A 57,671-nucleotide genomic window follows, 5' to 3' on the forward strand; every position below is an offset into this window, starting at 1 on the left:
TGCCAGGGCGCTGGCGGGCCGCCGCGACGAGGTCGTGCTGGCCACCAAGTTCGGCCTGATCTCGCACGCCGCACCGGAGCGGGGCACCCATGTCCTCGACAGCAGCCCCGCCACCATCCGTGCCGCTGTCGAAGGCTCCCTCAAGCGGCTGCGTACCGACCACATCGACCTGTACTACCAGCACCGCATCGACCCGGACACGCCGATCGAAGATGTGGTCGGTACGGTCGCGGAGCTGGTGCAGGAGGGCAAGGTCGGGTATCTCGGCTTGTGCGAGGCCGGCCCGGAAACGATCCGTCGGGCCCACGCCGTACATCCGGTGACCGCGGTCCAATCGTCGTACTCGCTGTGGAACCGTGAAGTCGAGGAGCGCGTGCTGCCCACGCTGTGGGAACTGGGGATCGGTTTCGTGCCGTACTCTCCACTCGGCCACGGCTTCCTCACCGGCACGATCCGCTCCCCCGAGCAGTTCGCCGAAGACGACTGGCGCCGGACCAGCCCCCGCTTCCAGGGGGAGAACTTCCATCGCAACCTGGCGCTCGCCGAGGAAGTCCGGGCGGTCGCCGACGAGGTCGGGGCCACGCCCGCCCAGGTCGCTCTGGCGTGGCTGCTGGCCAAGGGCGAGCACATCGTCCCGATCCCGGGAACCAAGCGGGTAGCGCGCGTCGAGGAGAACATCGCCGCCGACGGTGTCGAACTCACCCCGGAACACATGGCCACGCTCGACGGCCTGCCTCCAGCTGCCGGCAGTGCCGAGAACGACGCGGCCAGGCAGCGGATCGAGCGCTGACACACTCGCAGCCTTTCGGCCGGCACAACCGGCACCCTCGACGGTCGGTTGGCATCTGCCGCTCCTTCACCGCGGTCAGACCGTCCCGGCCCGCAGGGGACCACCGCCTCACAGCAGCCATGTGCACCTCGACCGCCAGTTCGAGTTCGTGAAGTCACCATGGTCCAACGACGGCAACTTCACCGGCCCCGCCGTGGAGAAGGACCGGCTGGCCGACCTTGGGGCACGAACCACCCGTCGTCAGGTGAACCGGGCGTCGCTGACGTCGATGGACACCATGGTCTGACTCAGGATCGGGCGGTTGTGCGTATCGCTTCGGTAGGCCCGGCGTTTGGTGGGCAGGCGGATCCCGTCTGCTTCCACGATGTCGTAGACGTACTGTGCTGCGGCGAACCCGCCTGCGATGTCGACGTGATAGTCATGCCGACGCAGGAGGTGGTCGGGGCCGAAGTAGAAGTCCTGTCGCGTGCTGTGGCTGGCGATGTGGGGCGGGAAGGCGGCGCGCAGCCCGCGCCAGAGCTCGTCGCCTTCCCGCCACGGTTCGATTTCGGTGACGCTGAAGCCGGGCATCGCCAGCAGGAAGGGCGTGGTGAGATACGTCCACAGCGCGTATCCGTTGAAGTAGGCGCGGTCCAGCGGGTCCCATGGGGTGTCGAGCTTGTGGCCGGTGAAGGACTTCCGCGGTTCGTTGCGTTCGGCCACGACGCGGCCGTCGAGTTTTTCGATGCTGATTCGGTCGGCTGTGAAGTCGGTCTTCTGGTCAGCGGCGCCGAACGGCGTCACGGAGGCGTGCTGCTCGTGCAGCCGGACAGTCATCTCCCGGGGGGTGAGATCCTGCGGCATCCCCTTGATGACGAACATGTCACCACCGCTGACGATGGTGGCGCGGACTGCGGTGAGTGCGTTCCAGCGGGCGAGGCCACCATGGGCATCGAGGACCTCGGCAAGCAACGTGTTCATGTCGGTCTCCTGCTCGGTCGTGCCGGTGCCGGGGCCCTAGCTGGGAGGGTCCGCGACGGCGGTCCGAGCCGACGACACGGCCGCGGCCCCGGCCAGGCGATCGGTGGCCCTGATCAGTTCGGCGCTCTTCTCATCGTTCACTGGTTCGTCGGCATCGCGCACCTGGGCGCTGATCCTGGGGACCCTGTAAGCCCCGGTCGGAACCGACAGGGACGGCGAGCAGCCGCCGGTCGCTCTGGCGTCCTCGGGCTGGGCGCGCGGGGTTCGTTGGGGTCCGCCCGTGGAGGTCACAGGGGTTTTCTCGTAGCGCCCTTCGTGCGGAGCCGTGGCTGGGTGCGATCTGCGGCGGCGCAGCCCTTGGCAGCCGGGCAAGGCCGCGGTACGCCGGCGTGACCGTCGCCGGCTGCGATGCGGCAGTGCGCTCATCCAGCCCCGGGCGTGGCGGGCTGTGGGGTCGCTCGGCTGGCGGGGTGACGTGTACGCCACACAAGGAAGATCGAGGTGGCGACCAGGCACCACACGGTGAGCACCACATACGGCTCGACGTGCTGGTTGTGCGGGAAGTAGATGGCGTTGCGCTGGGCGTTGACCGACGCGCCCGGCGGCAGGAACCGCCCCAGAAAGCCCAGGACCGGAGGGAGCAGCGGCCAGGCCACCGCACCGCCGGACGAGGGGTTGCCGAGGATGACCAGCAACAGCCACGTCGGCAGCGCCGCCCAGCGGCCCAGGAAGGTGTGGAACGCGGTGAAGATCATGCCCGCCGTGATCATGGTGAAAGTGCAGATGCCCCAGGACTGGACGAACGGCAGCCGCACCACACCGAGCACCCAGTCGGCCATGACGCAGATCCACAGGCCGCCCAGCACGGAATAGCCGACCGTAGCGACGATGCGCTCGGCGGGGCGCAGCGCCTGAGCATGCACGCCGAGCTGGATGGCACCGACGAAACCGAGGATGGTCGACCCCAGGGCGATATAGAAGAGAGCCAGCCCCTGCGGGTCCGTGGCCGGAAGCGGTTTGACGTCCCTGACCTGCACCGGGATGCCCAGGGTCCGGCCCACCGCCGGGGCACTCTGGCCGAGAACCCGGGCGACCGACGCCCCCGCCGCGCTCGCCACATCGACCTCCACCCCCGCCGGTCGACGCTGCACGATCGCGAACTCTCGCTGGGCGTCGACCGCGGCGAGGGCACTGCCGTAGTCCGGGTACGGATGAAGGACCAGCGACGTGCCGAGCGTGGTCTCCAGCGCGTTGGTGAACCGGTCGCCCGCGACCGTCTTTCCCGTCACCGCGACGGGGATGCGATGCGGTAGGGGATGGGCCATGGCCCAGCAGTAGGCGCCGACGAAGAGCCCGGCCAGGGCCGCGATGATCAGCGAGATCACCACCGCCGGTAGGAAACGCGACGACGTCAATCGCGGCCATCTGCCCTGTCGGGGCGGCCGGGGCGGCGCCGCCGCAGACCACCGCTCTTCCATGGGCACGATCGTACGGTGGGCGCCGAACGAGACTCGGCCGCCGCACCGCACGCATCACCGGCATGCCGGAACACCGCAACGCAAACGAGCCGGTGATACGCGTGCGCGACCGTTCCCGTCGCCGCTTGTCGGTGGCCGCCCTGGCCTGCTACCAGGCCGGCGAACCCTCGCGGCTGCTCTACCGGCCCTGCCCGAGCGCCCGGCCCGAGCAGGGCCTCGTCGACCGCGCCCGCCGTGGTGGCGGCGATCCGGAGTGCGGTGCTGCGGCGCAGGGCGGATCTGGCTCCCCGGGTGCGGGCGGCGGGGTTCATACGGCGGCTGCTCTCAGGCCCGCTTCGAGGTCGGCGATCAGGTCGCCGACGCCTTCGATGCCGACCGACAGCCGTACGAGGCCAGGCGTGACGCCTGCGGCGAGCTGCTGGTCCGGGGCGAGCTGGGCGTGGGTGGTGGAGGCGGGATGGATGACCAGGCTGCGTACGTCACCGATGTTCGCGAGATGGCTGAACAGCCGGAGTCCCTCGACGAAGCGCCGGCCCGCTTCCCGGCCGCCGGCGAGTTCGAACGCCAGGACCGCTCCCGTGCCGCGTGGCAGATAGCGCTTGGCCTGCGTCCGCCATGGGCTGGAGGCGAGGCCGGCGTAATGCACCCGCGTCACCTGGGGCTGTTCCTCCAGCCATTGCGCGAGGGTCCGGGCGTTGGCCACGTGCCGTTCGATGCGCAGGCTGAGGGTTTCCAGGCCCTGCAGGAGCAGGAAGCTGTTGAACGGTGAGACGGCCGGTCCCAGATCCCGGACCAGCCGGGTACGCAGACGCAGCGCGTAGGCGAGGCCGAGATCGGAGAAGGAGTCCCAGTAGGACAGCCCGTTGTAGGTCGGGTCCGGACGGGTCAGCCCCGGCCAACGGCCGGGATCGGCGCCGAAGTCGAAGCGCCCGCTGTCCACGACGATCCCGCCGATGCCGGTGCCGTGCCCGGAGAGGAACTTGGTGGTCGAGTGCACGACTATGTCGGCACCGTGCTCCATGGGCCGCAGCAGGTACGGGGTGAGCACGGTGTTGTCGACGACGAGCGGGACGCCGGCCTCGTGGGCGATGCGGGCCACCGCCTCGGTGTCGAGGACGTTGCCGCGCGGGTTGCCGATGGTCTCGCCGAAGAACGCCTTCGTGGTCGGGCGTACGGCGGTGTACCAGGCACCCAGGTCGTCCGGGTCGTCGACGAAGGTGACATCGATGCCGAAGTCCGCGAACGTGTGCTCCAGAAGGGTGCGGGTGCCGCCGTACAGGGACGACGAGGCGACGATGTGGTCGCCCGCACGGGCCAGGTTGAACAGGGCGAGGCTCGTGGCGGCCTGGCCGCTGGCCACGGCGACGGCCGCCGAACCGCCCTCCAGCGCGGCGATACGCTCCTCGGCCACGGCGGTGGTCGGGTTGGACAGCCGGGTGTAGGCGTGAGTGGTCAGGTCAGCCAGCTCGAAAGCCGCGGCGGCGTGCGCGGTGTCCCGGAAGACGTAGCTGGTGGCGAGGTGGATCGGCACCGCGCGTGCGCCGGTCGAGGGGTCGGGGACGGCACCGGAGTGCACTTGGCGGGTCTCGAACGCCCAGTCGGTCATCGGCCGGTCTCCTGCCTGGCCAGGACATCGGACCACCAGCGCTCGGCGACCCGGGGATGCGAGCGCAGCCAGCCGACGACCGCGTTCTCCCCGAAGGCCGCGAGAAGGGGGTTGTCCGGATCGTCGGTGACGCCCCGGCTCAGCGCCGCCAGCTCCGGGGGCAGTCGGAGCGGCTTGACGACCGCGTCCAGGCGCGGGCCCAGGAAGAAGGGGATCGAGTAGCGGTGAACGCCCGACCGGGGGCTGACGACCCGGTGCTGAGTGGCCTTCAGATAGCCCTGGGTGGCGATCTCCAGCATCTCGCCGATGTTGAAGACGAAGGCGTCGGGCACGGGCACCGCGTCGATCCACTCGCCGTCCTCGCGGCGCACCTGGAGCCCGCCCACCTCGTCCTGTTGCAGCAGGGCGAGGTAGCCGTAGTCCTTGTGGGCGCCGACGCCCTGGTCGGCGTCCTCGGCAGCGCGCGGCGGATAGTGCACGATCTTCACGTGCACGGCCGCCTCGTCGTCGAACCACTGGTCGAAGTAGCCCTCCTCCTGTCCGAGGGCCGCAGCGAGCGCCCGCAGCACCTCACGGCTCACCCGCAGCGCCTCCGCCTGCCAGCGCAGCACGATGCCCCTCAACTCCGGCAGCGCGGAGGGCCATTGGTTGGGGCCGATCAGGCGCAGGTAGTCGGGATCCGCCGGGCCGGTCTCCAGCGCCGCCCGTTCGGGACCGATGTCGATCTGCTCACGCCAGTCGGCGCCGCCCGCCGTGTATTCGGTGCCGGTGCGGGTATAGCCGCGGAACTGGGGCGAGTTGAGGTTCTCGATCTCCAGCCGCTCCTCCTCCGCCAGCGCGAAGAAGCTGCGGGCCGCGCTGAGCACCTCCTCCCGCAGCGCTGCCGGGACGCCGTGCCCGGTGACGTAGAAGAAGCCGACCTCGTGCGCGGCGGAGCGGAGTTCGGCGAGAAAGGCGCCGCGGTCCGCGTCCGGGGCACGGAAACGGGAGATGTCGATGACGGGCAGGGCTGTGGACTGGGCCATGGGAGGTTCCTTCACGGCAGGGCGGACGCGCGAGCCTTCCCGCCGCGCCCGAAGGGCGGCCGGCCGAGGGCGCTCGAAGGCCGCGGGCAGCGGGAGGAAGGCGAGATCGGGAGCCGTCGGACGGCTATCGGCAACAGACCTGGTCGAACTGGTCGGCGCGGCGGCTCACCCAGAACGGGTCGAGCGGCACCGTGTGTGCCGGGCCAGTGGTCTCCATGGTCGGATCAAAGCACAGCCGGAAAGAAGCGTCCACCATGCGTCCCGGGGGTGAGATGCCTTCCGCCATGGTCGACCTCGATCCGGCGCGTGGCGAGCACCGCTCGGGGTGCTTCCCGAGCTGGCCGGTTCCTGAGCCGGATCCGCTCCCGGTCCGACTGCCCCCTGCAGGGCGTCCCTTTCCCGCCATTGACGTACGACGAGACCACTCCGTATGGTCACGAACGGCATTGAGTGTCAGCGTCAAGCCCTGGCTCGCTGATCGGCAACCCTCCCACGCGGCGGGGTGCTCCAGGTGAAAGCCCGGCGGGATCATCGACGATCTCTGCAAGCGCGTGGCCCCGTGACCGGGGCCGGGATTATGTGGAGGACCGACATGCGGCACGGTGGTGACCTCAGCGCCCGCTACGCCGGCGCCACCGTGTTCTCACGGCTCTCGCGCCGGCGCCACATCGACCTCAAGCGCTCGACCAGCTGCCTCTGTCAGGACTGACGGGCCCTCCCGCCGCCGCTCGCGGTACGCGCCCGCGCTCACCGCACCGGCCTGCGCCTGATCTCCGTCTGTCTTTGATCCCCGTTTCCGACTGAACCCCCCCTGCACAGCGCTCCCCCGGCACCGCTGTCGCGCCGACCGGGACCGCACGCCCGCGCCCGGCCATGCCCCGCACCACACCGTGCCCGGTGACACGACGAGGAGAAGCCCTCCGTGACTGCACTTTCCGATGTCAGAACCTCCCGGTGGGCGGCTCTTACCGCCCTGGCGACCACCGGTGTCCTGCTGACCGCCTGTGGCTCCGGCGGCGGTGATTCCGGCGGCGCCTCCGGACAGCCCAGGTCCGGCGGCACCCTGACCTTCGCGGTGGGCTCGGACTCCGGTTGCGTGGACCCGCAGCAGGTCGGCAGCAACGAGACCATCTACTCGGTGCGCCAGATCGTGGACTCCCTGACCGACCAGGACCCCAGGACCGGCAAGATCGTGCCATGGCTGGCGAAGAGCTGGGACGTCAGCTCCGACGCCACGTCGTTCACCTTCCACCTGCGCTCCGGTGTCACCTTCAGCGACGGCTCGAAGCTGACCGCGCAGGTGGTCAAGGACAACTTCGACGCGGTGCCCGGTCTCGGCGCCCTGGGCACCCTCGCCGAGGGCTATCTGAGCGGCGTCAAGGGCACCACGGTGATCGACCCGCTCACCGTGAAAGTCACTTTCGGTCAGCCCAACGCCCAGTTCCTGCAGGCCACTTCGACCCACTCGCTGGGCATCGAGTCGTCGGCGAGTGTCAAGAAGACCCCGCAGCAGAAGTGCAGCGACGGGGTGATCGGATCCGGGCCCTTCGTGCTGAAGCAGTACGTGCAGAACCAGTCGATCACTCTGGCCAAGCGCACCGGCTACGCCTGGGGTTCCTCGCTGTGGAGCAAGAAGGGCGAGGCGTACCTGGACAGGCTGGTGTTCAAGGTAGTGCCCGAGGCGGGTGTGCGGGCGGGCAGTCTCCAGTCCGGCCAGGTGGACGCGATCAGCAGCGTCGGCAAGGCCAACGAGGCGGCGCTCAAGGGCGGCCAGGTCACCCTCCCCCGGCGGGCCAACCCCGGCGTGGTGTTCGGCCTCGGCCTCAACAACGCCCGCCCGGCGCTCAGGGACGCCAGGGTGCGGCAGGCGATCCTGGTCGCCCTCGACCGGCAGCAGATCGCCGACACCGTCTTCCCCACCGGCACCCGGGCGGCGACCAGCGTCCTGGCGCACACCACGCCCGACTACACCGACCTCGCGTCCGGTCTGGCCTTCGACGTGGCCAAGGCCAGATCCGAGCTGGACGCGGCCGGCTGGAAGACCGGCAGCGACGGGATCCGCGCCAAGGACGGCAGGAAACTGACCCTGACCGTCAAGTGGTTCCCCAACGCGGCCACCAACCAGCCCGCTTTGGAGCTGGTCCAGCAGCAGCTCAAGGCCGTGGGTGTGGACGTGGTCCTCAAGCAGCTCCAGGTCACCCAGTTCGCCACCACGCTCCAGTCCGGCGACTTCGACGCGGTGTGGGGGAACGTGACCCGCGCCGACCCCGACATCCTGCGCAGCTCCTTCTCCACCAAGCTGGCCAACTTCTACCACCTGCCCCCCAGCCCCCTCGACACGGCGCTGTCCGAACAGGCCGCGACCGTCGACGCCGCCAAGCGCAAGCAACTGGTCACCCAGGCACAGCAGTTGCTGGTCCAGAACGCCTACTACGTGCCCGTGGTGGAGCTCCAGACCCAGTTGGGCGCGTCACAGAAGGTGCACGACCTGGACTTCGACGCCTCCAGCCGGCTCCAGCTGCACGACACCTGGATCGGCTAGCGGATGCGACGCTATGTGATCAAGCGGCTCGCGCAGGCGGTCGGAGTGCTGTGGGCGGCGTACACGGTGTCGTTCCTGGTGCTGGACTATCTGCCAGGTGACCCGGTCACGGCGATGGCCGGCGCCGGGATGGACTCGGGGCAGGTCGACCCGGAGCAGCTCGCCGCCCTGCGGCACGAGTACGGCTTCGACAAGCCGGTGCTCGTGCAGTACGCGGAGTACCTCGGCCGGGCTGTGCGCGGGGACTTCGGCGACGCGGTCTCCACCGGCCGCCCGGTGACCTCCACCCTGGCCGACGCGCTGCCGCAGACGCTCCAGCTGACGGGCGCGGCCCTGCTGCTGGCCGTGGTGCTCGGCAGCGGCCTCGCGGTGGTGGCCACGCACACCTCCCGGCGCTGGCTGCGGCAGTTCCTGCTGTCGTTGCCGCCGCTGGGAGTGTCGGTCCCCACGTTCTGGGTGGGACTGCTGCTCGTCGAGACGTTCTCCTTCAGGCTGCACTGGTTCCCCGCGTTCGGCAACGACGGCCCGAAGGGGCTGGTGCTGCCCGCCCTGACGCTGGCGGTGCCGACCGGCGCACAGGTCGCCCAGGTGCTGGCGAAGAGCCTGCTCACCGCGCTGGACCAGGCCTATGTGGAGACCGCGCGGGCCAAGGGCGCCGGCCGGTGGCGGGTCCATCTGCGGCACGCGCTGCGCAACGCCTCGCTGCCGGCGCTGACGGTCGTCGGGCTGCTGGTCGGGCAGCTGATCGCCGGTTCGGTAGTGGTCGAGACCGTGTTCTCCCGCGACGGCCTCGGCCGGGTGACCGCGGCGGCGGTCACCGCGCAGGACATCCCCCTGGTCCAGGGGGTGGTGGTGTTCGGCGCGCTGATCTTCGTGACGACGAACCTGCTCATCGATCTCGTCTACCCGCTCCTGGACCCGCGGATCGTGGTGGCCTGGGGCGCAAGGGGGCGTTTCGCATGAGCCAGAACCATGGCGACGACCGCGCCGAGGCCGTGCTGGTACTGGCCCGCCCGGTCGAGGCGGGGCCGGGGCCGGAGCCCGGGCGGCGCGGCGTGGACGTACGGCGGCTGCTGCGATTCGTGGTACGCCGTCCGGGGCTGCTGCTGTCCGCGGTCGTCCTCGTACTGGTGGTCCTGGCCTCGTTCCGGCCCGGTCTGTTCACCTCGCAGGACCCGCTGAAAGGCGTGCCGTCGCAGAACTTCCGCGGGCCGAGCGGCAGTCACTGGTTCGGCACGGACGAACTGGGCCGCGACGTCTTCTCCCGCGTGGTCCACGGCGCCCAGCTCTCCCTGAAGGCCACGCTGATCGCCGTGCTGGTGGCGTTCGTGGTCGGTGGACTGCTGGGCGTGGTCGCCGGGTTCGTGGGCCGCTGGGTGGACGACATACTGATGCGCTTCGTGGACGTCCTGCTGTCCATCCCCGCGCTGTTCATGTCCCTGGCGCTCGTCACCGCGCTCGGCTACGGCACGGTGAAGGTCGCGGTCGCCGTCGGCATCGCCAGCGTCGCCTCCTTCGCCCGGGTGGCGCGAGCCGAGGTGCTGCGGGTGCGCCAGGCGGTGTTCGTGGAGGCGTCCCGGTCCTGCGGGGCCCGCTGGTACTCGGTCCTCGGACGGCACGTGCTGCCCAACGCGGCCGGCCCGGTGATCGTGCTGGCCACCCTGGACTTCGGCTCCTCCATCCTGGCCGTGTCGGCGCTCAGCTTCCTCGGCTACGGGGCGCCACCGCCGGCCCCGGAGTGGGGGACGTTGATCTCCGACGGCCGCAATTACCTGGCCAACGCCTGGTGGCTGACCGCGCTGCCCGGTCTGGCGATCGCCGCGACCGTGCTGGCCGCCAACCGCATCGCCCGGGCGCTGGACGACGAGGGGGCGCGGCAGCGGTGACCGACGGCACACACGAGAACGGTGGGGACGTGACCACACCACTGCTGGAGATCCGCGGCCTGTCCGTGTCGTACCGCACCCGGGGCGGCACGGTCCCGGCCGTACGGGGCGTGGACCTCGACGTATGGCCCGGACAGGTGACGGCCGTGGTCGGCGAGTCCGGCTCCGGCAAGAGTACGACCGCGCACGCGATCACCCGGCTGCTGCCGGGCAACAGTGCCATCGAGGCGGGCACGGTCCGCTTCGGACGGCACGACCTGACCACGCTGTCGGAGGCGGAACTGCGCACCGTGCGCGGGGCGCGGATCGGGCTGGTCCCGCAGGACCCGACGGTGTCGCTCAACCCGGTGAAGCGGATCGGCGAACAGGTCGCCGAGGTGCTGCGGATCCACGGCCTGGCGACCCGCCGTTCGGCTCCCGCCGAGGCGGTCGGTGTCCTGGACCGCGCCGGGCTGCCCGACGCGGCCGTCCGGGCCCGGCAGTATCCGCACGAACTCTCCGGCGGGATGCGGCAGCGTGCGCTGATCGCCGTCGCCATCGCCGCGCAGCCCGAACTGATCATCGCTGACGAGCCGACCAGCGCGCTCGACGTCACCGTGCAACGGGTCATCCTCGACCACCTCCAGCACCTCACCGAGGAGTCGGGCACCGCCATCCTGCTCGTGACCCATGACCTCGGAGTCGCCGCCGACCGGGCGCAGCGCCTGGTGGTCATGTCGCAGGGCAGGGTGGTCGAGGCGGGCGAGACGCGCGCCGTCATCGCCGACCCACGGCACGACTACACGCGTCGTCTGCTGGCCGCCGCCCCGAGCCTGACCACCGCCCGGACCCGCATCCCAGCCTCCGCCCCGGACCCGGACACCGCACCTCTGGTCGAAGTCCGCGGCCTGGTGAAGGAGTTCAAGCTCCCTCGCACCAGCGGCGGGCCCCGCACCCTGCGCGCCGTCGACGACGTCAGCTTCACTCTCCACCGAGGCCGGACCCTGGCACTGGTCGGCGAGTCGGGCTCGGGCAAGTCCACCACCGCCCGCCTGGTGCTCCGGCTCGCCGACGCGACCGCCGGACAGGTCCTGTTCGACGGCGCCGACGTCACCACGGCCAAGGGGGCGAGGGTCAGACAGCTGCGCCGACGCGCTCAACTCGTCTACCAGAACCCCTACGCCTCACTCGACCCGCGCTTCTCCGTCGGCGAGGTGATCACAGAGCCGCTGCGGGCCTTCCGGGTCGGCGACCGCGCCGCCCGGCTCGCCCGGGCCCGCACGCTCCTGGACCGCGTCGCCCTGCCCGCCGCCACACTGGAGCGCCGGCCCGCGGAACTGTCGGGCGGCCAGCGGCAGCGGGTGGCCATCGCGCGCGCCCTCGCGCTCTCCCCCGACCTCGTGGTCTGCGACGAACCCGTCTCCGCGCTCGACGTGTCCGTGCAGGCCCAGGTCCTGGACCTGCTCGCCGAGTTGCAGGCCGACACGGGGGTGGCCTACCTGTTCATCTCCCACGACCTGGCCGTGGTTCGGCAGATCGCGCACCAGGTCGCCGTCATGCGGGCCGGGCGTGTGGTCGAGACAGGGCCGCCCGAGGACCTCTTCACGCACCCCCGCCACCCGTACACCCGCGAGCTGCTCGCGGCCATTCCCGGCGGCCGCGTTCCCACCGCCCCCGCCAAGACCGCCACGAGCTGAGGACCACGGTCGCATGAGCACTCCCACCATCACCTCACTGGCCTTTCTCACCCCGGGCAACTTCGCCGACGACGATCCGGGCACCGGTCTGGAGGAGACCCTCCGGCTCTTCGAGTACGGCGAGCGGCTGGGCTTGGACGGTGCCTGGATCAGGCAGCGTCACCTCGAACACGGTGTCGGCTCGGCCGCCGTGTTCCTCGCCGCCGCCGGCCAGCGCACCGAGCGCGTCGAACTGGGCACCGCGGTGATCCCGATCGGCTACGAGAGCCCGTTCCGGCTCGCCGAGGACCTGTCGCTGGCCGACGTGCTGTCCGGGGGGCGGCTCCAGGTCGGCTTCAGCACCGGCATGCCGCACGCCGACCTGCTCGGCGACCTGGTGTACGACGGGGACTGGCGGGGCTTCGACCTGTCGTACGGCAGGATCGCCCGGCTCCTGGACAACCTGCGCGGCGAGTACCTCGGCGGCCCGGACACGGTGATCCAGTCGCCGGGCAACACCCAGCGGCCCCGGCTGCAGCCGTACAGCCCCGGCCTGGTGAACCGGATCTGGTACGGCGCAGGGAGCCTGCGCTCGGTGCGCTGGGCCGCCGAGCACGGTCTCAACCTGCTCTCCGGCAACATCGTCTCGGGCGAGGACACCGACGACTTCACCACGGCCCAGCTCAACCTGCTCTCCGCGTACCGGCGCCGCCTGGGCGACGACCGGCCGGCGGCGCGGGTGGCGCTCGGGCGGGTGATCGTGCCGCTCGACAGCGCCGACCCGGCCACCCGGGCCCGCTACCGGGCCTACGCGGCCGGTCGGCACGAACGCACCCTGAAACCGCAGACGCCGGCGGCGCTGGGCGGGCGACGGTTCCTGTTCGCGCCGGACGTGGTCGGCACGGCGGAGCAGATCCTGGAGCAGCTGGCAGCGGACCCCGTCCTCGCGCAGGTGTCGGAGCTGCGCCTTGAGCTGCCGTACGAGTTCCACCGCGAGGAGTACGAACAGATCCTGCACGACGTACGGCACCTGGTCGCACCCGGGCTGGGCTGGCGTCCCGCTCCCCCGGCGGTTCAGGACACGGGCCGCTGAGCACCGCTCCGCGGCGCGGATCCGCAGGCAGCCGCCAACCGCGGTGACAAGCGCGCCGTCCGGTACCTCCGGGTCGGTCGGACACGGCCCAGGGGCCACTGTGGATCGCGGCCTGACGGAGCGGTCCTCTCCTTGGTGAGCGCGGGACACGGCATGGCGATCATGCCCGCGCTCTCCCTGACCGGTACCTCCGCCAGCGGGAGCCCCCACAGGCAGCAGCCCATCGCGAGCAGACCCGGCGGCCGGCGGGCGAACACCTCGCTCCGTCGGCAGAGGGGTTTCACCGCAGCGGGGCCGTCGGCCACAGTGGCTCGGTCGCTCGCTCCTCCGCCTCGCGCAGGACGCGCAGGACGTTGCGGCCGGTCAGGGCCTCCAGGTCGGCGCGGGACCAGCCGCGGTCGGCGAGTTCGCGCAGCAGGACGGGGTAGCCGGAGACATCGGCGAGGCGGGTGGGCTGGTGGTCGACACCGTCGTAGTCGCCGCCGAGGCCGATGTGGTCGCGGCCCGCGACCTCACGGGCGTGCTCGACGTGATCGGCGACCTGGGCCACCGTGACCTCGGGCCGCGGATGGGCCTCGGTCCAGCGTCGCAGTCGGTCGTCGACGGGCGCCGTGAGGAGCGCGGTGTGTTCCGAGGCGACCTGGGCCGGATCCTCTCCCGGCCTCGGTGCCCGCGGCCAGGTCCAGGTCCTCGCCGGCAGTCCGAGGCGCTCCCGTTCCGCTTCCAGTTCTTCGGCCCACTCGGCGACTTCGGCGGAGACGAAGTACGGCACGAAGGTGAGCTGGACGACGCCGCCGTTGTCCGGCAGCAGTTCCAGGACTCCGTCGCTCACGTTGCGCGGGTGGTCGTTGAGGGCGCGCGCGGAGGAGTGGCTGAACAGCACCGGGGAGGCGGTGGCCGCCAAGGCGGCGCGCTGGGTGGACTCGGCGACGTGGGAGAGGTCCACGAGGACGCCGGTGCGGTTGAGTTCGGCGACGATCGCCCGGCCGGTGTCGTTCAGGCCGCCGACGCCCGGCTCGTCGGTGGCCGAGTCCGCCCAGGAGGTGTTGTCGTTGTGGGTGAGGGTCACGTAGCGGACGCCCAGACGGGCGAACGACCGCAGTACGCCGGGCGATTCGGCGAGACTGTGGCCGCCCTCGACGCCCAGCAGGGAGGCGATCCGTCCGTCGGCGAAGGAGCGCTCGACGTCGGCGGCGGTGTAGGCGATGCGCAAGGCGTCCGGATAGCGGGCGACGAGCCGGTAGACGGCGTCGATCTGTTCCAGCGTGGACACGGCGGCCTCGGGCTCGGGCAGTTTCGAGGAGACGTACACCGACCAGAACTGGGCGCCGACCCCGCCGGTCCGCAGCCGCGGCAGGTCGGTGTGCAGGTCGGGGCGGCCGTCGGCGAGCCCTTCCACGCTGGAGCCCGAGCGGAATCGCAGCGCCACGGGCAGGTCGTTGTGACCGTCGAAGACCGGCGTGGCGGCGAGGACCTGGGCGACCAGGTCGGCGGCGGTGTCGCTCATGGGCTTGCCACTCCTTCGTCGAGGGCGTCGAGAGGGTCGGTGCCGGCGGGGCCGCCGTGCGCGGCGGAACCGTCGAGGGTCGCGGAGCCCTCCGCGGCATCGGGGATCACGAGGGCCCGGTCCCGGCGGCGGGACTGGCGGACCGGGTCGGGGACGGGGAGGGCGGCGACCAGGCGCCGGGTGTAGTCGTCCCGGGGGTTGCTCAGGACCTCGGCCGTGGCGCCCAGGGCGGCGATCCGGCCGTCGTGCAGGACGACGACCCGGTCGGCGACCTGCTCGACCACCGCGAGATCGTGACTGATGAACAGAGCCGCGAAACCCAACTCCCGCTGCAGTTCGGTGAACAGGTCGAGGACCTTCGCCTGGACCGACACATCGAGGGCCGAGGTCGGTTCGTCCGCGATCAGCAGCGGAGGGCGCAGGGCAAGCGCGCGGGCAAGGGCGGCGCGCTGGCGCTGGCCGCCACTGAGTTCATGGGGATAGCGGTCGGCATAGGCGCGCGGCAGATGGACGGACTCCAGCAGCGCCTCGGCCTCGGCGCGGACGGCCCTCGCGCCCAGTTCGCGGCGGTGCGCGATCAGAGGCTCCGCGATGCTGTCGGCAATGGACAGCAGGGGGTTGAAGCTGCCGGCGGGGTCCTGGAAGACATAGCCGATGTGGCCGTACCGCCCAGGCGTGCGACGGCGGATCGCCAGTCTCTGCCCGAACACCTCCAGTCGGCCGCCGGTCGGGGGCGTGAGGCCGGCGACGGCCCGGCCGATGGTGGTCTTGCCGCTGCCGCTCTCCCCGACGAGTCCGAGTACCTCCCCCGGCGCGATATCGAAGCTGACGCCGTCAACGGCCCGGAAGCCCTTCTTGCCCAGCCGGCCGGGGTAGTCCACGACCAGGGAGGAGGCGCGTACGACCGGCGGCTCCTCTCGCGGCGCGGACGCCTGCGGGCGGCCGGGATCACCGAACACCGGTACGGCGGCCAGGAGGCGCCGGGTGTACGGATGACCGGGTGCCGCGAACAGCTCGCGCACCGGGGCCTGTTCCACGATCTCGCCGTCGCTCATCACCGCCACCCGGTCGGCGAGGTCCGCGACCACGCCCATGTTGTGGGAGATGAGGAGGACGGCCGTGCCGAAGTCGGTGCGGCAGCGGTGCAGGAGTTCGAGGATCTCCGCCTGGACGGTGACGTCGAGGGCGGTGGTGGGTTCGTCGGCCACGAGAAGCCTGGTGCCCAGGGCCAGCGCCATGGCGATGACGGCACGCTGTTTCTGGCCGCCGGAGAGCTGGTGCGGGTAGTGGTCGACGCGGGTGGCGGGGTCGGGGATGCCGACCTTGTCGAGCCATTCGACGGCCAGGGCCCTGCGTTCGGCCTTCCCGCCGCCGTGGCCGTGGGCGCGCAGTCCCTCGGTGAGCTGCCAGCCGATGGTGAAGACCGGGTTGAGGGCGGTGGACGGCTCCTGGAAGACCATCGCGGCGTGGGTGCCGCGCAGCGCGCGGAGCCGGGCGGGAGACGCCGTGAGGACGTCCTCGGCCGGAGTGGCGGTGCCGTCGCCGAGCAGGACACGGCCGCGGGCGCTCGCGGTGTCCGGCAACAGGCCGAGCACCGACCTCGCGGTCACGGTCTTGCCGCTGCCGCTCTCGCCGACGAGCGCCAGCACCTCACCGGGGGCCACGGACAGGCTCACCCCCTTCACGGCGGGAGCCGTCCCGGCGTCGGTGGCGAAGGAGATGTGCAGGTCCTCGATGCGCAGCAGGTCAGTCAACGTCCTCACCTCCGTCCGCCCCGGGGGCGCCCGGCGCACCGCGCCGCCGCAGCCGCGGGTCGGCCAGGTCGGCCAGGCTCTCGCCGAGCAGGGTGGTGCCCAGCACGGTGAGCACGATGGCCAGGCCGGGCGGCACGGCCGTCCACCACAGACCCGACGTGACGTCCGCTACCGATCTGTTGAGGTCGTAGCCCCACTCGGCTGCCGAGTTGGGCTCGATGCCGAAGCCCAGGAAGCCGAGCCCGGCCAGAGTGAGGATGGCCTCGGAGGCGTTGATGGTGAAGATCAGCGGGAGGGTGCGGACGGAGTTGCGCAGCACGTGCCGGAACATGATCCGCCAGGTACCGGTGCCGATCACCCGGGCCGCGTCCACGAAGGGCTCGGCCTTCACCCGGATCACCTCCGCGCGGACGACACGGAAGTACTGCGGCACGAAGGCGACGGCGACGGAACAGGCCGCCGCGCCGAGACCACCGACGAGGCTCGACTGTCCGCCGCTGATCACGATCGACATGACGATCGCGAGCAGCAGCGGGGGGAAGGCGTAGAGGGCGTCGGCGAGCCCCACCAGCAACCGGTCGAGCCTGCCCCCGAGATAGCCGGAAACCAGGCCCAGCACGGTGCCGGGGACCACGGAGAGCAGCAGGGCGGCGAGGATGATCTCCAGGGCGGTGCGGGCGCCCCACACCGTGCGGGACAGCACGTCGTACCCGGCGATGGTGGTGCCGAGAGGATGGGCGCCGCTCGGGTGCTGCTGTGATCCGAAAAGGCCTGCCGCGTCACGGAGCTGGGCATAGCCGTCGGGTGCGAGCAGCGGGCCGGGCAGGGCAGCGAGGAGGAACAGCGCGGTCAGGGCCAGCCCGGTCAGCAGCATGACCCGTTGCACGCCGGCACCGGTTCGCACCCGCAGGGGCAGTCGTCGTGGCAGAACCTGGGCCATGGCTCAGTACCTCACTCGGGGGTCGATGAACGCTGCGGCGACGTCGACGAGGAAGTTCGTCACCGCGACGACCACGGCGAAGAGTGCGACGATGCCCTGCACAGCCGGGAAGTCGCGGACCGTGAGGTAGTGGGCGAGCTGGTAGCCGAGGCCCTTCCACTCGAAGGTGGTCTCCGTCAGCACCGCGCCTCCCAGCAGCCCCGCGACCTGGAGGCCGAAGACGGTGACGACGGGGATCAGGGCGGGCCGGGCGGCGTGCCGGGTGACCAGACGGAAGGGTGCGACGCCGCGGGAGCGGGCGGCCTCGACGTAGTCGGCGCCCAGCGTGCCGATGAGGTTCGTGCGGACCAGGCGGAGCAGGATGCCCGCGACCAGCGATCCCAGCGCCAGACCCGGAAGTACGGCGTGCCGGAGTACGTCACCGACGGCGTCGGAATCGCCGCTCCGCAGCGCGTCGACGAGGTAGAAGCCGGTCGAACTGGTCTGATTCTGCAGAAAGAGCTGGACGCCGGTGCTCGCCCGGCCGGACGCGGGGAGCCAGCCGAGCTGGATCGCGAAGACCAGCTTGAGCAGCAGACCCACGAAGAACACCGGCGTGGCATAGGTGAGGACGGCGAACAGGCGCAGTGCCGCATCCGGCGCACGGTCCCGGCAGGAGGCTGCGACCATGCCCAGCGGGACGCCGACGAGCAACGCCACCAGCAGGGCGTAGCAGGCGAGTTCGACGGTGGCGGCGCCGTAGGTGGTCAGCACGTGGGTCACCGGCTGGTTGTCGGTGACGGTGCGGCCGAAGTCGCCTGTGGCGAGGGACTTGAGGTAGTCCAGGTACTGGGTGAGCAAGGGCCGGTCGTAACCGGCCTGATGGAGTTTGGCCTGCAGCTGGTCCGGGGTGAGGCGGTCACCGAAGGCGGCGCTGATCGGGTCGCCGGTGGCGCGCATCAGGAAGAAGACCAGGCTGACCAGGACCAGCACGGTGGGGACGATGAGGAGGAAGCGGACCACCAGGTAGCGGGTGAGTCCGTACCCGGCGGCGCCGTCGCCCGCTGTGGCGACGGCGCCGGGGGTCGTGTCCTGGGTCAGGGCGCTCACTTCTTCGAGAGCCCGGCCCAGCGGAAGGTGTACGCGCTGTTCAGCTCGTCCGGCACACCTCTGACGTCGGTCCGGGTGACGATCGCCGTGGAGCCCTGCAGCAGCGGCACCAGGGGCACCTGTGCGGCGGCCCTGTCCTGGACCTGCTTGAGCAGTCCGGTGCGCTTGGCCGCGTCGGTCTCCGTCTCCTCCTTCTTGATCAGGTCGCGGACGGCGGAGTCGTCGTAGCCGTTGGCGACCCAGCTGTTGGCCGAGAAGAAGGGCGACAGGTAGTTGTCCGCGTCGAGGTAGTCGGCGTACCAGCCGAGCTGGTACAGCGGGTACAGGTGCTTGATGCGGTCCTTGCCGTACTGGGTCCATTCGGTGGACTGCAGGTTCACCTTGAACAGGCCGGTGGCTTCCAGCTGGGTCTTGATCAGCGCGTACTCGTCGGCCGAGGACGAACCGTAGTGGTCCGCGTTGTACTGGAGGTTGAGGGTGACCGGTGCGCTGACCTTCGCCGCCCTGAGCTTCGCCGCGGCCGCCGCCTTGTCCGGGCCGCCCCGCTTGTCGCCGTAGAGCGACTTGAAGGACGGGCTCGCGCCGGTGAGGCCGTCCGGCACGGAGCTGTAGAGCGGCTGGTAGCTGTTCTTGTAGACCTGCTGGGCGAGTTGGGCCCGGTCGACCGAGTCGGCGACCGCCTGTCGCACGGCCAGCGCCTTCGCCTTGTCGGCGTTCTTCGTCCTGGTGCCGTAGGGCTGGCTCTGGAAGTCGAAGACGATGTAGCGGATGCCGTTGCCGGAGCCGGTGTGGACCTTGATGTCCTTCTTCTTGGCGAGGTCGTCGAGGTCGGCGGTGGTCAGCGTGCGGTACACGGCGTCGATGCTGCCCTGCTGGACGTCGAGTTTGAGGTTGCTGGCTTCCGTGTAGTACTTGAGCTGGACGTTCTTCGTCTTCGGGGTGCCCAGCTCACCCTGGTAGGCGCTGTTGGCGGTGAAGGAGACCAGGGAGTTCTTGTCGTAGCTCCGCACGCCGTAGGGGCCGCTCCAGGGTTTGCCCGCGACGATCGACTTGTCGTCGAGGATCTTGTCGGCAGGGAAGACCTGCTCGTCGACTATGTAGCCGGCCGCGGTGGACAGCACCTGCGGGAACAGCGTGTCCTTGGCCGACTTGAGGGTGAAGACGACGGTGACCGGGTCCGGGGCGCTGACCGAGGCGAGGTTGTAGAGCAGCGAGGACGGGCCGTTCTCGTCGGCGATCTTCAAGGTGCGGTCGAAGCTGAACTTGACGTCGGAGGACGTCAGTTGGTGACCGTTGGCGAACTCAAGTCCCTTCTTCAGCGTGACCGTGTACTCCTTGGGCCCGGTCAGCTTGATCCCGGTGGCGAGGTCCGGGGAGGCCTCCGTGGAGCCGTTCTTCACGCTGAGCAGGGTCGCGTAGACCTCGCTCTCGACGGTGCCGGAGCCCGCGTCCCAGGCTCCCGCCGGGTCGAGGCTGGTCACCTGGTCCGTCGTCCCGATGGTGAGCGCCTGCGCGGAAGCCGCGTCACCGCCGTCCTTGCTGCTGGTGCAACCGGTCAGGGACACCAGGAGCGCCGTCCCCAGGGACAGGGCGGCGCCCAGTCCGGGACGAAACGGTCTCGCACTGCTGTACTGAGTCATGGATGTGGTCTCTGCTTCCCCATGGACGGGCACGCGAAGGGGCGCGGGGTGGCCGAAGCGGCACAGGGAGCGCGATCGCGTGAAAGGCGGACGGCTGAAGGACTGAACGGGACGTGGGGTCGGTCAGCTGTGACAGAGACAGCTGGAGACTCGCAGCAGGTCCACATGACGTCGGGAGCACAGCACGAGGGCAGTCGCCACGCCGTCCTCCTGGGGGTGCCGCCGGCTCGTAGGCCGGGATGAACGCATTGGCTGCATGGGATCATTCGCGTCTCTCGGCGTCAAGAGGTCGCGGACCGGAATGACCTGCGGCTATGTGACAGTTGCATGAAGTGCGGCTCGCGCGGCCGCGGGAAACGGGGAATCGGCCTGCCCCTCAAGGACACCGACGCCGTCGGCCGCGGCGGACGGCGAGGTCAGCGGAGCCGACACCGCCCGCGCCCGAGCATCGCCGACGCCCTGCGGCTCGGCGTCCCGGACGAACGACAGACTGCCGCAACACTCCCGTCGTAATCCCGCCGCATGATTGATCGTTGGGCCGTGCAACGACAACCGTCAAGGGGCACGCACCATGACCATCAGCCGCAGGGCACTGCTCGCCGCGGGCGCGGGCGCCGGACTGCTCACCGCATGCGGGTCCAACACCGGACGCGGCGATGACGCCGGCGCCGGGCCGAAACTGTCGCAGTGGTACCACCAGTACGGCGAGACGGGCACCGAGCAGGCCGTACAACGGTACGCCGCCGCTTACCGGAGAGCGGACGTCAGCGTCCAGTGGCGGCCCGGCAACTACGACCAGCAGACCGCCGCCGCGCTGCTCACCGGCTCCGGTCCCGACGTCTTCGAGGGCGGTCCCACCCTCGACCAGATCCAGGGCGGCCAGGTCGTCGACCTCACCGGCCTGGTCGAGGGCGTCAAGGACGACTTCAACCCGGCCGTGCTCACCACCAAGACGTACGACGGGAGGATCTGGGGCATCCCGCAGGTCATCGACATGCAGTTGCTCTACTACCGCAAGAGCCTGCTGAGCGACGCCGGTGTGGAGCCGCCGGCCACCCTCGACGCACTCGTCGACGCGGCCGGGAGACTGACCACGAAAAAGACCAAGGGACTCTTCCTCGGCAACGACGGCGGCGCCGGTGTCCTCGGCGGAACACCGCTGTACGCGGCGGGACTTCAGCTCGTCACCGACGACGGCAAGGTCGGCTTCGACGACCCGGCCGCCGCCCGCGCGCTCGCCAAGCTCCACCAGTTGTACGCCGCCGAGTCCCTGCTCCTCGGGGCCCCCGCCGACTGGTCGGACCCGTCGGCCTTCCTGCAGGGCCTGACCGCCATGCAGTGGTCGGGCCTGTGGGCGCTGCCCCAGGTACAGAAGGAACTCGGCGACGATTTCGGGGTGCTGCCGTTCCCCAGGGACGGATCGGGCGGCGCTCCCTCCGTACCGGTCGGCGCGTACGGAGCCGCCGTCAGCGCCCGCAGCAGGCACCAGGGCACGGCCAAGGACTTCGTGAAATGGCTGTGGGTCGAACGCACCGACTACCAGCAGGACTTCGCGCTCTCCTACGGCTTCCACATCCCCGCCCGCATCTCCCTCGCCAGGAAGGCCGACAAGCTGAGGACGGGCGCGGCAGCCGAGGCGGTCCGCTTCGCCACCGAACACGGCTACGCCCAGCCGCTGTTGTGGACCCCGGCCGCCCAGACCGCGTACCAGGACGCGCTGAGCCGGATCATCAAGAACGGGGCGGACCCGGAGAGCGAGCTGCGGACGGTCGTCCGGAAGGCGTCGGCCGAACTGGACCGGGTGAAGAGGAAGCCGTGACGGCAGAAGTCGCGACGGCAGAACGCAGGGTGCGCAACCGCGCTCTCTGGTTCTGGATCTTCGTCGGTCCGTTCGCTCTCGGGCTCGGTCTGTTCACGTACCTCCCGCTGCTGTGGAGCGTCGCTCTCAGCTTCTTCGACGCCCACAACACCGTGACACCCACCCACTTCGTCGGCCTCGACAATTACGCGGACATGCTGTCGGACGACGCCTTCGTCGACAGCCTGCGCACCTTCCTGGTCTTCACGGCGTTCATCGTGCCCGCGACGTACGTCTTCTCGCTGGCCCTCGCCCTGATGGTCAACCGGGTGCGTCTGGCGCGGGCGTTCTTCAGGTCGGTGTTCTTCCTTCCTGCCGCGTGCAGTTACGTCGTCGCCGCTCTCGTCTGGAAGATGTCCGTCTTCAACGGGGTGCGGTTCGGGCTGGCCAACACCGTGCTCGGCTGGTTCGGCGGCGATCCGGTCGCCTGGCTGTCCACCACCGAACCGCCCTGGTACTGGCTGGTGATCGTGACGGTACGGCTCTGGCTGCAGGCGGGCTTCTACATGATCCTTTTCCTGGCCGGACTGCAGCGCATCGATCCCGGGCTGTACGAGGCCGCCGCGGTCGACGGCGCCCGGCCCGGCTGGCCCGTACTGCGGCACATCACGCTGCCCCAGCTGCGCGCCACGTCGGTCGCGGTCGTCCTGCTCCTCGTCGTCAACGCCTTCCAGGCCTTCGACGAGTTCTACAACCTCCTGTCGGACGCCCGCGGTTACCCGCCCTACGCGCGTCCGCCGCTCGTCTACCTCTACTACATCGCCCTCGGCCAGGGGCAGAACCTCGGGCTCGGCAGTGCGGGCGCGGTGATCCTCGCACTGATCATCCTGGTGGTGACGGTGGGCCAGGCGCGCTGGTTCGGTCTGGGCAGGAAGGAGGAGTGACCATGGAGGACGCGGTGGTACGGGTCGGACGCGCCCTGCGTCTCGTCCTGCTGATCGTGCTGGCTCTGTTCTTCCTCATCCCCTTCTATCTCCTCGTGCGCAACGGACTGTCGAGCGAGCAGGACATCACGGCACCGCAATGGACCTTCTTCCCCTCGGAGTTGCGATGGGGGAATGTACGGGAGCTCTTCGACGACACCTCCGTCCCCTTCGCCCGCTCCCTGCTCAACTCCGCGCTGATCGCGGTCGCGGCGACGTTCGGCACGCTGCTCCTCGCCTCACTCGCCGGGTACGGCCTCGCCCGCATCCCCTACCGGCACGCGAACAAGGTCTTCTACGCCGTCCTCGGCACGCTGATGGTCCCGGCCGCCGTCACCTTCGTCCCGAGCTTCGTGCTCGTGTCGTCGCTGGGCTGGATCTCGACGTACCGGGGACTGATCGTCCCGACGCTGTTCTCGGCCTTCGCCTGCTTCGTGTTCCGGCAGTACTTCCTGGGTTTTCCGAAGGAGTTGGAGGACGCGGCGCAGGTCGACGGGCTGGGCTACTGGCGAACGTACTGGCTGATCGTCGTGCCGAACACACGGTCCGTCTTCGCCGCCGTCGGGACGATCGTGTTCATCGGCGCGTGGAACTCCTTCCTGTGGCCGCTGGTGATCGGGCAGGACCGCGGGGCCTGGACGGTGCAGGTGGCGCTGTCTTCCTTCACCACGTCCCAGGTGATCAGACTCCACGAACTGTTCGTCGCGGCGACTGTGTCGATCCTGCCGTTGCTGCTCGTGTTCCTGTGCTTCCAGCGGTGGATCGTGGCAGGGGTGGAACGATCCGGGATCGACTAGGGCCGCAGCAAGGGCAGCAGTTGGTCGCCGATGCGGCTGATCTCCTGCTGGTAGGGGGTGTCGGACAGGACGAAGTGGGTGATGCCGAGCTTGCGGTAGTTCTCCAGCGCCGACGCGACGTCCGCGGCGGAGCCGACCAGCCAGGTGGTCCCCGCTCCCCCGCCGCCGAACCTGCCGGGCGTCGTGTAGAGGCAGGTGTCGAGGATCTCGCCGCGCGCGGCCAGGTCGAAGAGCCGCCGCTGTCCGACAGCGGTCCTGCGGTCCCCCGCCCAGGTCAACTCCTTCCCGCCGTCCGCCGCCATCCTCGCGACCCGCTCCTCGGCCGCGCGCCACGCCTCCTCAGTGGTGTCGCGCACCAGCGTGGTGATCCGCAGGCCGAACTCCAGCGGCCGGTGCCTGCGGCCCATCTGCTCGCTCAACGCCTTGAGCCGGTCGATCCGTTCGGCGAGCCCGTCGAGGGGTTCGCCCCAGAAGAGCTGGACGTCCGCCTCCGCGGCCGACACCCGCTCGGCGGCCTCGGAAGCACCGCCGAAGTAGAGCGTCGGATGGGTCCTCGTCCCGGTCGCGTAGGGGCGCGGGGCCACGGTGGACCGGCCGACCTGGAAGTGCTCGCCGTCGAACGTCACGTCCTCTTCGGTCCACAGGCGTCGTACGAGATGGAGGAACTCGCGGGTGCGCTCGTAGCGTTGCGCGGGATCGGTGCGGGTGTCCCCGTACGCGGCGAGGTTGTCGAGGCCGCTGACGATGTTGACCAGGACCCGGCCGCGGCTGAGCTGGTCGAGGGTCGCGGCCGCGCTGGCGAAGTGCGCGGGCTGCCAGTAGCCCGGACGGATCGCGACAAGGGGCTTGAAGGTGGTGGTCCGGGCGGCCAGCGCGGTGGCGACGGTGAAGGTGTCCGGACGACCCCACCCCGTCCCGAGGAGCGCGCCGCCCCAGCCGTGTTCCTCGGCCGCGCGGGCGAGGCCGGTGGAGTACTCGACCGAGCCCCAGCCGGTCGTCGTGTCGTCACCGCGGTGCCCCGGTTCCACGGTGTTGGGGATGTACCACAGGAATTCCAGGCTCATCATGATTCCGATCGCTGTGCGGGGCGGCGGCCGTCACAGGACGGTTCAGGCGCTGTGGGCGGACCGGAGTCGAGCGCCCGGTGCAGCCGGACTCCGTCCCCGAGGGTCGTCCGTGGAGGTCACATCAGACGCGAGAACGCGCCGCGGTGGACTGGCGAAGGCACCAGGCAGTCAACACTGGGCGCTGGAAACCCGTGCGAGGTCGACACATCGCTCGCTGGTGAGCATCAAGGCCTCGGGCATGCGATCGAGTCTCCGAGTGATCGACCGGAATGTCAACGCGGCCCGTCTCGGCGCCGCACGGCCTGTGCGGAGCCTCCCGCCGGCCGCCTCTTCACGCCTGGTTCCCTATTCCCTGCCCCCGATCCCTCACCTGGACGGAGCCGTACCCGCATGGCATCCGACATGTCGTCCCACCGCCCGGCCGACGACCGCGGCGCGCGGGGGCGGACCGTAGCGGTTGGCGTTGTCGAAGTGGGTGATGCCGAGGTCGAAGGCGTGCAGCACGATCTCACGCCGGGTCGCGTAGGGGCGGTCGGTCCCGAACTTCTGCCAGAGGCCGAACACGGAACGCGATGTCGGCTCCCAGACCGGCCGGGCAGCCCTGAGGCCTCTGACCAGGGCCTCCGTCCCGTCGGCCGCCGGTGACGACAGGGCCGTCGGCGCGGGCCGGCGAGCCCGTGCCGCCCCGTGGGTCCGCTGGGCTCCTCTTGACGCACGCGGGGGCGGCCGACGTACGGTGAACCGATCGTTTTCTGACGGGTGGAGGCCCTTTATGCACGGTTCCGGCGCGACACCCCGGGGTGTGCGCTCGGGCGTGCGGCTGATCGTGCGACGGCATGTCGACTACTGCCGCACCTGCTCCGCCGTCTGTCCTTCCGCAGCGCTCTGACCCCGGCCGGCACGTCCCGCCGGTCCCCGCCGTGACCCGCCCGGCCCGCTCGTCGTGTCCCGCGGCCACGGACTCCCGCGCACCCGGAAGGAACCTCCGTTGTCCGTTCCCGCCCTCCATCTCGCCGTCGAACTCGACGGTGCGGGCTCCCATCCCGCGGCCTGGCGCCGCGCCGCCCACTCACCCGACCGGCTACTCACCCCGCGCCGGTTGGCCGGCCTCGCCGGCGCGGCCGAGAACGCCGGGTTCACCCTGATCACCCTGGACGACGGGGTACTGCCGCCCGGAGCCGCGCCGCACCCCGTCGGCCGGATCGGCGCGGTGGAACGTGCGGCCTTCATCGCGGCCGCCACGAGCACCATCGGGATCGCGCCCGTCGTTCCCGTCACCTACGCCGAACCGTTCCACGTCTCCAGCCAGTTGGCATCCCTGGACCACGTCTCCGCCGGTCGCGCCGGGTGGGTGGTGACGGAGGAGGACCGTCCGGAGGCCGCCCGTGTCTGGGGACGCCCGCTGGTCGCCGGAGCGGACGCGCGGGCCCGCGAGTCGCGTGACGGCGTCGAGGTGGTCCGCGCGCTGTGGGACTCGTGGGAGGACGACGCGGTCATCAGGTCCGTGGCCACGAGCCGCTACCTCGACCGGGAACGGCTGCACTACGTCGACTTCACCGGGGAGACGTACGCCGTCAAGGGCCCGGCGATCGTGCCACGTCCGCCGCAGGGCCAGCTCGTCGTGCTGGGCCGGCCTGAGCGGGTGCCCGCCGAGCAGCTCGACGTCGCCCTCGTGGACGGCCGCGACCCGGCGTCGGTCGCCGCGGCCGCCGCCGGCGCCGGTACGCCCCGTGTCCTCGCCGAGGTCGAAGTGGCCCTGGACACACCCGAGTCGACCGGTGCCGAGCGGGTCGCCGACCTGGCACGGCATGCGGAGTGGACCGACCGCGGGCGACTGCGGCACATCGGTTCGGCCAACGCCCTGGTGGACCTCCTCGCAGAACTGAGCCGGCACGTCGACGGGGTCCGGCTGCATCCGCTGGTCCTCGACGAGGATCTGGGCGTCCTCTCCCGCCTCGTCCTGCCCGCCCTGTCCGGACGGCGCCTCACCGCCCGTCCCCTGCCCGGTACGACCCTGCGCTCCGCCCTCGGGCTGGCGCGCCCCGCCAACCGTTTCGCGGCCGCGGCCGTCCAGGAGGAAGCCCGATGACCCGCACCGACCCCCTCGACGTCCCCCGGCCGCACGCCCAACTGCACTTCGGAGTGTTCTTCCAGGGCGTCAACCACTGGACCATCTGGTCCGCCCCCGACAGCGGATCGCAGATCGACCCCGCCTCCTTCCGCAAGGTCGCCCAGACCGCCGAACGCGGCCTGTTCGACGCGTTCTTCCTCGGTGAAGGCCTCCGGTTGCGCGAGGTCGACGGCAGGATCCACGATCTCGACGTGGCCGGACGTCCGGACGCCATCACCCAGCTCGCGGCGCTCGCCGCGGTCACCCGCCGGATCGGCCTGGTCTCCACCTCCAACTCCACCTTCAACGAACCCGCCGACCTCGCCCGCCGGCTCTCCGGCCTCGACCTGCTCTCCGAGGGCCGCGCCGGCTGGAACGTGGTCACCACCGACAACGCCTGGACCGGCGCCAACTTCCGCCGCGGCGGCTACCTCGACCACGCCGACCGCTACCGGCGGGCCGAGGAGTTCCTCACCGTGGCCCGCGCCCTGTGGGACGGCTGGGACGACGGCGCGGTCGCGGCATCCCCGGACGCGCCCGCCTGGTCGGTGCCCGGTGCCGTACACCAGGTGCGCCACCGGGGGCCGCAGTTCGATGTCGACCTCGCCCCCACCCTGCCGCGCAGCGCCCAGGGCCACCCGGTGATCTTCCAGGCCGGCGACTCCGGTGAGGGACGCGACTTCGCCGCCCGCAACGCCGATGTCATCTTCTCCGCGCACGGCAACGACTTCGACGACGCGCTGGCCTTCGCCGAGGACATCCGGCGCCGGCTGCGCGCGGTCGGGCGGCCCGACGACGACCTGCGGATCCTGCCCGGCACCGAGATCATCATCGGTGCCACCGAGGAGGAGGCCCAGGAGAAGAAGCGCTGGATCCGGCTCCAGCAGGTCACCCCTGCCACGGCGCTGGGCATCGCCGGGCTGCTGTGGGGCATCGACCTGTCGGACCGCGACGCCGACGGGCCGCTGCCCGCGGAGGATCCGGTCGTCGCCGAGAACGACGGCTCCTTCGGGGCCCGGCGCGTCGCCGACCCGCGTACGGTCGTGGCCGAATGGCGGGCCCAGGCGGAGGCACACGGCTGGTCGCTGCGGGAGACCGTCATCGCGCTCGGACCGCAGCGCGGGCACGTCGGTACGCCCTCCGGCCTGGCGGAGAAGTTCGCCCGCTACGTGCGGCACGGCGCGCTCGACGGTTTCAACATCACGCCCTATCTCATCCCCGACGGCCTCGACGACATCGTCGACCTGCTCGTCCCCGAGTTGCAGGAGCGCGGGATCTACCGCACCGAGTACAGCGGTACCACGCTGCGCGATCACCTGGACCTGCGCCCGCCCCTGACCCAGCGCGCCGCACCCGAGCGCCGTCAGGCGGGCTGAGCACCCCGGTCACCGGCGCGCGTTCGGGTCCCTCCACCGGTTCACCGGCCCGCCCGCCGCCTGCCGGACCTCGGTGCGGGACGGGCCTCGGCGCGGGACGGGCCTCGGTGCGGGACGGGCCTCGGTGCGGGCGGACAGACCTCGGTGCGGGCCGGCGAGGCGCGGACGGTCGGCCGCGCCGGGCCGGGCCGTGAGCCACCGGTGGGGACGACCGCGCCGGGCGGCGGGTGGCCGCGGACGGCCCGAGGGCCACGACCCGCCCGCGGCGGCGACGGGCCGGGCCGCGCCTCGTCACTCGGGTCGACGCCGTGCGGACGTGTCCCGGTCGCGATACCGGTCGAGCACGTCGTCCGCCGGGCAGCGGCCGCGACGGACGTACCGGTCGTCGTAGGCCGCGACGGCGTCCATGATCCTGGAGTTCGCGCCGAGCCGCGGCAGGGCGTCCAGCGCCGCGGCGAAACAGACGGCGGCGGCGCGCTTCAATTCCGGGTCGGCGAGCCCGTGGCGCGCCCCGTCGCGCCACAGCGCATTGTGCGGCGGCGGGGCGCCGACCGCTCGTCGGGCCAGGGGGTGCACCGCCCGGTTGGCCTGCGCGGCGGCCTCCGGGTCGTCGAACAGGGCGGTGGCCACGGCGAGCGGTACGATCCAGCCGTCGTCGCCGGGCTGCGCGTCGATCATGCGCAGTTCGAGGTGTCCCCGCGGCCGCACGGGCGGGAACAGCGTGCTGATGTGATAGTCGAGGTCCGCGCGGGTCGGGGGACGCATGCTGCGTGAGCGCGTCCACTGGCGGAAGCTCACGCCGTCCGGCACCTCCCAGGGGCCGTCGCGCCGAATGCACATGACCGGTGCGTCGAGAACCCGCCGTACCCAGGCGCGGCGCGGGTCGTGGGCCAGTGAGGGACCGGCGGCCCGGCCCGGGTCGAGTTCCGCCCACATCAACTGCCGCGTCGACCGCCAGCCCGTGGGCCGGCCCTCGGCCATCGGTGAGTTCGCGAAGGCCGCGACCAGGACGGCGCCCAGGTGGTGTGCCAGCCACCAGCGGCGTGCGAATCCCATCACGCCGGGTTCCTCCCGTCCGGCGTCGAGGCAGACCTGGACGGAGGCCGAGGTGCACATCAGGGTCCGCCCCGCGGTGCCGGTGCGGTCGAGGCAGGCCTCCATCGCGTCGTAACGCGGCTCCCGGAGGAACCGGCGGGGCGAGTTCCATGGATCGACGCCCATGCCCGCCAGGGTCAGACCCCGCTCGTGCAGTGCGCCGCGCACGGCCCGCAGATCGGCGGAGACCTCCTCGACGCACCGGCCCAGCGAAGGCGCCGGCCGGGAACTCAGCTCCACCTGTCCGCCGGGCTCGACGCTCAGTCCGGACGTCAGCGGCAGCCTGCGCACCACGGCGTGCGCCGCTTCCAGTTCCTCCCTGCCCACGACGTGGTCCGGAACGTGCTCCCGGTGGACGAGCCATTCCACTTCGACGCCGACGCTACGTGGCGGGCCCGTCTTGAAGCAGATGGCCTCGACCAGGTCCTCCGCCTGCTGCTCGGTGACGGCGGCACCGTGAATGCCGCCTTCGGGTGAAGATGGAGCCGACATCCGGGAGCCTCCTGAGCCGCCTCAGGGCCGTCGGGTATCCGACGTCCGGTGCACGCACTGCCACGCTGCTGCAAGCGTCTGCCGTGCCGCCCCGTCATGACAAGGGCGCGTAGGCCGACGGACCGTCCCCGACGTCCCCGCGCACCTGCCTGGTCTGCGCGTACAGCGCCGGACTGGTCAGCGAACACGGCCTGGCCGACGACAGCGTCCGGCGCAGGGGGTGAGGTCCGTGCTATTCGAGTGCGGCGAGCGGATCGGCTACCACGGCGCGCGGAGCTGGGCGCCGCTCTCCTGGTGGCAGTGCGTACCCGTCCCGGAGGAGTGCGCGGCGCCCAAGAGCGGTACCGGCGGCGGGAAGCCGTTATCCGGGCGGGTACGCGGCCCCCGCGCGGGCTGTCGGCCGCCCCCGCGACGCGCGGCTGGCCCCGGCAGCCCGAAGACCCACGAGCGCGCGCTGCGCCCGCACGCCTCTGTCGCGCCCGTCTTGCGCCTGGCCGGTGGCTGCCGGCTCTGCCGTGCCGCCGTTCCTCCAGCCGGGCCGCGCGACGGCGGGGTGGGGCTCAGGCCGGCGACGTACCCGGGCGGGCGTCGTAGGCGGAGCGGGCCGCGTCGATGTGCGCCAGGTGGGCGATGCTCCACGCCAGCAGGGGCGCGGCGGCTTCGCGCAGGGTCTTGCCCATCGCGGTGAGTTCATAGCTGACGTGGGGCGGCATGACGTTGAGGACGGTACGCGTGATGATCCCGTCCCGCTCAAGACCGCGCAGAGTGACGGTGAGCATGCGCTGGCTGATCCCGTCGACGCCCCGCTTGAGCTCGGTGAACCGACGCGGCCCTTCGCTGAGGTGGCGCACGATCAGCAGCGACCACTTGTCGCCGACCATGCCCAGCACCTCACGCGCCTGACACGGGTCCTCGGACTCCCGCATCCGGTAGGGGCCCTCGGACGTCGACTCGTCGTCCGCTGTGCCACTCATGGTTACCTCCACAGAACCGGGGCACCCAAAAGTGCCTTATTGATCGCGCACGTCGGGTGCAACACGATGATTCCGGTTCCTGAACAGTACCGAGGCACGAACAGGAACCGTCATCCTGCTGCGCCTCGACGTCCCGAAGTGGATTCCGCTCATGCCGACTTATCTTCTGGTCCACGGCGCCTGGCACAACGGCCGGTGCTGGGAACGGCTGGCCCCGTTGCTCACGTCGGCCGGACACCGTGTCCTCAGCCCCTCCCTCACCGGATACGGCGACAAGGCGCACCTTCTCGGTCCCGAGGTAGGGCTCGACACGCACGTCGAGGACATCCTGAAACTGATCCACGAGGAGGACCTGACCGACGTCGTGCTCGTGGGCCACAGCTACGCCGGACTGGTGATCTCGTCGGTGGCCAACGAAGTACCGGAACGGATCGCTCAACTCGTCTATCTCGACGCGATGGTCCCCGAGCACGGTGAGACCGCCGTCGACGTGCAGCCCATTACTCAGAGCCTCATCGATCTCGCCGCCCGCACGGACGAGCGGTGGCGTATCCCGCCCCTGCCGGAGCTTCCGCTGCCTTTCGGCCTGTTCGGAGTCATCGACCCCCAGGACGTCGCCTGGCTCCGCTCGATGCTCTCCGATCACCCGGTGCGCTGCCTTCAGCAACCGGTCCAGCTGGACAACCCCGAAGCGGACGCGATCCCGCGCACACACATCCACTGCGTCGGCATACAGCCGGAAGGCATCGTGCGACGTCCCGTGCCCGCGACGCAGCCCAACGGCTCACCCGCACGTATACGAGAGCTGCCGACCGGACACGACTGCATGATCACCATGCCCACGCAGCTCGCGGCCCTGCTGCTCGAGCCCACCTCATGAGCGGCTCAACCTGAAGGTGCGGGGCCGGTCAGGGATTCGTCCATGCCCCGGGGTCCTCCGAGAGGCTCAGGACCTCGTCGGGCAGCTTGGCCGCCGCCACCTGGGCCAGGGTGACCTCGCCGAGGATCTTGCGGACGTTGGCACGTACCGCGATCCAGAGCGGTAGCAGTGACTCCGCGGGGCCGCCGTAGGAGAGCTCGGGCGGACGTACGCCCCGTACCGAGACCAGGGGCCCGTCCACCACACGGATGACGTCGGCGATGGCGATCGTGTCCGCCGGGCGGGCGAGGCGGTAGCCGCCGTTGCCGCCCCGCCGGCTGACGACGAGACCGCCTCGGCGCAGATCGCCGAGGATGCCTTCCAGGAACTTGTGCGGAATGCCCTGCGCGGAGGCGATCGCCTCCGCCTTGAGCGAGGAGTCGTCGGCTGCCGCGGCCAGCTCCAGTGCCGCCCGCACCGCATAGTCCGCTCTCGCTGAGATCCGCATGGCCCGATTGTCCCTCACCACTGTGTCCGTCCGGCACCGGATGCGTCGTCAGGCCGGCAGGGTGAACGACGGATGTACGCCGTTGAGGAAGTAGTCACCGACCTCGCGCAGCCGGTGCGCGACGGGCTGTCGCAGCGTGTGCGTCCGGGCGTCGCGCCAGAAGCGGTCGAAGCCGTGCCAGGAGGAGGCGGCGTCGGCGCCGATGACGTCCAGGGCGCGGGCGGTGATGTCTTCCGCGGCCCGGGAGGCGGCGGACTCGGCCACGCTCGCGAGGACCGCGATCTGCGCGCACTCCTCGTCGTCGAGGTCGTCGCCTCGTGCGAGGCCGCTCGCCAGGGCGTCCACCGCCTGGTCGGCGAGGGCGGAGGCGGCACGGGCGGCGACAGCGAGTTCGCCGTACGCGGTCACCGCGTACGGATCCTGCGTCGGGCCGTCGGGCCAGGGCTGCGGCGAGAAGGGCTGCCAGGGCGACCGCCTGCCCCTTCGGTGCTCGCGGACCTCCGCCAGCATCCCCTCGGCCACGCCGACACAGAACTGGACGGAGACCAGACGCGCGGTCGGTGCCGCCAACGAGGCGAAGGGAGACATCACGCTCTCGTCCGGCGACACGGAGCCGAGCACCTCGTCCGCCGTGACCGGTACGGACGAGAACTCCACGTCGGCACCGGCCGCCAGCCGCCGGCCGAAGGTGTCGCCACCGCCGCTCACGACACCCGGGTGGGCGGGATCGACCAGGACGGCGAACGGCTCACCGGTGTCGTGCCGGGCGGCTCGGACCAGCAGCCTGTCGGCGACGCCGATCCCGGTGGCGTACCTCTGGCAGCCGTTGAGGAGATGACCGCCCGTCGCCGATGTCAGGACGAGCGACGGTTCGTGGGAGGCGATGCCGCCTCCCCAGAACCACTGCCCCGACGTGGATTCCCGCTCAGTGACGGCCGCACGGTCCGGGTCGGCGAAGAACCAGGGGCTGAAGGAGAGGAAGTAGTGGTTGCCCAGCAGGCTGCCGATGGCACCGTCCGACGCGGAGACGGTCCGTACGACCGCGTAGGCCGTACGCCAATCGGCACCTCCGCCTCCGTGTTCGGTCGGCGCCAGCAGCGTCAGCAGCCCCGATTCACGCAGCCGTGCGACCTCTTCCAGCGGTGCTTTGCCGGCGTGTTCGCGCTCGGCAGCGTCCGTGGCCAGATCGTCCGCCAGCTCGCGGGCTATGTGCAGCCAGTCGACCTGTCCGGCTCCCGCGTCGGTCGCGTCCTCCGCGGATACCGTCACGTCCGCACCAGCGCCGTCGTGCGACAGCGGCTGTCGGCACGGCTCAGTGCTGCGATCATGATGTCTTCCTCCAGGAGACCGTTGACGACGCGGCGCACGGCGAGAGCGCGGCGATGCGTGGTGACGCGTCGGCCTCATTCATCCTCACCCCCCTTTCGATCAGCGTCAACGTTTCCCTAGTAATCCGATCGGAAAACTAGGAATGGTGCGGCGATCCGGCCGATTCACGTCCCCGGGTGGCGGATTCGCCATGCCGGGCGGCGCGATGAGCGGTCCTCGTGTGTGGCGTGCTCGACGGTCTTCGGCGGTGCCGCGCGGGGAGTCCGGCGGGACGAGCGCGGAGACGGCCCTGCCACCGTTTCGGACACCGCGGCGGACGAGGGCACCCTCGGTCAGAGGATGTCGTGACCCCGGGTGGCGCCGCCGACGTGCCGGACGAGTGAGAAGACCGTCCGACGGCGCAGGGTGAAGCCGATCGACTCGTACAGCCGAATCGCGTTCGTGTTGGTGGCCGCGGCGTGCAGGAACGGGCGTTCGCCGCGCTCCTTGATGCCGGCGGCGACCGCGCGGACGAGACGGGTGGCCAGGCCCCGGCCGCGGTGGTCGGGGTCGGTGCACACGGCGCTGATCTCGGTCCAGCCGGGCGGGTGCAAGCGCTCACCGGCCATCGCGATCAGTCGGCCGCGGTGGCGGATGCCGAGGTAGGTGCCCATCTCGACGGTGCGGGGAAGGTAGGGGCCCGGCGTGGTGCGGGCGACCAGGTCGAGGATCTCCGGCACGTCGTCGGGCCCCAGCCGTACGGCTTCGGAGTCAGGTGCGGCCCGCAGGGAGACGTCCACGAGCTGGACACCTCGTCCGGTGCGCACAACCTCCCAGCCGGCCGGCGCCTCGGTGATGCCTCGCACCGAGGCGGTGCCGCCAGGTTCGACGAGCGTGGCGAGATCGGCCCAGGCGCGCGGGTCGCGTGCGTCGGACATGGCGTGGAAGGGGGCCATGTCCCGGGGATAGCGGACGGCGTGGCCGACGCGTCGGGCGAGGTGGGCGTGCGGGCCGGTGAGCGCTGCCCAGGTGGGGTTGTCCAGGACGTCGGAGGGGCTCGCGGCGAGAGGGGTGACGGACATGGTGGGGCGGTCTCCGCGGTTCGGCTCGTGGGGATCGACGGCACGATCGGTGACGGACAACAGATGCGCGTACGACCGCACGCGACCTCGAGAACGACGCGCGGCGGACCCGAGAACTGCGTAGATGGCGTCGCCGTCGCCCTTCCGGCTGCCGACGCCGTTCGCGCTTGCCGAACGTCATCCGGTCAGGTCGGCACCTGGGACTCCCCACCGCAGCGGGAGGGCGGGGCCGGCCGGTGCGTCGGGGCCTGACGCCGAAGCCGATGAACCACGTGCGTGGTTCCAGTCCAGGATCTGGACTGCCGCTCCTGCGGCCTCCAGGCCATGGCAGCGGGCGTGGTGACGGCGTCCGATGCCGTCGAGGTCGAGATGGCAGCCGAAGGCGGGGTGGGCGGTCAGGCGACGGGCGTAGGCCCACAGGGTGGGATGACCGGCGATGCGCTGGACCGCGCCCGCGTCGAGATGGTGGCGATGCACGGTGTCGAGCTGGACCAGGGCGACCCACAACTCGACGTCCGCGGCGGTGACTTCGTCGCGGATCATGTAGGTCCGCCCGAGCAGCCACCGCTCCAGTGCTCCCAGCGTCTCCAGCAACGTCACCAGCGCCGCTTCACGTTCCTCCGGCTCCCCGCCGGCCGAACCGGCGCTCTGGGCGGCCTCGTTCATGCGCTGAGCGCACATTCGCTCGACGGCGTCGATCTCCGAATCGGCACCGCACGGGTAGAGCGCGGACCGGCCGCCACCGAATCTCCCGGCGAGGTCGCGCATGATGTCCGGGGCGTGGGTGCTGACGATCCGTCCGGACCAGCCGTCGCTGAGCACCGGCGCCGTGGGCGGGCCGGTGAATCGGTGGGCGCTCGCCTCGTACAGCGGACGCAGAACCGAGTGGCCGCCTTCCGGGCCGTCCGGCACGGCGGGCAGGAAGGTGACCGGACAGGCGGCGTCAAGGCCGAGGAGGCTGTGGGCGACCGCGATGCGCAGTCCGTCGGGACCGGCCGTCGACAGATGAAGGCGGTAGCGGCCGGGAACGGCGTAGTGGCCGCTGCGCGCATCCCTTCCGATGCGGCCCCGGAAGGCCGGTGCCGACTGGTGGGACGTGTGTGCGGCCGACGGTGTGACGGTCATGGCTCTCCCAGGAAGCGGGCGCGGACGTATCCGCGGCGGAAGCGGCGTCGAAGGGGAGAGCAGGACTCACCTGCGCCCACCGGACGGGACGGCTCCTCGGTGAGACCGGGGGCGTCGTCAGTGCGCTACGCGCGTGCCTCGGTCCTCCCGGCGCCCGATCGCACTGCAGACGCGCAGCAGGTCGATGTGGCGGCGCGAGGTGAGAAGGAGAGACGGACGGGTCACTCGGACGGTGACCGGACCACAACGCCTCATGCTTCCCTATCCGTTCACTAGGATTCCCTCAGTGAGTGTCGATCCGGCCGACCTCGGCGTCAAGAGGCTCGTCTCGCATCGCGGACGCGCCGGTGGACGTCGACGTCGGCGCACTCCGCACGGTTCGGAGCGGTCAAGGGCGCCCGAACGACCGTCCTCCCCGCCGGTCCGTCCCGCCTCGATCGGATCGCCTGGTCCCGGATCCCGTACACACGACTGCCACGAAGCTGTCACACGCGGACCGGAATGCGGGTTCGGCCACGGCCCGTTGCCCCTGGCATGACTGTGGGAGTGGTACTCAACGCGTCCAACGCCGCGAACCAGGTCGACGCCACCGTACGGCTGGCCGAGGAGACCGCGGAGTCCGGGCTCGCCTCGGCCTGGTTCGGACAGACCTTCGGCGCGGACTCGCCGCAGCTCGCGGCGATCGTCGGACGGGAGGTGCCCGGACTGCAGGTCGGCACCTCCGCGATCCCCGTCTTCGGCCGCCATCCGCTGCTGGTCTCCAGCCAGGCCCTGACCGCCCAGGCCGCCACCCACGGCCGCTACCACCTCGGCCTGGCTCTGGGCACCAGGCTGCTGACGGAGACGGGCTTCGGTCTGCCCTTCGAACGCCCCGTCGCCCGGCTGCGCGAGTTCCTCACCGCGCTGCGGCAGCTGACGGAGACGGGCACCGCCGATTTCCACGGTGAGCTGCTCACGGCCACCACCCCGTTCCCGTCCCGGGTGCCGGGGGCGGAGGACGGCGTCCCGCTGCTGGTCGCCGCGATGGGGCCGCAGGCGCTGCGGGTCAGCGGTGAGCTGGCGGACGGGATCCTGCCGTACCTGGCGGGTCCGCGGGCCCTCGCGGAGCACGTCGTGCCCGCGCTGCATGCCGCCGCCGAGGCAGCCGGCCGCCCCGCGCCCAGGGTGGTGGCGCTGGTGCCGGGCGTGGTCACGGACGACGTGGATGTGGTGCGGGCCAAAGCCGTGGAAAGCCTCGCGTTCTACGAGCGGATCCCGTCCTACGCGCGGGTCATCGAGCTCTCCGGTGGTCGACGGGCCGGCGACCTGGCGGTGATCGGCGACGAGAGGGCGGTCGAGGCGGAGGTACGCCGTTACCGTGACGCGGGCGCCACCGAGGTCGTGTTCTCGGGCACCGACATCGCGGGAGAGGCGGACCGCCGGCGCACCTGGCGGCTGCTGGGCGAACTGGCCCGGTGAGCCGGGCCATGGGCGGGAGAGGACCCGGCGCACCGTGAGGAAGGCGACCGCCGCGGCCGGCCCTGCGCCGCTCGACCGTGGGATGCCCGCCGTCCGCGGCCGGGGACACCTGGTCCTCAGCGCCGCGGGCTGATTCCGGCGACCGTCAGCGCGAGCAGCCGATGCGCCTCGGCGGTGGGATCGTCATGGTGTTCCGTGGCCAGTGCGATGCCGGTGACCAGCGAGATCAGGTCCGTCACCGTGACGTGCGCGGCCACCGCACCGGCTCGCTCGGCATTGCGCAGCAGCGGGTCGACGGCGGCGCCGAGCCGGGCGGAGCAGGCGTCGACGTGTGCCCCGGAATCGGCTGTCGATTCGGTCAGCGCCTCGGCCATTCCTCGCGCCGTGGTCGCGTACGAGGTCAGGGCACCCAGCCATGCCAGCAGCGCCGCGCGGGCGTCGTCGGCTCCGGAGAGCTGCTCGGCCTGGTCGCACAGGACGGAGATCCGCTCACTGAAGACCGCTTCGAGCAGCGCCCGACGGCTGGGGAAGTGCCGGCGGACGGTGGCCGAGCCGACACCGGCGACGCGAGCGATCTGCTCCAGGGACGCCTCGGCTCCGTGTGCCGCCACCTCCTTCTCGGCGACCGCGAGGATCCGGGCGTAGTTGCGACGGGCGTCCGCGCGCCGAACGGTCATGCGCTCTCTCCGACCTTGCTAAGTGGCGGGACCCTCCGTATCGTACGGCGCATTAAACGGCGGGCCCCGCCACTTAGTCGCCGACTGCCGGTCGTCCACGTTCACCACTCCCTGGAGCGCCGATGATCCGTTCCCACGCACCCGTTCTTGTCGTCGGCGCCACCGGCAGGCAGGGCGGCGCCGTCACCCGCGCGCTGCTCGCCGCGGGGACACCGGTACGCGCTCTCGTCCGTGACCCGGACGGCGACCGAGCCCGAGCCGTTCACGCGCTCGGCGCGCGACTCGTCGCGGGAGATCTGGACGATCGGGACTCCGTGACCGCCGCAGCCCGAGGGGCCCGAGCCGTCTTCTCGGTGCAGATGCCCGACCTGGCCGGACGCGGCTTCGAAGGGGAGGTCGCGCAGGCCGAGAACCTGATCGCGGGGGCGCTGGCGGCCGGAGTCCCGCAGTTCGTGCACACCTCGGTGTCCGGCGCCGGACAGCATGTGAGCTGGGTGGAGCCCGGCTCCCCCATGGAGCCGTACTACACGGCCAAATCCGGTGTCCAGGACCGGGTGCGCGAGGCGGGTTTCGCGCACTGGACCATCGTCAAGCCGGGCTTCTTCATGGAGAATTTCCTCCCGGCGGAGCGGATCATGTTCCCTCGTGGCGTGCGCGCCGGACTCGCCACGCTGCTCCGACCCACGACGTGGCTGTCGCTGGTCGCCGTCGACGACATCGGCCGGGCCGTCGCCGCCGCCGTCACCGAGCCCGAGCGGTTCACGGAAGTCGAACTGGAGCTGGCAAGCGACCACTTGACCATGGCCACCATCGCCGAGGTGCTCAGCCGGCGTCTCGGCGTACAGGTGGCCGCGCCGGAGATGACGCCACAGCAGGCCACGGCGGCGGGAATGCCACCGATGGGCTTCGGTCAGGCCAGTATCAACGACCACCCGCAACCGGCGCACCCGGACTTCGCCCGCGCCCTGCGCGTCCCGCTCACCTCCTTCGAGGAGTGGGTGGAACAGCAGGCCTGGGACATGTGAACCCCACCGCGCCCGGCACGGCACGGCACGGCACGGCCGCACGGTGTCGGCCCGACGCGCGTCGGCGTCCAGGCGTGCGACGGCCGTCGCGGTCGGCGGCCCGCGCCGCCGGGTCCGCGCACCGGGCGACCTGGCGGCGTGGGCCGTGCCGGACTCAACCCGGCTGGTGCCCCCGGCGGCGCCATTCCCGCGCAAGCAGGTCGTAGGAACGGACGCGGTCCGCATGACGGTGGGTGATCGTCGTGACGAGCACCTCGTCCGCGCCCGTGGCCTCCTGAAGTCGTTCCAGCTGATCGGCCACCTGGCCGGGCGAGCCGACGAACTGGGTCTCCACGCGGTCCGCGACGAGGGCCCGGTCCTCGTCGGTCCACGTGTGGGCGCGCGCCTCTTGGGGTGTCGGGAACTCGATCGCGCCCTCGGCGGTGCGGATGCTGCGTACCCACAGCCCGTAGCCGGTGGCGAGTTCGCGGGCCGTGGCCTCGTCCTCGGCGACGACGACGTCCGCCGACACGCTGATGTACGGCTTGTCGAGGAACTCGGAGGGCTGGAAGAAGGACCGGTAGCCCTCCACCGCCTCCAGGACCGTGCCCGGACTGACGTGGTAGTTGGCCGCGAACCGCAACCCTCTCGCCCCGGCCACCTCGGCGCTCTGACCACCGCTGCTGCCCAGGATCCACACGTGTACGTCGGCGCCCTCCCCCGGCACGACATGCGCCTCGACGCCCTCCGGTGAGCGGTAGGTTCCCGCCAGCAGAGCGAGGACGTCGCCGATCTGCTCGGCGTAGTCCTGCGACTCGGCGCCCGGCAGCAGGAGCAGCCTGCGCTGCAGTGCGACGCGGGGTGAGCCGAGCAGGGAGTCGAAGGAGAAACGCGGCGGGATCAGCAGCCCGTTCGAGGTACGGCCGTCGACGACGGGGGGCGCCGTCGGCGGCGGTCCGGCCGGCCGTCCCGGAGGGCGGCCGCCCGAGCGGCCCAGGCCCAGGTCGAAGCGGCCCGGGTGCAGCGCGTCGAGCAGTCCGAACTCCTCCACGGTGGAAAGTGCCGTGCGGTGGCCCAGTTGCACTGCCCCGGAACCGAGCCGGATGGTGGAGGTGGCGGAGGCGGTCAGCGCCAGGACGACGGCGGGGGACGTGCCGGCCACACCGGGGTTGAGGTGATGTTCCGCGAACCAGTAGCGGTGGTATCCGAAACGCTCGGCCTGCTGAGCGAGGTCGACGGAGTTGCGCAGGGCTTCCGCGGCCGTTCCGCCCGACGGGATCGGGACCAGGTCGAGGACGCCCAGGGGTGTCTCAGGCACGGGGGGACTCCTGGGTGGTGGTCGGTGGTTCGGGCCGCACGGGACTCCAGTCGAAGGGCGGATCCGGGATGTCCTTGCGCAAGGTCGGGGCGACGGCGGACTGGAACAGTTCGAGCGAGTCGCGGTGCTGGGTGTCGGTGACGCCGCTCGCGTCCGCGTGCAGATGGAGAACGGTGTGCCCGAACTGTTCGTGGTAGCGGTGCACTTTGTCGATGACCTGCTGCGGGCTGCCGACCAGGGCCGAGCTTCGCTCGACGAAGTCCTCCAGCGTCTCGAACACCACCGGCAGGCCAACCGCCTTGAGGAACGCGAGGTTCGACTCGAAGACCGGCCGGTACGCGGCCAGCGCTTCCTGCGAGGTCGGGGCCACAAGGACGCCCGCGGTACCCGCCCCCACCGCGATGCGCGCCGGGTCGTGGCCGTAGTGCTCCCAGCGCTCCCGGTAATGCCGGATCAACGCGGCATAGGGCTCGATGGGGTGGGTGACGTTGGCGGAGAAGAGCGGGTCGCCGTGGCGCGCGGCCAGGTCGACCGACTCCGTGCTGGTGGCGCTGCCGTGCCAGACCCGGACCGGCCGCTGGTACGGCCGCGGCCAGACCTCGGCGTCCGTCAGCGGTGGGCGGAAGCGGGTCGCGGCGGTGACCTTGTCCTGCCGCCAGATCCGCCGGAACACCTCGTAGCTCTCGGCGTTGCGGTCCCACTGATCCTCGGGGGTGACGTGGAACAGCTCGCGCTGGGCGGTGCCGTTGCCCTTGCCGATGATCAGGTCGAGCCTGCCCTCGGACAGATGGTCCAGGGTCGCGTAGTCCTCGTACGCCCGGACCGGATCCAGCAGGCTGAGCGTCGTCACGGCCGTGAAGAGCCGGATCCGTCGCGTCAGAGCCGCCACGTGGCTCAGCACGACGGTCGGGGACGAGGAGATGAACGGCCGCTCGTGCCGCTCCCCCACCCCGAAGCCGTCGAAGCCCAACTCCTCCACCAGAAGGGCGTTCTGGACGACCTCGCGGAAGCGGTCGTGCGTCGACTTCAGCACTCCGCCGACCGGATCCGGCCGGTGCACGATGAGGGTGATCGCGAGGAACTTCATGACGCCGCCCGCTGCTCGTCGCGGCCGACGCCCGGCCGGGCCAGGCCGAAGTTGTCGCGGAGCGTGGGGCCCGCGTAGTCGGCGGCGACGATCTTTCGTCTGCGCAGTTCGTGGAGAAGTCCGTTGACGATGAAGTCGTGCCGGCGCGGGTCCGCGAGACCACTCAGCGAGATGACGTCGAGGACACCCGCACGGAAGCGTTCCTCGACGGCGTCGGCGAGCTGCTCCGGAGTTCCCGCCGCGGCCCAGTGGCCGGTGTCCTGCGCCGCGACGACGAGTTCCCGCAGCGTGTAGCCCTGCCGGGCGTAGCCGGTGAAGATGTCGACCCGGCCGCGGCGGCGCCTGACCGAGTTCACGTCGGGCAGCAGGCCCTCCGGCAGCGGCGCGTCGAGCGGGAGCTCCGACAGGTCGAGTCCGCCGCCCAGCATGTCGGCCACCTGGGCACGGCCGGGTTCGAAGTCGATCGATTCCCGTTTCTCCCGTACGAGACGCCTCGCTTCCTCCTCGGTGGCGCCGAAGGTGGCGTGGAACGAGCTGAAGATCAACGGCAGTCCGTCGGGGCGCCCGAGTCGCCGGGCCTGGTCACGTATCTTCCGGGTGAATGCCCGCGCGTGGTCGAGCGTGGGCAGCGAGGTGAACACGATCTCCGCGTAGCGGGCGCCCAGTGCCGTCCCCGCCTCGGACTGCCCGGCCTGGATCTGCACCGGACGCCCCTGCGGCAGCGGCGGGATGTTGAGGGGACCGGTCACGCTGAAGAACCGGCCGCGGTGGTGGATCGGGCGCACCAGGTCACGGCGCAGCACCGTCTTCCCGTCCGCACCGGCCGTCAGCGCGCCGGGCTCCCAGCTGTCCCACAGCGCGTTGACCACGTCCAGGGTCTCCGCGGCGCGGGCGTAGCGATCCTCCGGGCTGGGCAGTTCGCCGTGGCCGAAGTTCTCCTCACCGATCGAGGAGGTCACCAGGTTCCAGGCGGCCCGCCCGTTGCTGACGTGGTCGAGGGTGCCGAAGAGGCGGGCCAGGTTGAACGGGTGGTGGAAGGTGGTCGACACCGTCGCGATCAAGCCGATCCGTGAGGTCACCTGGCTGAGCGCGGACACGAAGACGAGCGGCTCCTGCGCACCGATCGCGCCCTGGGCGTCGAACCTGAGCAGATCGGCGGTGAACAGCGCGTCGAACCGCGCCGCCTCGGCGAGTTCCGCCACCCGGACGGCCGTGTCGAGAGTGGATCGGGTCGGGTCGATGGCAAGGTCGTACGTCTCCGAGGTGCCACCGGCGGCGGTCACGGTTTTCAGCGTTCTGGGCTGCTTTGCGCTCACTGCTCGTCCCTTCTCATCGATGCCGGTGGCATCGGAGGTGGAAGTCTTTGCGGAGACAGACGGACGCCTGGGGACGCGAGATAGGCCCCGGCCGGGCAGCACGGATGCGCACCGGATCACGGGCAGGCGCCCGGACGGGTGGTCAGCGACAGAGCGCGGTGTGGGTCCGGCACAGGTCGACGTGCCGACGCTTCGTCCAGACCGGCGGCATGGCCACGACCGGTCCGACGTGCGTTGCCCTCACGATGACTCCTGACAGAATGCGGCGCGGGTTCCGACAGCGCGGCGGATCGGTGCCGTTGCCTGCGCGGTGCCGGCAAGCCGGTTCGCTCGGCACGGCATTGATCAGAGGCCTCATGATGCGCCGCCGGAGTCCGGGAGGCAAGAGCGCACGGTCGGCGTCTCGCTCTCCGGCTGTGCTCAACCGGCGTGCGTGACCAAGGTCATTGACATCGCGAATCCGTACCGGTTGTCATGAGCACATGAAACGGCATCCAGGAACGTACCGGTCGGAGGGTGTGCGGCCGCCCGGACAGCACGGTCGCTGACGTTGCGCTCTGAACTGCTCGCCACCGCACGGGCGGAGCTGGCGGCCCACCCCGGAGTCCTCCTCCACGGTCCGGCCGGCATCGGCAAGTCCGCGCTCGTGGAGGCCCTGACCGCCGACGCGACCGGCGCGGTCCTCAGGTGCACGCCGTCCGACGAGGACGGCGAACTTCCCTTCTCCGGCCTCGTGGACCTGTTCTCGCGGGTCCCGGACGGACTCCTCGACACGCTCGCCTCCGAGCCCCGGACGGCGCTGCGATCCGCCCTGCTGCGGGGCCCTGAACCGGAGTCGGGCCGTGACCGGCTGGCCCTGCGCATCGCCGTCCTGGACGTGCTGCGCGGGCTGGCAGCGGCAGGTCCGCTCCTGCTCGTCGTCGACGGCCTGCACGCTCTGGACACCCCGACCTTCGACATCCTCACCTTCGCGATGCGACGGTTGGGCACCGTCGACGTACGGATGGTGGCCGCGGAGCGTGTGGCCGACGGCGAACAGCCGGAACGGCTGCGCGGTTGTCCGCCCGGCACCGTCGAACTGCCCGTGCCTCCGCTGACGGACACCGAGGTCTCTCGCCTGGTGCACCGGCGCGTCGACCCCGGTATGCCACCGGCCGTCCTGCGTGCGATCCGCCAGGCCGCCGCCGGAAACCCCTCGTACGCCCTGGAGTTGGCCCGAGCCGCCCTCATCGGACCGCCGCCGCCGGACGTCCGGCCCGCGCTGCGCGTCCCGAGGAGACTGCGCACCCGGCTGCTGGACCGAGCGAGCACGCTGCCCGAGCCGGTCCGGAACACCCTCCTGATCGCGAGCATCGCCGGCCGTCCCACGCTCACCCTGCTCCGGGCCGCCGGGATCGCCTGCCCGGCCGGGCATCTGAGGGAGGCGGAGCGGCTGGGCGTCGCGTCGGCCGACGCCGACGGAACCGTTCGCTTCGGGCACCCGCTCGTGCGCGCGGCCCTCCAGTGCGACGCGTCGCAGAACACGCGCCGACAGGCACACGCGCTGCTGGCCGACGTGGTCACCGAGCCCGTCGAACGGGCCCGCCACCTCGCCTGGGCGCGTCCGTACGACGACGAGGGAACCGCCCGCACCCTGATGTCCGCGGCGGAGTCCGCGCGCCGCGACGGAGCCCTCGCGACCGCCGGCGAACTGGCCGGGCTCGCCGCCCGCCGCACCCCCGCCGACCGTGCCGCGGACCGTGCCGAGCGCTTGCTGGCGGCAGCCGCTTTCGCCTGCGACGCGGGGCGGGCGGAGGAAGCCCGCCACGCGGCGGCCACCGTCCTGTCCGAGTCGGACTCCGCCCGGCGCCGGGTACGGGCCCGGCTGGTGCTGCTGCGGACCGCGGGGCAGGATCCGGAGACCTTACCCGCGTTGATCGAGGACGGCCTGCGGGACGCGGCGGGCGATCCACAGGCCGAGGCATGGCTGCACCACGACCTGGCGGTGCGCGGCCTGCTGTCCGGGGACCTGCGGAAGGCGACGCGGTACGCGCGGCGCGCCGTGCGGGGGGCGACGGCGGCCGGTGACACGGAGACCAGGATCGGGGCGCTCGCCACACTGGCCCGGGTGCGGTCCCTGAAGGGCGAGCCGACCGACGCCGTACTCCGGACGGCCCTCGCCCTGGCCGACGGCACCGCCGCAGGTCCGGGGACCCGGCGGCTGATCCGGGCGCGGGCAGCCCTGGACCTGGACCACGACCGTGTGGCCGAGGCCCGGGAGCGGACCGGACCGCTCCTCGCATCGCTCTCTCCCTTCCCCGGCGTCGAGGAGGAACTGGCGACCTTGGTCCTGCTGACCCGCGTCCAGGCGCGCACCGGACGGTGCCGAGAGGCCGTGCGCACCGCGGCCCGCTGTGCGGACACCGCGGCCGGGTCGGCCCGGGCGTTGTACGCGGCCGCGCTCGCCGCAACCGTCGGCGGCACCGCCGAGGAGGCCCGCAGCCTGGCCAGGCAGGCCGTTCACGCCTCGGAGGCCGACGGCGACCGGCTTCTCCTCCTGCACGCGCTGGCGGTGCTCGGACAGGCGGAGTTGCTCGGCCACGACCCACGCGCGGCGTCGGCCGCGGTCGAGGCGTTGCAACGCGTCGGAAGGATCGCCTCCGGCATGGGGGCAGCCGGTCCGCCCTTCCTGCACTGGCAGGCCGACCTGGCGGAGGCACTGGTCGTCCTCGGCGAGACCGACGAGGCGGTCGTCGTGCTCCGCGAGGCGCGCGGACACGTGCCCCCCGAGACGCCCCCCGGCGTGCTCGCATCGCTGGAGCGGGCGCAGGGGCTGGCCGAAGCGGGCGCGGGCCGTGCGCAGGTGGGCGCGAAGACGTTGCGCAGTGCGGTGCACCGCCTGCGGCCGCTCTCCCTGCCCGTGGACCTGGTACGCACCCTCATCTCCCTCGGCACGGTGGAGCGGCGTTCGCGTCGCAGGAGCGCGGCCCGCGCGGCTCTCGACGAGGCCTTGGAGACCGCCACCCGGATCGGCGCCGCTCCGCTGGCGGCGCGGGCGAGGGACGAGCTCGCGAGAGTCGGGGCGGCAAGCCGGGAAGCCAGGCCCAGCCTCACCCCGGCCGAGGCCAGGGTCGCCGAGCTGGTGGGCGACGGCGCCACCAACCGGGAGGTCGCGGCCGAGCTGTTCATCAGCGTCAAGACGGTGGAGGGGACCTTGTCCCGCGTCTACCGCAAAGTCGGCGTCCGATCGCGGACCGCGCTCGCGCATGCGATGGCCTTCGCCGTCATCGCCACCGGGGCGGCCGTCGACTCCGGCGACGACGGCCCGGCCAAGCCGCCGGACCAGACGGTGACGGCCGCTCAGCCCGGCCGGACGCAAAGCCGTCGCGCTCCGGACATGCGCCGTTGACGAGTCATCCTCCGTTCACACGTGACGCAAGGGTTACCCCGCTTATGCGGCGGGGCCGGATTTTCTACGGTGAGCCCGTTCCCGATCGGGAACAACTCCCCCACTCCCCGGAGAACTTCAGTGAAGTCACGTTTGAAGCTGGTCGGCCTGCTCGCCGCGCCGGCCCTCATCACCGCCGCGGTCCCCGCCGCGTACGCCGCGAGCGCTCCGCACGCACCCCGCGCGGCCCTCGCCGGAGACGTCCTGGCGGGACTGGGACGGAGCGCGACCCGGACCGGCGACGTCGCGGCCACCAAGCGCATATCCGTGGCCATCAGCCTGACGCCCAGAGGCGGCAACGCCCTGGACACGTTCGTCGCGAGTGTCAGCGACCCGCACTCCGCGGCCTACGGCCACTACCTCAGCAAGAGCCGGTTCGCGGCCCGCTTCGGGCGAACCGGTGCGGAGGTGGACCGGCTCACCCGCTACCTGCGCGCCCAGGGACTCACCGTCGGCACGGTCCACTCCGGGAACCTGCTGGTCGACGCCAGCGGCACGGCCGCGCAGCTGGAGAGGACGTTCGGCACGAGGCTGTCGACCTGGAAGGACTCGGCGTCGGGACGCTCCTTCTACGCCAACGACAGCGCGCCCACTCTGCCGACCGACGTCGCTTCTCTCGTCAGCGACGTGGCCGGCCTCAACAACCGCGTCCTGCTGCACCACCAGGCGGTCCCGCGCACGGTCTCCCCGCACAACGGTCCCGGTGGCGGCTACACACCCGCGCAGCTCAAGGGCGGCTACAACGTCTCCGGCACGTACACCGGAAGCGGCCAGCGGATAGCGCTCCTGGAGTTCGACGGCTTCCAGCAGTCCAACATCACCAAGTACGACACCAACTACAGCCTCGGTTCCCCCGCACCGACCGTGAAGAAGGTGGACGGCGGCTCCGGTTCGCTCGGTGACGGCCAGGTCGAGGTGGAACTGGACATCGAGGTGCTGCACGCGATCGCGCCGAAGGCCAACGTGACCGTCTTCGAGGGCCCGAACTCCGACGCCGGCGAGGTCGACACCTACCAGGCCATCGTCGACAGCGGCATCCCGACGACATCGATCAGCTGGGGCGCATCCGAGAGCGACCGCACCACGTCGAACATCAACGCGGTCGACGCCGTCTTCAAGGCCGGCGCGGCCCAGGGTCTCGGCTTCTACGCGGCCTCCGGGGACGACGGCTCCGACGACGCCGGAAACGGCGGGACCTCGGTCGACTACCCGGCCAGCGACCCGTACGTCACCGGCGTCGGCGGCACGAAGCTGACCGTCACCTCCGCGAACGCGTGGAGCAACGAGGTCGCCTGGTCCGGTGGCGGTGGCGGCAGGTCCTCCGTCTTCAAGATCCCCAGCTGGCAGACCGCCGTCCAGAAGAGCGCGGGCGGCGGTTACCGCCAGGTCCCGGACGTCTCGGCGCACGCCAACCCCAGCCCCGGGGTCTCCGTCTACTCCCAGGGCTCGTGGTTCTCCGTCGGCGGCACCAGCGCCGCGGCCCCGGAGTGGGCGGCGTTCGCGGCTCTCTACAACCAGCAGGCCGCAGCGGCCGGCAAGGCGGGCCTCGGCTTCGCCAATCCCGCCCTCTACGCCGCCTCGGGCACCGGCTTCCACGACATCACCAGTGGCAGCAACGGCGCCTACTCCGCGGCCACCGGCTGGGACTTCACCACGGGCTGGGGCTCGTACAACGCCGCGACCCTCGCGGGCAAACTGCTCGGCTGACACCTGACGGCCACAACGCGGGCCGGGACGACCCGGCCCGCGTCACCGTCACCACCCGGTACCGTCCCGGACGCGGGGGGGGGGGGGGGGGCCCCCCCCGGCCGCCCCCCCCGGGGGGGGCCCCCCGCGGCCCCCGCCGGGCGGGGGGGGGGAGTACCCCCCGGCCCCGCCCCCCCCCCCCCCGGCCCCGGCCGCGGCCGGGGCCGGGGGGGCGGCCCCGCCGCCCGGCGTCCCGCGGGGAGCGCCGCCTCGCGCTCCCCGTACGGCTCGTCGGTGTCATGACCGCCCGGCACGTCGCCCCTCCTCCCTTTGTGACACCCGCATTGCGATCACGTGGCAGGCCCCCGGGAGGGCTGGCGCCCAGCATGATCACGGCCGAACAATCGATGCCGGCCGACCTGCTCACCTCCCTGCGCGGAGCACGACCGGCACGCGCAAGCCCGTTCCCCCCACCCAGGCGGCGTACCCCTGCCGCCCAGAAAGTGTCAGGCCCATGCCACACACCGGCACCCCCTCGCCGGCCCCGCGCCCCGCCACGGCCACCGGGACCCGCTCGCCAAGGAAGGCGGGCTCGTGATTCGGCACGTGACCCGCAAGGCCGCGGGATGGCTCGTCATGATCGTCGTCGCCACCAACGTGACGTACCTGCTGGCCTCCTGGTTCCTCGACCCCAGGTCCAACTACCGCGGCCTGCGGCCGGTTCGCAGCGAGGAACAGATCGATCACGCGCTCGCGCCCTACAACCTGGATCCGCGGGTCCCTCTGGCGGACCGGTGGTGGCACTGGTTCAGCGACGTGATCCTGCACTTCGACTGGGGGAAGTCCCCGGTCGGGGCGTCGGTCGACGCGGAGATCGGCTTCCGGGTCGTGGTCAGCGGGCAACTGGTCACCGCCGCGACGGTGCTGTCCGTGGTGGCGGGCGTCGCGCTGAGCGTGTTCACCGCCTCCCGGCAGTACGGATGGTGGGACCGGATCACCCAGCTGGTCTCGGTGTTCCTCTTCAACGTCCCGGCCGCCGTCGCGGCCCTGGCGGTCGTCTTCGCCGGAATCTGGCTGAACCAGCACCTCGGCTGGCGCTTCCTGTACGTCGCAGGGGAGAAGTCCCCCACCGTCAGCGGACTCTGGCCGACGACCGCCGACCGACTCCAGCACCTCTTCCTGCCCACGCTGAGCCTCACCCTGCTGGGCTACGTCGGCTACCACCTGACCCAGCGGTCGCTCCTGCTGGACACCATCGACTCCGACTTCGTGCGCACGGCCCGCGCCACCGGCCTGACCCGCGCCCAGGCGATCCGCAGGCACGCGCTGCGCGCCTCGCTGATCCCGACGGCCACCTCCGTGGCGTTCAGCATTCCGGCGATCTTCACCGGTGCGGTGATCACCGAGACCGTCTTCGGCTGGAACGGCATGGGCCAGTACTTCGTCCAGACCATTGCCAAGAACGACGTGCACGGCGCCGTCGCCGTCGCGGCCTTCGGCGCCGCCATGACCGCGATCGGCGCGATCCTGGCCGACATCGCCGTGGTCGCCCTCGACCCCCGGGTGCGGGTGAGGTGACATGACGACCACCGTGACATCCCTGCCCGAACCGCTCGATCCAGGCGCGGCGGATCCCGGTCCGGCGGCCGGAGCCGGCGGCGCCCGACTCTATCTGCGGCGTTTCGCACGCAACCGGCCGGCACTGTTCGGCGTCGCCCTGCTGGTGCTGCTGGTGCTCTTCAGCCTCTGCGGCGGTCTGTTCACGCACTTCGCCTACACCGACGTGGACTTCACCGCGCTCACCCGGCCCCCCGGTGGCACGCACTACTTCGGCACCAACCAGGGTGGCAACGATGTCTACGCCGAGGCCGTCCACGGTCTTCAGCGCTCCCTCGTGATCGCGGTCAGCGTCTCGGTCCTGACGATCGTGCTCGCCGCGGTGATCGGCGCGGGAGCCGCGTACTTCGGCGGCCGCGTGGAGAAGCTGACCCTGACCGTCATCCACTTCCTGCTCGTGGTGCCGTCGTTCCTGATCCTGGCCCTGGTCTCGCATCACCTCGCCGGCGACTGGCGTGTCCTGATCCTCGTGCTGACCGTCTTCGGCTGGATGTCGACGGCGCGGGTCATCTGGTCCGTCTCCACCTCCCTGCGCGAGAGGGACTACGTGCTGGCCGCCGAGTTCATGGGGGTACGGCCGTGGCGGATCATTCTGCGGCACATCATCCCCAACCTCGGTTCCCTGCTCATCGTCAATCTCACCCTGGGAGTCGTCGCCACCGTGCTCAGCGAAACCGCGCTGTCGTTCCTCGGATTCGGAGTGCAGACACCGGACGTGTCGCTGGGCACGATGCTCGCCGACGGATCCGGCACGATCACCACCGCACCGTGGCTGTTCGGCTACCCGGCCGCGCTGGTGGTGCTGCTGACCCTGTCCATGACCCTCGTCGGGGACGGTCTGCGCGACGCGTTCGACCCGAACTCGGCCACCGGGGCCCGCGGGAGCCGGCGATGACCCTGGCGACCCCGGGCACACCCCCGTCGAACGCCTTCGCCACCACGGCACCGGTGCTGTCCGTGCGCGGCCTCAGCGTGACCTTCCCCTCCGAGGCCGGTCCGGTACGGGCCGTGCGCGACGTGAGCTTCGACGTCCTGCCCGGACACACGCTCGGCATCGTCGGTGAGTCGGGGTCGGGCAAGTCCGCGACGGCGATGGGCGTCATGGGGTTGCTGCCGGAGACCGCCCGTGTGTCGGGGAGCGTGCTGCTGGGCGGCCACGACCTGGTGGGACTGAGCGACCGCGACCTGTCCGCGGTGCGCGGCAAGGACATCGGCATGGTCTTCCAGGATCCGTTGTCGGCGCTGACCCCGATCTTCTCCGTCGGCAGGCAGCTGTCCGACGCGCTCCGCGTGCACCAGGATCTGTCGAGGCAGGCCGCGTGGAGCCGTGCCGTGGAACTGCTGGACCTCGTCGGCATCGCCGAGCCGCACCGCAACGCCCGGGCGTTTCCGCACGAGTTCTCCGGAGGCATGCGCCAGCGCGTGGTGATCGCCCTGGCGATGGCCAACTCGCCCTCGGTCATCGTCGCCGACGAGCCGACCACCGCTCTCGACGTGACGGTGCAGGCCCAGATCCTGGACGTGCTGCGGACCGCGCAGACGGAGACCGGCGCCGGCCTCGTGCTGATCACCCATGACCTCGGGGTGGTGGCCGGATACGCCGACGACGTCGCGGTGATGTACGCGGGCCGGATCGTGGAACAGGCCGGTGCGAGCGAGCTGTTCGGGCGGCCGACGATGCCTTACACGATCGGACTGCTCGCCGCGGTCCCCCGGCCCGAGGCACGCGTGAGCGGGCCTCTGGTGCCGATCGGCGGCGAACCGCCGTCGCTGGTGGACCTCGCGGCAGGGTGCTCCTTCGCGGACCGCTGCCCCGCGGCCGTGGACCACTGCCGCACCGAGGAACCGGCCCTGACCACGGTCCCCGGACACGGGCAGGTCGCCTGCTGGCGCGCCGATGAGACGGCCGCACGAACTCCGGCCACGAGTGCGCTGTTCGCACCGCCCGCCCCTGTCGACGAAGCGCACCGCCCCGACCGGCGTGGCCCCGGTGAAAAGGTGCTGCGGGTCGCCGGCCTGGCCAGGACGTTCCCCATCACCAAGGGAGCACTCCTCAAGCGCCGCGTCGGCACGCTGCACGCGGTGAGCGACGTCGGCTTCGAACTCCGCGCCGGGGAGACGTTCGGCCTCGTGGGCGAGTCCGGCAGCGGCAAGACCACCACCCTGCTGGAGATCATGCGGCTGAGGGCGCCCGAGCAGGGCGTGGTGGAGATCGCGGGCACGGACGTCGCCGTCCCGCGCTCCGCCGAACGGACACGGCAACTGCGCCGCTCGGTGCAGATCGTCATGCAGGATCCCATGGGATCACTCGATCCACGGCTCTCCGTCTTCCGGCTGCTCGCGGAACCGCTCCAGGCCGTCGGCACGGACCGGGACACCGTCCGGCGCCGGGTGACCGAACTCCTGTCCCTCGTCGGGCTGGACGTGTCGCTGGCCGACCGGTTCCCCTCGGCCCTCTCGGGCGGCCAGCGCCAGCGCGTCGCGATCGCCCGGGCCCTGGCCACCGAGCCACGGATCGTGGTCCTGGACGAGCCCGTGTCCGCCCTGGACGTCTCCGTCCAGGCCGACGTGGTCAACCTGCTCACGAAGCTCCAGCGCGAACTGGACCTGGCCTACCTGATCGTGGCCCACGACCTCGCGGTGATGCGGCACGTCTGCGACCGCATCGCCGTCATGTACCTGGGACACATCGTCGAGAGCGGTGCCACCGAAGACCTCTTCGCGCACCCCCGCCACCCGTACACCGAAGCCCTTCTGTCGGCGATCCCGGTACCCGATCCGCAGGTGCAGCGCTCTCGCGAGCACATCGTGCTCCAGGGCGAACAGCCCAGTGCGTCACGCCTCCCCGCGGGCTGTGTCTTCACCGACCGCTGTCCGCTGTACCCGCTGCTCGACGACCGGACACAACAGCGCTGCCGCACCGAACGGCCCCTCCTGCGCCCGGCGGCGTCCGGAGCAGGCCACCGCCACGCCTGCCACGCCCGCTGACCGGCGGCAACTCCCTCTCCGCTCCCCCCTCGGCGCTGCCGCGAGACGCGGCATCGCCTCACCCCACAGAGAAACGGACCAGCTTCCCATGCGATCGAGAATCGCCCCGGCCTCCGCGCTCACCGTCGCCCTCGCCCTCACGGCCACCGCCTGCAGCTCCTCCGGCGCCGGAACTCCGAACGCCGGGAAGGCGGGTAACGGCTCGACGCCCGCGATCGCGTCGGCGAAGGTCGACTACAACCCCCAGCCCTACGACAACGTCAAGGACGGAGGCACCTACACCACCCCTGGAACCTTCGACGACCAGGGCAACCCGTTCAACGCCAACGCCACCCTCACGGCGACCCGTGTGTGGTTCTGGTACAACCCCGACGTCATCACCTACTCCCCCACAGGCGACGTGCAGTACAACCCGGACTACCTCAGCGACGTCAAGGTCACGGTGACCGGCGGCAACCAGCGGGTGGTCCTCACGATCAACCCCAAGGCCGCCTACAACGACGGCACACCGATCGACTGGCGGGCCGTCAAGGCGACCTGGCAGGCCAACAACGGCTCGAACAAGGACTACAACGCGACCAACACCGAGGGCTACCGGAACATCACCTCGGTCACCCGCGGCACCGACGACCGGCAGGCCGTCATCGACTTCAAGGGAGTCGACCCCTGGTGGTCGAGCCTGTTCACGACGTTCCTGAACCCCAAGGCCGCCACCACGGCGAACTTCAACGACGCCTACGTGAAGAAGGCGCATCCCGAATGGGGCGCGGGTCCCTACACCGTCGGCACCTTCGACACCAAGAGCGGCAACCTCACCTTCGTCCGCAATCCGAAGTGGTGGGGGAAGAGGGGCAAGCTCGACAAGCGGGTCTACGTCAATCTGGACTCCGAGGCCGCGATCAACGCGTTCAAGAACGGCCAGGTCGACTACGCGTCCACCGGCAGCGCCGAGGGCCTGAAGCAGATCAGCGGAGTCGACGGAACCGAGATCCGCCGCGGCGGCAGCCCCTTCGAGTACTCGCTCTACGTCAACTCGAAGTCCACGGTGCTCAAGGACGCCGAGGTACGCAAGGCACTGCTGGAGAGCATCGACCGCACGCAGATCGCCAAGATCCAGTTCCAGGGCCTGGACTACTCCGAACCGCTCCCCGGCTCGGCGCTGCTCTACAGCTTCCAGAAGGGCTACTCGGACAACGTCTCATCGGTGATCAAGTACGCGCCCGACGACGCCAAGAAGACTCTCGACGCGGCCGGCTGGAAGGCCGCGGGCAACGGTGTCCGGGAGAAGAACGGCACCCGGCTCACGGTGGGCTACACCCTGCTCGGCGACGACCCGCTGGAGAAGGCGACGGCGAACGCGTTCGCCGCCATGCTCAAGCCGGTCGGCATCCAGGTCGACATCAAGAAGGCGGACGAGGCCGACTTCGCCAAGATTCTCAGCGATCGCGACTTCGACCTGTTCCTCTCCGGCAACCGCTCCACGGACCCCTTCGGCGCCCGCTACCTGTACCAGTTCTACGGCACCGACAGCGACTCCAACCTGACCGGCACCGGAACCCCTGAACTGGACAAGGAGATCCACGCGGCGTCCCAGATATCCGACCCCGCGAAGCAGACGGCCCAGGCCAACGCGATCGAGCGCAAGGAACTGGCGCAGTACGCCTTCCTGCCCCTGTACAGCGGTCCCTCCGTCTACGGCGTCCGGAAGGGACTGGCCAATGTCGGCGCCACGATCTTCGGCACTCCCCTGCCCGAGACCGTCGGCTGGCAGAAGTGACCCGTTGAAGGGCCGGGGCAGGCGCACGTCGTGGCCCTGACCCGGCCTTTCGACGAGCGGGGCGACCCGATGCGGCCGTTGCGGTGAACGGCACGGGTGCCGGGTGCCGGGTGCTCGTCCCCGGCTCCGGGGGAAGTTTCATGCGCCCGCAACGAGCCGTATCGCGCTCGCCTGGTAGACATGGCCTGGTGAGCATCCCAGTGCTGAGCCGCAGGTTGTACGTGGATCTGGCGCGTGTCGACGCGTCAGGCTGTCCGCGCGCCTGACCTCACCGCCGCGTCCGTCCGGCGAGCGGCGACGACCCGTCCGAGCCTTTGCGGCGCCGTGGGATTCGGTCGGCGCGCAACCGGTACGGCAGCCGACGCGCCTGCCGGATCCGGTGAACTTCCGCTCCGACCCGCAGAACACGACGCCATGGGCGGGTCACCTCGCCCGGCACCGCATGCTCCACCGCACGTCCCCGGGGTGTCTCCCCACACCAGGACTTCCCCACGCCACGACCTCCCCCCACGCGCCCGCCTTCTCCCGAGCGACAAGGAACGGCCATGTCTACCCACGTCACCCGACGCAGCCTCGTACGCGGCATCTCCGCGGCGACCGCCGTCGCCGCCCTCGCCACCGGGCTCGCCGCCTGCGGTGGTGAGAGTGACGCCGTCACCAGGACGGACGACGCCACCGCGGGGAGCGTCACCGTCGGCCTGCTCTCCAACGGAGCAGCCACCGAGACCACTCTCAAGGTCCCCGAGGTCAAGTCGATCAGCGCCGAGCTGCCCTCCGCCGTCAAGAAGAGCGGCAAACTGGTGATCGGCCACGGCGCGCTGCCGTCCGGCTCCGCACCGCTCGAATTCGTGGGCAGCGACCAGAAGACCCTGACCGGCTCCGAGACCGACATCGGCCGCCTCGTCGCGGCGGTCCTCGGCTTGAAGCCGGAGAGCAGGAACTTCACCTGGGAGAACCTGTTCATCGCCGTCGACAGCGGCAAAGCGGACGTGGCCTTCTCGAACGTCACCGACACCGAGGAGCGCAAGCGGAAGTACGAGTTCGCCTCCTACCGTCAGGACAACCTCGCGTTCGAGGTGCTGAAGTCCAGCACCTGGAAGTTCGACGGCGACTACCGGAACCTCGCCGGCAGGACCGTCGAGGTCGGTTCGGGCACCAACCAGGAGCGCATCCTCCTGGAGTGGCAGCGCAAGCTGAAGAGCGAGGGCAAGACGCTCACCATCAAGCACTACCCCGACAACAACGGCGTCTACCTGGCGCTCAGCAGCGGCAAGATCGACGCCCACTTCGGCCCCAATCCGACGATCTCCTACCACATCACCCAGACCGCGAGGTCCCCCCACCCCACGGCCAACGCCGGCACCTACTCCGGAGCGGGCGCGTCACTCCAGGGGCTGATCGCGGCCACCTCCAAGAAGGGCAGCGGTCTCGCCAAGCCGATCGCCGACGCCGTCAACTACCTGATCGAACACGGCCAGTACGCCAAGTGGCTGGCCGCCTGGAACCTGTCCAACGAGGCCGTCGCCAAGTCCGAGGTCAACCCGGCCGGGCTGCCGCTCGACAACTCCTGATCCCTGGCGCGGGGCCGGGGCGCGTGCGGCACGCGCCCCGGCCGCTGCCGCACCCGTCACGTTCGGAGGGCGACTTGCACGACAGGGGCGACGGCCACCCGGGCGCACCGGGCCGGGGCGGGCCACGATGACCGCCTCGGCAGGCGCGGCCGCGTCGACCGACACGGGCCCGCCGCCGTCCGCGAGGCGGCGGCGGGCCGCGACCGCCGGTGCCCTGATCGCCGCCTTCGGCGGCTTCGCGGGCTTCAACCTGACGCTCTCCGCGCTGCCCGCGTACGCCGTCCGTTCCGGCGCCGGACCGTCGGGGGCCGGAACGCTCACCGCCGCTCTCATGGCCGCCACCCTGGTCGTCCAGCCCTGCACGCCGTGGCTGTTCGCCCGCCTCGGCCGACGACACTCGCTCGCCCTGAGCGGTGCACTGCTCGGGCTGCCGTGCCTGGCACTGCCCGCGGTCTCCACGCTGCCCGCGCTGACCGGACTCGCGGCGGTCCGCGGGCTCGGCTTCGGCATGTTCGTCGTCGCCGGTGTCACGTTCACCGCCGAACTGTTCCCGCCCGACAGGCGCGGGCGCGCCATCGGCTGGTACGGCGCCGTGGTGGGGGTGGCCGGCGTTCTCGGGGCGCCGCTGGGCATCGCCCTCGCCCGGCGAGGAGCGTACTCGCCGGTCTTCACCCTGGCGGCCGGCACGGCCGCCCTGGTCCTGGCCGGCTCCTTGGGGTTCCCGCGGACCGGACCGCCCGTGCGGCCATCGCGAGCCCGGTCCGATCGGCGCGCAACCCGCGGAACGTGGCGGTCGGTGCGCCCCATGGCAGGCCCGCTCCTGGTGGAGACCGCCTCCACCGCGGCGTACGGCGTCGTCTTCACCTTCCTGCCGCTGACCGCCGCGGCGGCACCCGGGGCGCTGCTCGCCGCTCAGGCCTCAACTGTGCTCTCGCGGCTCGGTGCCGGACGGCTCATCGACCGGTTCGGGGGCCGCCCGGTCCTGGTCCCCGCCGGTCTGGCCACGACGCTGGGCACCGCTGCGGGCGCGGCCTCCCACACGCCGGCCCTGCTGATGGCGGGGGCCGTCCTGTTCGGAGCGGGCTTCGGAGCGGTGCAGAGTGCCACCTTGATCCTCGCCCTGCGTGCTGCGGGCGACCGCCCCGGAGGTCTCGCTCTGGCCGGGGTCGCCTGGAACATCGCCTTCGACGGCGGCACGGGCGTCGGCTCGCTCGCGGGTGGCCCGGTGCTCCTGCTCGGCGGCCCGGCGGCCCTCTTCCCGGCGACGGCCACGCTGCTGGCCGTGATCCTGCTTCTCGACCTCCGCTTCGCCGCTTCGCCGCATCGCGGAAATGCCGGAGGACCACCGGAATAGTGACAGCGGACGCCCGTCGTCCATTCGCGGAAACGAAATACCGTCTCGGCGACAACTGCACGCCGATCGACGGCAGTTGATAGGGTCGGCTCATGCGGATCGGTGTGAATGTCCCCAACTTCGGTCCGGGCGCCAACCCGGACAACCTGGCCCGTTGGGCGAAAACCTCGGAGGGTCTCGGATTCGACCTGTTGATGCTCTCCGACCATGTGGCGATCACGCCGGATGTCGCCCGGCAATATCCGGCGCCGTTTTACGAGCCGGTCACCACGCTCGCCTGGCTGGCCGGCGTCACGAGCAGGATCCAGCTGGGCACGACCATTCTCGTCGCACCCTACCGACATCCCCTGCTGGTCGCCCGGATGGCCGCCAACCTGCAGGAACTGAGTGGCGGACGTCTGATCCTCGGCGTCGGGGTCGGCTGGGCGCGGGAGGAGTTCGAGGCGCTGGGTGTTCCGTTCGAGCGGCGCGGAGCACTGACCGACGAATATCTGCGGACCCTGCGTGCCGCATGGGAAAACGAGGCGGACTATCGCTGCGGACAGATTCCGATCTGGATCGGCGGCAACAGCGACGCCGCGCTGCGACGCGCCGTTCGGCTCGGTTATCCATGGCATCCGCTGCGGTTCACGATGCCGTGGTTCAGGGAAGCGCTGGAACGGCTGAAGCGTCTCGCGGACGAATCCGGCCGGCCTGTGCCTGAGCTGACGCCGCGCGTCTGTCTCAAACTCACGGAAAAGCCGGTCGACGACCCGGACCGCCGGGCCGGCGAGGGCACCATCGAGCAGATTCTCGAAGATGTCGAGGAACTGCGCCGGGCCGGTGCCGAGACCGTGCTGCTCGATCCCTACC

The 57,671-nt window shown here is 71.3% G+C and carries 44 protein-coding genes, 2 pseudogenes and 2 riboswitches (2 of these 48 running past the window's edge); of the genes and pseudogenes, 24 read left to right on the plus strand and 22 right to left on the minus strand.

Annotated features, from left to right (window positions below):
* A protein-coding gene (locus ACIRQ9_RS32380; RefSeq protein ID WP_404181492.1) for an aldo/keto reductase crosses the window boundary here: on the plus strand, positions 1 to 790 show its 3' portion. 194 nt of this gene lie to the left of the window's left edge; the window shows 790 of its 984 coding nt (coding positions 195-984); its start codon lies beyond the left edge, outside the window; the stop codon is at positions 788 to 790.
* Positions 791 to 1,030: 240 nt separating this feature from the next.
* On the opposite strand, the gene ACIRQ9_RS32385 is transcribed toward ACIRQ9_RS32380, so the two are convergent.
* From ACIRQ9_RS32385 to ACIRQ9_RS32400, 4 genes are all read right to left on the minus strand, one after another.
* Positions 1,031 to 1,750: a hypothetical protein gene (locus tag ACIRQ9_RS32385; RefSeq protein WP_404181495.1), complete on the minus strand. Its 720-nt coding sequence runs from the start codon at positions 1,748 to 1,750 to the stop codon at positions 1,031 to 1,033.
* A 422-nt stretch (positions 1,751 to 2,172) separates the two neighbouring features.
* On the minus strand, positions 2,173 to 3,228 hold the full coding sequence (locus ACIRQ9_RS32390) for an ABC transporter permease (protein ID WP_404181498.1): 1,056 nt from the start codon (positions 3,226 to 3,228) through the stop codon (positions 2,173 to 2,175).
* 307 nt (positions 3,229 to 3,535) lie between these two features.
* Entirely contained in the window at positions 3,536 to 4,834 is a 1,299-nt protein-coding gene (locus ACIRQ9_RS32395) for an O-acetylhomoserine aminocarboxypropyltransferase/cysteine synthase family protein (protein WP_404181501.1), read from the minus strand.
* Positions 4,831 to 5,859 carry an isopenicillin N synthase family dioxygenase gene (locus ACIRQ9_RS32400; RefSeq protein ID WP_404181504.1) on the minus strand — a complete coding sequence of 343 codons (1,029 nt, stop codon included), beginning with the start codon at positions 5,857 to 5,859 and terminating at the stop codon, positions 4,831 to 4,833. The genes ACIRQ9_RS32395 and ACIRQ9_RS32400 overlap by 4 nt, the downstream gene beginning before the upstream one ends.
* 442 nt (positions 5,860 to 6,301) lie before the next feature.
* Positions 6,302 to 6,415: riboswitch (SAM riboswitch) on the plus strand.
* Positions 6,416 to 6,451: 36 nt separating this feature from the next.
* On the opposite strand from ACIRQ9_RS32400, the gene ACIRQ9_RS32405 reads away from it, so the two are divergent.
* The 6 genes from ACIRQ9_RS32405 to ACIRQ9_RS32430 all read left to right on the plus strand — a co-directional run bounded on the left by ACIRQ9_RS32405 (position 6,452) and on the right by ACIRQ9_RS32430 (position 13,035).
* Positions 6,452 to 6,568, plus strand: coding sequence for a putative leader peptide (locus tag ACIRQ9_RS32405; protein WP_404181507.1), 117 nt, complete (start codon positions 6,452 to 6,454; stop codon positions 6,566 to 6,568).
* A 213-nt stretch (positions 6,569 to 6,781) separates the two neighbouring features.
* Positions 6,782 to 8,401: an ABC transporter substrate-binding protein gene (locus ACIRQ9_RS32410; protein ID WP_404181510.1), complete on the plus strand. Its 1,620-nt coding sequence runs from the start codon at positions 6,782 to 6,784 to the stop codon at positions 8,399 to 8,401.
* A 3-nt stretch (positions 8,402 to 8,404) separates the two neighbouring features.
* On the plus strand, positions 8,405 to 9,364 hold the full coding sequence (locus ACIRQ9_RS32415; protein ID WP_404181513.1) for an ABC transporter permease: 960 nt from the start codon (positions 8,405 to 8,407) through the stop codon (positions 9,362 to 9,364).
* Positions 9,361 to 10,287 carry an ABC transporter permease gene (locus tag ACIRQ9_RS32420; RefSeq protein WP_404181516.1) on the plus strand — a complete coding sequence of 309 codons (927 nt, stop codon included), beginning with the start codon at positions 9,361 to 9,363 and terminating at the stop codon, positions 10,285 to 10,287. The genes ACIRQ9_RS32415 and ACIRQ9_RS32420 overlap by 4 nt, the downstream gene beginning before the upstream one ends.
* A gap of 29 nt (positions 10,288 to 10,316) precedes the next feature.
* The gene (locus tag ACIRQ9_RS32425; protein ID WP_404181519.1) at positions 10,317 to 11,963 is read left to right on the plus strand and encodes a dipeptide ABC transporter ATP-binding protein; all 1,647 of its coding nucleotides are present in this window, start codon (positions 10,317 to 10,319) and stop codon (positions 11,961 to 11,963) included.
* Between the two features lie 13 nt (positions 11,964 to 11,976).
* A complete protein-coding gene (locus tag ACIRQ9_RS32430; RefSeq protein WP_404181522.1) occupies positions 11,977 to 13,035 on the plus strand; it encodes an LLM class flavin-dependent oxidoreductase in 1,059 nt (352 codons plus the stop codon).
* A 280-nt stretch (positions 13,036 to 13,315) separates the two neighbouring features.
* Here the strand turns inward: ACIRQ9_RS32430 and ACIRQ9_RS32435 are convergent, their stop codons facing one another.
* The 6 genes from ACIRQ9_RS32435 to ACIRQ9_RS32460 form a co-directional block, all read right to left on the minus strand.
* The gene (locus tag ACIRQ9_RS32435; protein WP_404181525.1) at positions 13,316 to 14,542 is read right to left on the minus strand and encodes a dipeptidase; all 1,227 of its coding nucleotides are present in this window, start codon (positions 14,540 to 14,542) and stop codon (positions 13,316 to 13,318) included.
* Positions 14,539 to 16,296 (minus strand): dipeptide ABC transporter ATP-binding protein, encoded by a 1,758-nt coding sequence (locus ACIRQ9_RS32440; protein ID WP_404181528.1) that lies wholly within the window; start codon positions 16,294 to 16,296, stop codon positions 14,539 to 14,541. The genes ACIRQ9_RS32435 and ACIRQ9_RS32440 overlap by 4 nt, the downstream gene beginning before the upstream one ends.
* Positions 16,289 to 17,236 carry an ABC transporter permease gene (locus tag ACIRQ9_RS32445; RefSeq protein WP_404181530.1) on the minus strand — a complete coding sequence of 316 codons (948 nt, stop codon included), beginning with the start codon at positions 17,234 to 17,236 and terminating at the stop codon, positions 16,289 to 16,291. Before ACIRQ9_RS32445 ends, ACIRQ9_RS32440 begins: the two co-directional genes overlap by 8 nt.
* 3 nt (positions 17,237 to 17,239) lie before the next feature.
* Positions 17,240 to 18,325 (minus strand): ABC transporter permease, encoded by a 1,086-nt coding sequence (locus ACIRQ9_RS32450; protein ID WP_404181533.1) that lies wholly within the window; start codon positions 18,323 to 18,325, stop codon positions 17,240 to 17,242.
* The gene (locus ACIRQ9_RS32455; RefSeq protein WP_404181536.1) at positions 18,322 to 19,965 is read right to left on the minus strand and encodes an ABC transporter substrate-binding protein; all 1,644 of its coding nucleotides are present in this window, start codon (positions 19,963 to 19,965) and stop codon (positions 18,322 to 18,324) included. Before ACIRQ9_RS32455 ends, ACIRQ9_RS32450 begins: the two co-directional genes overlap by 4 nt.
* A 123-nt stretch (positions 19,966 to 20,088) precedes the next feature.
* The gene (locus ACIRQ9_RS32460) at positions 20,089 to 20,223 is read right to left on the minus strand and encodes a putative leader peptide (RefSeq protein WP_404181539.1); all 135 of its coding nucleotides are present in this window, start codon (positions 20,221 to 20,223) and stop codon (positions 20,089 to 20,091) included.
* Positions 20,224 to 20,536: 313 nt separating this feature from the next.
* Here ACIRQ9_RS32460 and ACIRQ9_RS32465 point away from each other — a divergent pair, with 313 nt between their 5' ends.
* Genes ACIRQ9_RS32465 through ACIRQ9_RS32475 form a run of 3 tightly spaced genes read left to right on the plus strand, consistent with a single transcriptional unit; the run spans position 20,537 to position 23,543 of the window.
* Positions 20,537 to 21,784 carry an ABC transporter substrate-binding protein gene (locus ACIRQ9_RS32465; RefSeq protein WP_404181542.1) on the plus strand — a complete coding sequence of 416 codons (1,248 nt, stop codon included), beginning with the start codon at positions 20,537 to 20,539 and terminating at the stop codon, positions 21,782 to 21,784.
* Between the two features lie 29 nt (positions 21,785 to 21,813).
* Positions 21,814 to 22,707 carry a carbohydrate ABC transporter permease gene (locus ACIRQ9_RS32470; RefSeq protein ID WP_404181666.1) on the plus strand — a complete coding sequence of 298 codons (894 nt, stop codon included), beginning with the start codon at positions 21,814 to 21,816 and terminating at the stop codon, positions 22,705 to 22,707.
* A gap of 2 nt (positions 22,708 to 22,709) precedes the next feature.
* On the plus strand, positions 22,710 to 23,543 hold the full coding sequence (locus ACIRQ9_RS32475; RefSeq protein WP_404181545.1) for a carbohydrate ABC transporter permease: 834 nt from the start codon (positions 22,710 to 22,712) through the stop codon (positions 23,541 to 23,543).
* Here ACIRQ9_RS32475 and ACIRQ9_RS32480 read toward each other — a convergent pair.
* Positions 23,540 to 24,610, minus strand: coding sequence for an LLM class flavin-dependent oxidoreductase (locus tag ACIRQ9_RS32480; RefSeq protein WP_404181548.1), 1,071 nt, complete (start codon positions 24,608 to 24,610; stop codon positions 23,540 to 23,542). The genes ACIRQ9_RS32475 and ACIRQ9_RS32480 overlap by 4 nt on opposite strands.
* A gap of 429 nt (positions 24,611 to 25,039) precedes the next feature.
* Positions 25,040 to 25,228: pseudogene (locus tag ACIRQ9_RS32485) on the minus strand (hypothetical protein); the annotation flags it as partial.
* 370 nt (positions 25,229 to 25,598) lie between these two features.
* On the opposite strand from ACIRQ9_RS32485, the gene ACIRQ9_RS32490 reads away from it, so the two are divergent.
* Complete coding sequence (locus tag ACIRQ9_RS32490; protein WP_404181551.1) at positions 25,599 to 26,699, plus strand: LLM class flavin-dependent oxidoreductase; 1,101 nt, start codon at positions 25,599 to 25,601, stop codon at positions 26,697 to 26,699.
* A complete protein-coding gene (locus ACIRQ9_RS32495; protein WP_404181554.1) occupies positions 26,696 to 28,096 on the plus strand; it encodes an NtaA/DmoA family FMN-dependent monooxygenase in 1,401 nt (466 codons plus the stop codon). The genes ACIRQ9_RS32490 and ACIRQ9_RS32495 overlap by 4 nt, the downstream gene beginning before the upstream one ends.
* Positions 28,097 to 28,387: 291 nt before the next feature.
* Here ACIRQ9_RS32495 and egtA read toward each other — a convergent pair whose 3' ends face one another.
* Together egtA and ACIRQ9_RS32505 are read right to left on the minus strand one after the other, a co-directional pair.
* Positions 28,388 to 29,683, minus strand: a complete 1,296-nt coding sequence (egtA, locus tag ACIRQ9_RS32500) for an ergothioneine biosynthesis glutamate--cysteine ligase EgtA (protein WP_404181557.1) — start codon at positions 29,681 to 29,683, stop codon at positions 28,388 to 28,390.
* A 560-nt stretch (positions 29,684 to 30,243) separates the two neighbouring features.
* Complete coding sequence (locus ACIRQ9_RS32505; protein ID WP_404181669.1) at positions 30,244 to 30,609, minus strand: winged helix-turn-helix transcriptional regulator; 366 nt, start codon at positions 30,607 to 30,609, stop codon at positions 30,244 to 30,246.
* Positions 30,610 to 30,808: 199 nt separating this feature from the next.
* Here ACIRQ9_RS32505 and ACIRQ9_RS32510 point away from each other — a divergent pair, with 199 nt between their 5' ends.
* Complete coding sequence (locus tag ACIRQ9_RS32510; RefSeq protein WP_404181560.1) at positions 30,809 to 31,537, plus strand: alpha/beta hydrolase; 729 nt, start codon at positions 30,809 to 30,811, stop codon at positions 31,535 to 31,537.
* Between the two features lie 28 nt (positions 31,538 to 31,565).
* On the opposite strand, the gene ACIRQ9_RS32515 is transcribed toward ACIRQ9_RS32510, so the two are convergent.
* From ACIRQ9_RS32515 to ACIRQ9_RS32530, 4 genes and pseudogenes are all read right to left on the minus strand, one after another.
* The gene (locus ACIRQ9_RS32515; protein WP_351322302.1) at positions 31,566 to 32,024 is read right to left on the minus strand and encodes an Rrf2 family transcriptional regulator; all 459 of its coding nucleotides are present in this window, start codon (positions 32,022 to 32,024) and stop codon (positions 31,566 to 31,568) included.
* Between the two features lie 48 nt (positions 32,025 to 32,072).
* The gene (locus ACIRQ9_RS32520) at positions 32,073 to 33,293 is read right to left on the minus strand and encodes an acyl-CoA dehydrogenase family protein (RefSeq protein ID WP_404181564.1); all 1,221 of its coding nucleotides are present in this window, start codon (positions 33,291 to 33,293) and stop codon (positions 32,073 to 32,075) included.
* Positions 33,294 to 33,685: 392 nt separating this feature from the next.
* On the minus strand, positions 33,686 to 34,414 hold the full coding sequence (locus tag ACIRQ9_RS32525) for a GNAT family N-acetyltransferase (RefSeq protein WP_404181567.1): 729 nt from the start codon (positions 34,412 to 34,414) through the stop codon (positions 33,686 to 33,688).
* A 158-nt stretch (positions 34,415 to 34,572) separates the two neighbouring features.
* Positions 34,573 to 34,683: riboswitch (SAM riboswitch) on the minus strand.
* A 13-nt stretch (positions 34,684 to 34,696) separates the two neighbouring features.
* Positions 34,697 to 35,539: pseudogene (locus ACIRQ9_RS32530) on the minus strand (glutathione S-transferase C-terminal domain-containing protein); the annotation flags it as partial.
* 534 nt (positions 35,540 to 36,073) lie between these two features.
* Between ACIRQ9_RS32530 and ACIRQ9_RS32535 the strand changes: the two are divergent.
* Positions 36,074 to 36,997: an LLM class F420-dependent oxidoreductase gene (locus tag ACIRQ9_RS32535; protein ID WP_404181570.1), complete on the plus strand. Its 924-nt coding sequence runs from the start codon at positions 36,074 to 36,076 to the stop codon at positions 36,995 to 36,997.
* A gap of 116 nt (positions 36,998 to 37,113) precedes the next feature.
* Here the strand turns inward: ACIRQ9_RS32535 and ACIRQ9_RS32540 are convergent, their stop codons facing one another.
* Positions 37,114 to 37,674 carry a TetR/AcrR family transcriptional regulator gene (locus ACIRQ9_RS32540; RefSeq protein ID WP_404181574.1) on the minus strand — a complete coding sequence of 187 codons (561 nt, stop codon included), beginning with the start codon at positions 37,672 to 37,674 and terminating at the stop codon, positions 37,114 to 37,116.
* Between the two features lie 122 nt (positions 37,675 to 37,796).
* On the opposite strand from ACIRQ9_RS32540, the gene ACIRQ9_RS32545 reads away from it, so the two are divergent.
* On the plus strand, positions 37,797 to 38,699 hold the full coding sequence (locus ACIRQ9_RS32545; protein WP_404181577.1) for an NmrA/HSCARG family protein: 903 nt from the start codon (positions 37,797 to 37,799) through the stop codon (positions 38,697 to 38,699).
* A 154-nt stretch (positions 38,700 to 38,853) separates the two neighbouring features.
* Here ACIRQ9_RS32545 and ACIRQ9_RS32550 read toward each other — a convergent pair whose 3' ends face one another.
* The 3 genes from ACIRQ9_RS32550 to ACIRQ9_RS32560 are packed head-to-tail and all read right to left on the minus strand — an operon-like array spanning position 38,854 to position 42,366.
* Entirely contained in the window at positions 38,854 to 39,996 is a 1,143-nt protein-coding gene (locus ACIRQ9_RS32550) for an LLM class flavin-dependent oxidoreductase (protein ID WP_404181580.1), read from the minus strand.
* A complete protein-coding gene (locus ACIRQ9_RS32555) occupies positions 39,989 to 41,083 on the minus strand; it encodes an LLM class flavin-dependent oxidoreductase (protein WP_404181583.1) in 1,095 nt (364 codons plus the stop codon). The genes ACIRQ9_RS32550 and ACIRQ9_RS32555 overlap by 8 nt, the downstream gene beginning before the upstream one ends.
* Entirely contained in the window at positions 41,080 to 42,366 is a 1,287-nt protein-coding gene (locus ACIRQ9_RS32560) for an NtaA/DmoA family FMN-dependent monooxygenase (protein WP_404181586.1), read from the minus strand. Before ACIRQ9_RS32560 ends, ACIRQ9_RS32555 begins: the two co-directional genes overlap by 4 nt.
* 583 nt (positions 42,367 to 42,949) lie before the next feature.
* Here ACIRQ9_RS32560 and ACIRQ9_RS32565 point away from each other — a divergent pair.
* From ACIRQ9_RS32565 to ACIRQ9_RS32605, 9 genes are all read left to right on the plus strand, one after another.
* Positions 42,950 to 45,787: an AAA family ATPase gene (locus ACIRQ9_RS32565; RefSeq protein WP_404181589.1), complete on the plus strand. Its 2,838-nt coding sequence runs from the start codon at positions 42,950 to 42,952 to the stop codon at positions 45,785 to 45,787.
* 120 nt (positions 45,788 to 45,907) lie between these two features.
* The gene (locus ACIRQ9_RS32570; protein ID WP_404181592.1) at positions 45,908 to 47,533 is read left to right on the plus strand and encodes a protease pro-enzyme activation domain-containing protein; all 1,626 of its coding nucleotides are present in this window, start codon (positions 45,908 to 45,910) and stop codon (positions 47,531 to 47,533) included.
* Between the two features lie 573 nt (positions 47,534 to 48,106).
* Entirely contained in the window at positions 48,107 to 49,090 is a 984-nt protein-coding gene (locus ACIRQ9_RS32575) for an ABC transporter permease (RefSeq protein WP_404181595.1), read from the plus strand.
* A gap of 1 nt (position 49,091) precedes the next feature.
* Positions 49,092 to 50,024: an ABC transporter permease gene (locus ACIRQ9_RS32580; protein WP_404181598.1), complete on the plus strand. Its 933-nt coding sequence runs from the start codon at positions 49,092 to 49,094 to the stop codon at positions 50,022 to 50,024.
* On the plus strand, positions 50,021 to 52,117 hold the full coding sequence (locus ACIRQ9_RS32585) for a dipeptide ABC transporter ATP-binding protein (protein WP_404181600.1): 2,097 nt from the start codon (positions 50,021 to 50,023) through the stop codon (positions 52,115 to 52,117). Before ACIRQ9_RS32580 ends, ACIRQ9_RS32585 begins: the two co-directional genes overlap by 4 nt.
* An 88-nt stretch (positions 52,118 to 52,205) precedes the next feature.
* Entirely contained in the window at positions 52,206 to 53,894 is a 1,689-nt protein-coding gene (locus ACIRQ9_RS32590) for an ABC transporter substrate-binding protein (protein WP_404181603.1), read from the plus strand.
* A gap of 545 nt (positions 53,895 to 54,439) precedes the next feature.
* Positions 54,440 to 55,465, plus strand: a complete 1,026-nt coding sequence (locus ACIRQ9_RS32595) for a transporter substrate-binding domain-containing protein (protein WP_404181606.1) — start codon at positions 54,440 to 54,442, stop codon at positions 55,463 to 55,465.
* 127 nt (positions 55,466 to 55,592) lie between these two features.
* Positions 55,593 to 56,819: an MFS transporter gene (locus tag ACIRQ9_RS32600; RefSeq protein ID WP_404181609.1), complete on the plus strand. Its 1,227-nt coding sequence runs from the start codon at positions 55,593 to 55,595 to the stop codon at positions 56,817 to 56,819.
* Between the two features lie 92 nt (positions 56,820 to 56,911).
* On the plus strand, positions 56,912 to 57,671 hold the 5' portion of the coding sequence (locus ACIRQ9_RS32605) for an LLM class flavin-dependent oxidoreductase (RefSeq protein WP_404181611.1). 77 nt of this gene lie beyond the right edge of the window; only the first 760 of its 837 coding nucleotides appear in the window; its start codon is at positions 56,912 to 56,914; its stop codon lies beyond the right edge, outside the window.

The sequence above is a fragment of the Streptomyces sp. NPDC101237 genome (assembly GCF_044767465.1).
GTDB classification, from domain to species: domain Bacteria; phylum Actinomycetota; class Actinomycetes; order Streptomycetales; family Streptomycetaceae; genus Streptomyces; species Streptomyces gramineus.

Coding starts and splice junctions, on each gene's coding strand:
- ACIRQ9_RS32510 (WP_404181560.1), top strand. CDS start 30,809: ATGCCGACTTATCTTCTGGTCCACGGCGCCTGGCACAACGGCCGGTGC.
- ACIRQ9_RS32400 (WP_404181504.1), bottom strand. CDS start 5,859: ATGGCCCAGTCCACAGCCCTGCCCGTCATCGACATCTCCCGTTTCCGT.
- ACIRQ9_RS32390 (WP_404181498.1), bottom strand. CDS start 3,228: ATGGAAGAGCGGTGGTCTGCGGCGGCGCCGCCCCGGCCGCCCCGACAG.
- ACIRQ9_RS32395 (WP_404181501.1), bottom strand. CDS start 4,834: ATGACCGACTGGGCGTTCGAGACCCGCCAAGTGCACTCCGGTGCCGTC.
- ACIRQ9_RS32540 (WP_404181574.1), bottom strand. CDS start 37,674: ATGACCGTTCGGCGCGCGGACGCCCGTCGCAACTACGCCCGGATCCTC.
- ACIRQ9_RS32465 (WP_404181542.1), top strand. CDS start 20,537: ATGACCATCAGCCGCAGGGCACTGCTCGCCGCGGGCGCGGGCGCCGGA.
- ACIRQ9_RS32475 (WP_404181545.1), top strand. CDS start 22,710: ATGGAGGACGCGGTGGTACGGGTCGGACGCGCCCTGCGTCTCGTCCTG.
- ACIRQ9_RS32590 (WP_404181603.1), top strand. CDS start 52,206: ATGCGATCGAGAATCGCCCCGGCCTCCGCGCTCACCGTCGCCCTCGCC.
- egtA (WP_404181557.1), bottom strand. CDS start 29,683: ATGTCGGCTCCATCTTCACCCGAAGGCGGCATTCACGGTGCCGCCGTC.
- ACIRQ9_RS32430 (WP_404181522.1), top strand. CDS start 11,977: ATGAGCACTCCCACCATCACCTCACTGGCCTTTCTCACCCCGGGCAAC.
- ACIRQ9_RS32480 (WP_404181548.1), bottom strand. CDS start 24,610: ATGATGAGCCTGGAATTCCTGTGGTACATCCCCAACACCGTGGAACCG.
- ACIRQ9_RS32415 (WP_404181513.1), top strand. CDS start 8,405: ATGCGACGCTATGTGATCAAGCGGCTCGCGCAGGCGGTCGGAGTGCTG.
- ACIRQ9_RS32460 (WP_404181539.1), bottom strand. CDS start 20,223: ATGCAGCCAATGCGTTCATCCCGGCCTACGAGCCGGCGGCACCCCCAG.
- ACIRQ9_RS32445 (WP_404181530.1), bottom strand. CDS start 17,236: ATGGCCCAGGTTCTGCCACGACGACTGCCCCTGCGGGTGCGAACCGGT.
- ACIRQ9_RS32545 (WP_404181577.1), top strand. CDS start 37,797: ATGATCCGTTCCCACGCACCCGTTCTTGTCGTCGGCGCCACCGGCAGG.
- ACIRQ9_RS32535 (WP_404181570.1), top strand. CDS start 36,074: ATGACTGTGGGAGTGGTACTCAACGCGTCCAACGCCGCGAACCAGGTC.
- ACIRQ9_RS32585 (WP_404181600.1), top strand. CDS start 50,021: ATGACCCTGGCGACCCCGGGCACACCCCCGTCGAACGCCTTCGCCACC.
- ACIRQ9_RS32385 (WP_404181495.1), bottom strand. CDS start 1,750: ATGAACACGTTGCTTGCCGAGGTCCTCGATGCCCATGGTGGCCTCGCC.
- ACIRQ9_RS32515 (WP_351322302.1), bottom strand. CDS start 32,024: ATGCGGATCTCAGCGAGAGCGGACTATGCGGTGCGGGCGGCACTGGAG.
- ACIRQ9_RS32595 (WP_404181606.1), top strand. CDS start 54,440: ATGTCTACCCACGTCACCCGACGCAGCCTCGTACGCGGCATCTCCGCG.
- ACIRQ9_RS32580 (WP_404181598.1), top strand. CDS start 49,092: ATGACGACCACCGTGACATCCCTGCCCGAACCGCTCGATCCAGGCGCG.
- ACIRQ9_RS32495 (WP_404181554.1), top strand. CDS start 26,696: ATGACCCGCACCGACCCCCTCGACGTCCCCCGGCCGCACGCCCAACTG.
- ACIRQ9_RS32600 (WP_404181609.1), top strand. CDS start 55,593: ATGACCGCCTCGGCAGGCGCGGCCGCGTCGACCGACACGGGCCCGCCG.
- ACIRQ9_RS32455 (WP_404181536.1), bottom strand. CDS start 19,965: ATGACTCAGTACAGCAGTGCGAGACCGTTTCGTCCCGGACTGGGCGCC.
- ACIRQ9_RS32555 (WP_404181583.1), bottom strand. CDS start 41,083: ATGAAGTTCCTCGCGATCACCCTCATCGTGCACCGGCCGGATCCGGTC.
- ACIRQ9_RS32420 (WP_404181516.1), top strand. CDS start 9,361: ATGAGCCAGAACCATGGCGACGACCGCGCCGAGGCCGTGCTGGTACTG.
- ACIRQ9_RS32525 (WP_404181567.1), bottom strand. CDS start 34,414: ATGTCCGTCACCCCTCTCGCCGCGAGCCCCTCCGACGTCCTGGACAAC.
- ACIRQ9_RS32435 (WP_404181525.1), bottom strand. CDS start 14,542: ATGAGCGACACCGCCGCCGACCTGGTCGCCCAGGTCCTCGCCGCCACG.
- ACIRQ9_RS32405 (WP_404181507.1), top strand. CDS start 6,452: ATGCGGCACGGTGGTGACCTCAGCGCCCGCTACGCCGGCGCCACCGTG.
- ACIRQ9_RS32505 (WP_404181669.1), bottom strand. CDS start 30,609: ATGCGGGAGTCCGAGGACCCGTGTCAGGCGCGTGAGGTGCTGGGCATG.